General features: G+C 59.6%; 47 protein-coding genes (1 of these 47 running past the window's edge). 36 read left to right on the top strand and 11 right to left on the bottom strand.

Annotation, left to right across the window (positions count from 1 at the left end; translation table 11 throughout):
- Window positions 1-208: 208 nt before the first annotated feature.
- Together yfhb and tadA are read left to right on the top strand one after the other, a co-directional pair.
- Window positions 209-847, top strand: coding sequence for a phosphatidylglycerophosphatase C (yfhb, locus tag OXR61_RS14635; protein ID WP_021506532.1), 639 nt, complete (start codon window positions 209-211; stop codon window positions 845-847).
- A gap of 57 nt (window positions 848-904) precedes the next feature.
- Complete coding sequence (tadA, locus tag OXR61_RS14630) at window positions 905-1,399, top strand: tRNA adenosine(34) deaminase TadA (protein ID WP_071813580.1); 495 nt, start codon at window positions 905-907, stop codon at window positions 1,397-1,399.
- On the opposite strand, the gene mltF is transcribed toward tadA, so the two are convergent.
- The gene (mltF, locus tag OXR61_RS14625) at window positions 1,396-2,853 is read right to left on the bottom strand and encodes a membrane-bound lytic murein transglycosylase MltF (protein WP_021506534.1); all 1,458 of its coding nucleotides are present in this window, start codon (window positions 2,851-2,853) and stop codon (window positions 1,396-1,398) included. The genes tadA and mltF overlap by 4 nt on opposite strands.
- 270 nt (window positions 2,854-3,123) lie before the next feature.
- Between mltF and purL the strand changes: the two genes are divergently transcribed.
- The 5 genes from purL (at window position 3,124) to glnB (ending at window position 11,507) form a co-directional block, all read left to right on the top strand.
- Entirely contained in the window at window positions 3,124-7,014 is a 3,891-nt protein-coding gene (gene purL, locus OXR61_RS14620) for a phosphoribosylformylglycinamidine synthase (protein WP_021506535.1), read from the top strand.
- A 640-nt stretch (window positions 7,015-7,654) separates the two neighbouring features.
- Window positions 7,655-9,082, top strand: coding sequence for a HAMP domain-containing sensor histidine kinase (locus tag OXR61_RS14615; RefSeq protein WP_031279384.1), 1,428 nt, complete (start codon window positions 7,655-7,657; stop codon window positions 9,080-9,082).
- Between the two features lie 3 nt (window positions 9,083-9,085).
- Window positions 9,086-9,757 carry a two-component system QseEF-associated lipoprotein QseG gene (gene qseG, locus OXR61_RS14610; RefSeq protein WP_021506537.1) on the top strand — a complete coding sequence of 224 codons (672 nt, stop codon included), beginning with the start codon at window positions 9,086-9,088 and terminating at the stop codon, window positions 9,755-9,757.
- A 2-nt stretch (window positions 9,758-9,759) separates the two neighbouring features.
- The gene (gene glrR, locus OXR61_RS14605) at window positions 9,760-11,091 is read left to right on the top strand and encodes a two-component system response regulator GlrR (RefSeq protein ID WP_241798358.1); all 1,332 of its coding nucleotides are present in this window, start codon (window positions 9,760-9,762) and stop codon (window positions 11,089-11,091) included.
- Window positions 11,092-11,168: 77 nt separating this feature from the next.
- Window positions 11,169-11,507 (top strand): nitrogen regulatory protein P-II, encoded by a 339-nt coding sequence (glnB, locus tag OXR61_RS14600; RefSeq protein ID WP_007886217.1) that lies wholly within the window; start codon window positions 11,169-11,171, stop codon window positions 11,505-11,507.
- Between the two features lie 51 nt (window positions 11,508-11,558).
- Here the strand turns inward: glnB and hmpA are convergent, their stop codons facing one another.
- Window positions 11,559-12,743: an NO-inducible flavohemoprotein gene (gene hmpA / locus OXR61_RS14595; RefSeq protein WP_021506539.1), complete on the bottom strand. Its 1,185-nt coding sequence runs from the start codon at window positions 12,741-12,743 to the stop codon at window positions 11,559-11,561.
- Window positions 12,744-13,080: 337 nt separating this feature from the next.
- Here hmpA and glyA point away from each other — a divergent pair, with 337 nt between their 5' ends.
- On the top strand, window positions 13,081-14,334 hold the full coding sequence (gene glyA, locus OXR61_RS14590) for a serine hydroxymethyltransferase (protein ID WP_021506540.1): 1,254 nt from the start codon (window positions 13,081-13,083) through the stop codon (window positions 14,332-14,334).
- A 124-nt stretch (window positions 14,335-14,458) separates the two neighbouring features.
- Window positions 14,459-15,595: a 3-phenylpropionate MFS transporter gene (locus OXR61_RS14585; protein ID WP_021506541.1), complete on the top strand. Its 1,137-nt coding sequence runs from the start codon at window positions 14,459-14,461 to the stop codon at window positions 15,593-15,595.
- Here the strand turns inward: OXR61_RS14585 and csiE are convergent.
- The gene (gene csiE / locus OXR61_RS14580) at window positions 15,592-16,860 is read right to left on the bottom strand and encodes a stationary phase inducible protein CsiE (RefSeq protein ID WP_031279388.1); all 1,269 of its coding nucleotides are present in this window, start codon (window positions 16,858-16,860) and stop codon (window positions 15,592-15,594) included. The genes OXR61_RS14585 and csiE overlap by 4 nt on opposite strands.
- Before the next feature lie 158 nt (window positions 16,861-17,018).
- Between csiE and OXR61_RS14575 the strand changes: the two genes are divergently transcribed.
- From OXR61_RS14575 to OXR61_RS14565, 3 genes are all read left to right on the top strand, one after another.
- Window positions 17,019-17,645: a DUF1007 family protein gene (locus OXR61_RS14575; protein WP_021506543.1), complete on the top strand. Its 627-nt coding sequence runs from the start codon at window positions 17,019-17,021 to the stop codon at window positions 17,643-17,645.
- Window positions 17,636-18,613 (top strand): nickel/cobalt transporter, encoded by a 978-nt coding sequence (locus OXR61_RS14570; RefSeq protein WP_021506544.1) that lies wholly within the window; start codon window positions 17,636-17,638, stop codon window positions 18,611-18,613. Before OXR61_RS14575 ends, OXR61_RS14570 begins: the two co-directional genes overlap by 10 nt.
- A 201-nt stretch (window positions 18,614-18,814) precedes the next feature.
- Window positions 18,815-19,828, top strand: coding sequence for an MFS transporter (locus tag OXR61_RS14565; protein WP_021506545.1), 1,014 nt, complete (start codon window positions 18,815-18,817; stop codon window positions 19,826-19,828).
- A gap of 47 nt (window positions 19,829-19,875) precedes the next feature.
- On the opposite strand, the gene suhB is transcribed toward OXR61_RS14565, so the two are convergent.
- Window positions 19,876-20,679 (bottom strand): inositol-1-monophosphatase, encoded by an 804-nt coding sequence (gene suhB, locus OXR61_RS14560; RefSeq protein WP_021506546.1) that lies wholly within the window; start codon window positions 20,677-20,679, stop codon window positions 19,876-19,878.
- Between the two features lie 122 nt (window positions 20,680-20,801).
- Here suhB and trmJ point away from each other — a divergent pair, with 122 nt between their 5' ends.
- From trmJ to sseB, 5 genes are all read left to right on the top strand, one after another.
- Complete coding sequence (gene trmJ / locus OXR61_RS14555) at window positions 20,802-21,545, top strand: tRNA (cytosine(32)/uridine(32)-2'-O)-methyltransferase TrmJ (RefSeq protein ID WP_031279390.1); 744 nt, start codon at window positions 20,802-20,804, stop codon at window positions 21,543-21,545.
- Window positions 21,546-21,680: 135 nt separating this feature from the next.
- Window positions 21,681-22,178: a Fe-S cluster assembly transcriptional regulator IscR gene (gene iscR / locus OXR61_RS14550; protein ID WP_031279392.1), complete on the top strand. Its 498-nt coding sequence runs from the start codon at window positions 21,681-21,683 to the stop codon at window positions 22,176-22,178.
- Between the two features lie 89 nt (window positions 22,179-22,267).
- The gene (locus tag OXR61_RS14545; protein ID WP_021506549.1) at window positions 22,268-23,437 is read left to right on the top strand and encodes an IscS subfamily cysteine desulfurase; all 1,170 of its coding nucleotides are present in this window, start codon (window positions 22,268-22,270) and stop codon (window positions 23,435-23,437) included.
- Window positions 23,438-23,494: 57 nt separating this feature from the next.
- Window positions 23,495-24,781, top strand: coding sequence for an aminopeptidase PepB (gene pepB, locus OXR61_RS14540; protein ID WP_267412343.1), 1,287 nt, complete (start codon window positions 23,495-23,497; stop codon window positions 24,779-24,781).
- Window positions 24,782-24,833: 52 nt separating this feature from the next.
- A complete protein-coding gene (sseB, locus tag OXR61_RS14535) occupies window positions 24,834-25,601 on the top strand; it encodes an enhanced serine sensitivity protein SseB (protein ID WP_021506551.1) in 768 nt (255 codons plus the stop codon).
- Window positions 25,602-25,764: 163 nt separating this feature from the next.
- On the opposite strand, the gene sseA is transcribed toward sseB, so the two are convergent.
- The gene (sseA, locus tag OXR61_RS14530) at window positions 25,765-26,604 is read right to left on the bottom strand and encodes a 3-mercaptopyruvate sulfurtransferase (RefSeq protein WP_021506552.1); all 840 of its coding nucleotides are present in this window, start codon (window positions 26,602-26,604) and stop codon (window positions 25,765-25,767) included.
- A gap of 146 nt (window positions 26,605-26,750) precedes the next feature.
- Between sseA and OXR61_RS14525 the strand changes: the two genes are divergently transcribed.
- The 13 genes from OXR61_RS14525 (at window position 26,751) to OXR61_RS14465 (ending at window position 46,881) form a co-directional block, all read left to right on the top strand.
- Window positions 26,751-31,631 (top strand): alpha-2-macroglobulin, encoded by a 4,881-nt coding sequence (locus OXR61_RS14525; RefSeq protein ID WP_021506553.1) that lies wholly within the window; start codon window positions 26,751-26,753, stop codon window positions 31,629-31,631.
- Between the two features lie 6 nt (window positions 31,632-31,637).
- On the top strand, window positions 31,638-33,956 hold the full coding sequence (gene pbpC, locus OXR61_RS14520) for a peptidoglycan glycosyltransferase PbpC (protein ID WP_021506554.1): 2,319 nt from the start codon (window positions 31,638-31,640) through the stop codon (window positions 33,954-33,956).
- Between the two features lie 169 nt (window positions 33,957-34,125).
- On the top strand, window positions 34,126-34,557 hold the full coding sequence (ndk, locus tag OXR61_RS14515) for a nucleoside-diphosphate kinase (RefSeq protein WP_021506555.1): 432 nt from the start codon (window positions 34,126-34,128) through the stop codon (window positions 34,555-34,557).
- Window positions 34,558-34,744: 187 nt separating this feature from the next.
- A complete protein-coding gene (locus OXR61_RS14510; RefSeq protein WP_021506556.1) occupies window positions 34,745-35,914 on the top strand; it encodes a bifunctional tRNA (adenosine(37)-C2)-methyltransferase TrmG/ribosomal RNA large subunit methyltransferase RlmN in 1,170 nt (389 codons plus the stop codon).
- A gap of 75 nt (window positions 35,915-35,989) precedes the next feature.
- The gene (gene pilW / locus OXR61_RS14505; RefSeq protein WP_021506557.1) at window positions 35,990-36,724 is read left to right on the top strand and encodes a type IV pilus biogenesis/stability protein PilW; all 735 of its coding nucleotides are present in this window, start codon (window positions 35,990-35,992) and stop codon (window positions 36,722-36,724) included.
- Entirely contained in the window at window positions 36,714-37,736 is a 1,023-nt protein-coding gene (rodZ, locus tag OXR61_RS14500) for a cytoskeleton protein RodZ (protein ID WP_031279394.1), read from the top strand. The genes pilW and rodZ overlap by 11 nt, the downstream gene beginning before the upstream one ends.
- Before the next feature lie 38 nt (window positions 37,737-37,774).
- Window positions 37,775-38,896 (top strand): flavodoxin-dependent (E)-4-hydroxy-3-methylbut-2-enyl-diphosphate synthase, encoded by a 1,122-nt coding sequence (gene ispG / locus OXR61_RS14495; protein WP_021506559.1) that lies wholly within the window; start codon window positions 37,775-37,777, stop codon window positions 38,894-38,896.
- 105 nt (window positions 38,897-39,001) lie between these two features.
- Window positions 39,002-40,276, top strand: a complete 1,275-nt coding sequence (gene hisS / locus OXR61_RS14490) for a histidine--tRNA ligase (protein ID WP_031279395.1) — start codon at window positions 39,002-39,004, stop codon at window positions 40,274-40,276.
- A 39-nt stretch (window positions 40,277-40,315) separates the two neighbouring features.
- A complete protein-coding gene (locus OXR61_RS14485) occupies window positions 40,316-40,933 on the top strand; it encodes a YfgM family protein (protein ID WP_021506561.1) in 618 nt (205 codons plus the stop codon).
- 19 nt (window positions 40,934-40,952) lie between these two features.
- Complete coding sequence (gene bamB / locus OXR61_RS14480; RefSeq protein ID WP_021506562.1) at window positions 40,953-42,134, top strand: outer membrane protein assembly factor BamB; 1,182 nt, start codon at window positions 40,953-40,955, stop codon at window positions 42,132-42,134.
- A 176-nt stretch (window positions 42,135-42,310) separates the two neighbouring features.
- Window positions 42,311-43,801, top strand: a complete 1,491-nt coding sequence (gene der, locus OXR61_RS14475) for a ribosome biogenesis GTPase Der (RefSeq protein WP_021506563.1) — start codon at window positions 42,311-42,313, stop codon at window positions 43,799-43,801.
- 84 nt (window positions 43,802-43,885) lie between these two features.
- Window positions 43,886-44,113, top strand: a complete 228-nt coding sequence (locus OXR61_RS14470; RefSeq protein WP_021506564.1) for a zinc ribbon domain-containing protein — start codon at window positions 43,886-43,888, stop codon at window positions 44,111-44,113.
- A 329-nt stretch (window positions 44,114-44,442) separates the two neighbouring features.
- A complete protein-coding gene (locus OXR61_RS14465) occupies window positions 44,443-46,881 on the top strand; it encodes a glucose/quinate/shikimate family membrane-bound PQQ-dependent dehydrogenase (RefSeq protein ID WP_021506565.1) in 2,439 nt (812 codons plus the stop codon).
- An 86-nt stretch (window positions 46,882-46,967) separates the two neighbouring features.
- Here OXR61_RS14465 and OXR61_RS14460 read toward each other — a convergent pair whose 3' ends face one another.
- From OXR61_RS14460 to xseA, 4 genes are all read right to left on the bottom strand, one after another.
- On the bottom strand, window positions 46,968-47,150 hold the full coding sequence (locus tag OXR61_RS14460) for a general stress protein (RefSeq protein WP_071813581.1): 183 nt from the start codon (window positions 47,148-47,150) through the stop codon (window positions 46,968-46,970).
- A 102-nt stretch (window positions 47,151-47,252) separates the two neighbouring features.
- The gene (locus OXR61_RS14455; RefSeq protein WP_021314501.1) at window positions 47,253-47,582 is read right to left on the bottom strand and encodes a protealysin inhibitor emfourin; all 330 of its coding nucleotides are present in this window, start codon (window positions 47,580-47,582) and stop codon (window positions 47,253-47,255) included.
- The gene (locus tag OXR61_RS14450; RefSeq protein ID WP_021506566.1) at window positions 47,579-48,592 is read right to left on the bottom strand and encodes a M4 family metallopeptidase; all 1,014 of its coding nucleotides are present in this window, start codon (window positions 48,590-48,592) and stop codon (window positions 47,579-47,581) included. Before OXR61_RS14450 ends, OXR61_RS14455 begins: the two co-directional genes overlap by 4 nt.
- Window positions 48,593-48,717: 125 nt before the next feature.
- Entirely contained in the window at window positions 48,718-50,085 is a 1,368-nt protein-coding gene (gene xseA, locus OXR61_RS14445; protein ID WP_031279401.1) for an exodeoxyribonuclease VII large subunit, read from the bottom strand.
- Between the two features lie 168 nt (window positions 50,086-50,253).
- Here xseA and guaB point away from each other — a divergent pair, with 168 nt between their 5' ends.
- Together guaB and guaA are read left to right on the top strand one after the other, a co-directional pair.
- Window positions 50,254-51,720, top strand: a complete 1,467-nt coding sequence (guaB, locus tag OXR61_RS14440; protein ID WP_021506568.1) for an IMP dehydrogenase — start codon at window positions 50,254-50,256, stop codon at window positions 51,718-51,720.
- A 72-nt stretch (window positions 51,721-51,792) separates the two neighbouring features.
- Window positions 51,793-53,373 carry a glutamine-hydrolyzing GMP synthase gene (guaA, locus tag OXR61_RS14435; protein ID WP_021506569.1) on the top strand — a complete coding sequence of 527 codons (1,581 nt, stop codon included), beginning with the start codon at window positions 51,793-51,795 and terminating at the stop codon, window positions 53,371-53,373.
- 112 nt (window positions 53,374-53,485) lie between these two features.
- Here the strand turns inward: guaA and OXR61_RS14430 are convergent, their stop codons facing one another.
- The gene (locus OXR61_RS14430) at window positions 53,486-54,397 is read right to left on the bottom strand and encodes a LysR family transcriptional regulator (RefSeq protein WP_021506570.1); all 912 of its coding nucleotides are present in this window, start codon (window positions 54,395-54,397) and stop codon (window positions 53,486-53,488) included.
- Between the two features lie 95 nt (window positions 54,398-54,492).
- Between OXR61_RS14430 and OXR61_RS14425 the strand changes: the two genes are divergently transcribed.
- From OXR61_RS14425 to OXR61_RS14415, 3 genes are all read left to right on the top strand, one after another.
- Complete coding sequence (locus OXR61_RS14425) at window positions 54,493-54,942, top strand: ester cyclase (protein ID WP_021506571.1); 450 nt, start codon at window positions 54,493-54,495, stop codon at window positions 54,940-54,942.
- Window positions 54,943-54,962: 20 nt separating this feature from the next.
- Entirely contained in the window at window positions 54,963-55,883 is a 921-nt protein-coding gene (locus OXR61_RS14420; protein WP_021506572.1) for an NADP-dependent oxidoreductase, read from the top strand.
- 125 nt (window positions 55,884-56,008) lie between these two features.
- A complete protein-coding gene (locus OXR61_RS14415; protein ID WP_021506573.1) occupies window positions 56,009-56,377 on the top strand; it encodes a hypothetical protein in 369 nt (122 codons plus the stop codon).
- A 6-nt stretch (window positions 56,378-56,383) separates the two neighbouring features.
- On the opposite strand, the gene OXR61_RS14410 is transcribed toward OXR61_RS14415, so the two are convergent.
- The gene (locus OXR61_RS14410) at window positions 56,384-57,292 is read right to left on the bottom strand and encodes a LysR family transcriptional regulator (RefSeq protein ID WP_267412342.1); all 909 of its coding nucleotides are present in this window, start codon (window positions 57,290-57,292) and stop codon (window positions 56,384-56,386) included.
- Window positions 57,293-57,431: 139 nt separating this feature from the next.
- Here OXR61_RS14410 and OXR61_RS14405 point away from each other — a divergent pair, with 139 nt between their 5' ends.
- Window positions 57,432-57,671: the beginning of an amidohydrolase family protein gene (locus tag OXR61_RS14405; RefSeq protein ID WP_021506575.1), read on the top strand. The gene runs 1,077 nt beyond the window's last position; only the first 240 of its 1,317 coding nucleotides appear in the window; its start codon is at window positions 57,432-57,434; the stop codon falls past the right edge of the window.

Genomic DNA, 57,671 nt, shown 5'->3' with positions numbered 1-57,671 from the left:
CTTAATCCATAGTCCCGCACACAGCTTAGCCGCTCGCGGAAGGAAATGTCTGGCCAGGAATGTCAGATGACATCGCGCCGACGCAGAGAATAAACTATTCAAATGGCATTGTAGCCACTGGAATTAAAAATGACAGCTTTCGCCCCGGCGCGCGATGCTGGCTACACTGTAGAGCAGGTATCGCCGCGTTTAGAAAAAGGAGTCGGGTTTGACAAAGGGTTCGCATCGCCGCGTAGTATTTTTTGACCTGGACGGCACGCTGCATCAGCAGGACATGTTTGGCACATTTATGCGTTATCTGCTGCGCCGCCAGCCGCTCAATCTGGTGCTGGTGGTGCCGCTGCTGCCGGTCATCGGCATGGGTATGCTGATAAAGGGCCGCGCTGCGCGCTGGCCGATGAGCCTGCTGCTGTGGGCTATCACCTTTGGCCATCGTGAGGCCACGCTGCGCAAGCGTGAGGCCGAATTTGCCCGCTGGTTTCGCGAGCGCGTTACCGCGTTTCCGGTGGTGCAGCAGCGGCTGACTGACTACCTCAGCAGTGAAGACGCCGATGTCTGGCTGATTACCGGCTCGCCGCAGTCACTGGTGGAGCAGGTCTATTTTGATTCCGCGTTTCTGCCGCGCGTGAAGCTGATCGCCAGCCAGATGAAACCGGGCCGTGGCGGCCGGGTATTGGCCATGCGCTGTCTTGGCCATGAAAAAGTGGCGCAGCTCGAGGAAAAAATCGGTACGCCGCTGCAGCTATACAGCGGCTACAGCGACAGCAAGCAGGATAACCCGCTGCTGTTTTTCTGCCAGCACCGCTGGCGCGTGACGCCGCGCGGTGAACTGCAACAGCTGGAGTGAATCGCAGCTGGATTCCGTCTATAATGCGCCGCCTTGTTAATCCGCAGGAGTTGCCCGTTGAACCCACAAACTGATGAATACTGGATGCGCCACGCGCTTGAACTGGCGCGGCGTGCGTGGGAGCAGGGCGAAGTGCCGGTCGGTGCGGTACTGGTGCAGGGTGACAGAGTGATTGGCGAGGGCTGGAACCGGCCGATTAGCCAGTGCGATCCCACCGCGCATGCCGAGATTATGGCGCTGCGTCAGGGCGGAAAAGTGATTGATAACTACCGGCTGCTCGACACCACCTTATACGTAACGCTGGAGCCGTGCGTGATGTGCGCCGGTGCCATGGTGCACAGCCGGATTACCCGTCTGGTCTATGGCGCGAAGGATGAGAAAACCGGTGCCGCCGGTTCGCTGCTGGATGTGATCGGCCATCCGGGCATGAATCATCAGATCGAGATTGCGCATGGCGTGCTGGCCGAGGAGTGCGCCACGCTGCTGAGCGACTTCTTCCGTATGCGCCGCGAACAGAAGCGCGCGCAGCGGCAGGCGCTGCGCGCCGATTAGTTCATCGCAATCTTCGGTTCGACGGCCGGATAACCGGCACCGAGTTCCGCTTCCAGCGCCGACTGCTGCGCCAGCCGTTTCTCCTGCTCCTGCAGATAGCCTACCAGGCTGATCTGATACTTACGGATGTTCTCAACGTAGTTATAAGCTTCGTGGCCGCGCGCATAACCGTAAGTGGTCTGCGCGTAATAGCGCTTCTGGCTCAGCATCGGCAGGCGCAGCTTAACGTCGGCCCAGCTGTCCGGATTGCCGCCCTGTTTAAGCGTCAGCCGGCGTGCATCCAGCATATGTGCGTAGCCCATGTTATAGGCCGCCAGCGCAAACCAGATGCGTTCATCTTCCGGAATGGTCTCCGGTACTTTTTCCATCATGCGCCGCAGGTATTCGCTGCCGCCGCGAATGCTCTGTTCCGGATCGAGACGATCGTTCACGTCGAGGCTGTCAGCGGTATTGCGCGTCAGCATCATCATGCCGCGCACGCCGGTGGGCGAGGTCGCCTGCGGATTCCAGTGCGACTCCTGGTAGGAAATCGCCGCCAGCAGGCGCCAGTCGATACTGGACGCGTACTTCTCAAACAGCGGCTTGATATCCGGCAGCGTGTTATCAATCGCCCGCAGGAAGGTGCGGGTATCGACATAATCAAAGGTGCCGACGTGGCCGAGATACTTCTCTTCCAGCCGCGCCATGGTGCCTTCTTCCCCCATCTGACTGTAGAAGTCGAGCATGGCTGCGTTCAGGCTATCGTCATCGTTACGCGGCAGATACCAGGTTACCGGCTCTTCATCGGTAATATCAAACGCCACCGCCAGCTGTGGATGGATGCGCTGCAGCAGGCCGATGGTCACCGAATCCCCCACGGTATAGTCAAGCTTGCCGTCGGCAACCGCTTCCAGCAGCGCTTTCTGGCCCATATCGGTGGAAATGGCCCAGTCGAGATCGGGATAGCTGTCCGCTTTGGCGGAACGTAACGTTGACAGATAGGCTGAACCGGACTGCACAATCAGCCGGCCTTTCAGATCACCAAGGTTTTTGGGCCGCGGCTTGTCGATGCGATACACCAGCTGCTGCGACACCGAATAGTAGCTCGGGCCACTCTGATAACGGCTGAGGCGCTCGCTGTTGTAGATCAGCCCGGCGGCCAGCAGGTCGGCTTTGCCGTCGTCGAGATCGTCAAACAGGTCGCCGAGGTTGGGCCGCACCGTGACTTCCAGCTTCACGCCAAGATAATCGGCGAAGCGCTTCGCCAGCTCGTAGTCCATACCGGCTGGTGCATTATTGATGGTGTAGTAAGTCAGCGGTGAGTTGACGGTACTGATGCGCAACACTCCCCGCGATTTGATCTGTGATAACGCGTCTTTTCCGCCCCCGTACCAGGGGATGGACGGCCACAGCGCCAGCGCAAGCAGCACGGTGATCAGACCGATAAACAGATAATTTAATTTCAAGCGTTTCAAATAGTTGTCTCGTAATGGCTCACAGGCCTCTGTCTTTTAAAGGCAGTATTTATGTTGTTTTGCACTCCCAGAGCGAGGGGCATTTTGCGCAACAAAGCGCAACAGGGCAACTTATATAGCAAGATTTGCGCAAAATTCAGGCAAATCCTGAGGCTCAGTTTTTCTGCGCAAACGGTTTCGTAACCCGTGCCATTTCTCTATAATACCGCCCGTTTTCCCTGTTGCGCCCCATGAAGCGTCGCCCGGCGCTTCGAAGACGAGAGATCTTTAATGATGGAAATTCTGCGTGGTTCGCCCGCTCTGTCGGCATTTCGTGTAAACAAACTGCTGACCCGCTTTCAGGACGCTCATCTGCCGGTGAGTGATATTTACGCCGAGTACGTCCATTTCGCCGATGTCAGCGCACCGCTCAGCGCGGAACAGCAAGCCCGCCTGCAGCGTCTGCTGAAATACGGTCCTTCTCTCGCCGAACATGCGCCACAAGGGCGTCTGTTGCTGGTGACGCCGCGTCCCGGCACCATTTCTCCCTGGTCATCGAAAGCCACCGATATCGCCCACAACTGCGACCTGCCACAGGTATTGCGCCTGGAGCGCGGCCTGGCCTTCTATGTACAGGCACCGCAGCTGACTGACGCGCAGTGGCAGCAACTGGCCAGCCTGCTGCACGACCGCATGATGGAAACCGTGTTCACGGAGCTCAGCGCGGCAGAACAGCTGTTCGCGCATCATGAGCCGCAGCCGCTGAAAAGCGTAGACGTGCTGGGCGGAGGGCGCGAGGCGCTGGAGCAGGCTAACCGCACGCTCGGCCTGGCGCTGGCCGATGACGAAATTGATTACCTGCTCGATGCCTTCACCAGACTGGGCCGCAATCCGAACGACATCGAGCTCTATATGTTCGCCCAGGCGAACTCCGAGCACTGTCGTCACAAGATTTTTAACGCCGACTGGATTATCGACGGCGAAAAACAGCCAAAGTCGCTGTTTAAAATGATTAAAAACACCTTTGAGCAGCATCCGGAACACGTCCTGTCGGCGTATAAAGACAATGCCGCGGTGATGGAAGGCTCCGAGGTCGGGCGTTTCTACGCGGATGCGCAGCAGGGCGAATATGAGTTCCATCAGGAAGCCGCGCATATCCTGATGAAGGTGGAAACCCACAACCATCCGACGGCCATTTCGCCATGGCCGGGCGCCGCCACCGGTTCCGGCGGGGAAATTCGTGACGAAGGCGCCACCGGACGCGGCGCGAAGCCGAAAGCGGGTCTGGTCGGCTTCTCGGTTTCCAACCTGCGTATTCCCGGCTTTGAACAGCCGTGGGAAGAGGATTTCGGCAAGCCGGATCGCATTGTTACCGCGCTGGATATCATGACCGAAGGCCCGTTAGGCGGCGCCGCGTTCAACAACGAATTTGGTCGCCCGGCGCTGAACGGCTATTTCCGTACTTATGAAGAGCAGGTCAACAGCCACAACGGCGTTGAGCTGCGCGGCTATCACAAGCCGATCATGCTGGCCGGCGGCATTGGTAACATCCGCGCCGATCACGTGCAGAAGGGTGAAATCGTGGTTGGCGCGAAGCTGATTGTGCTGGGTGGTCCGGCGATGAATATCGGCCTTGGCGGCGGCGCGGCGTCCTCGATGGCGTCCGGCCAGTCGGATGCCGATCTTGACTTCGCCTCTGTGCAGCGTGACAACCCGGAGATGGAGCGTCGCTGTCAGGAAGTGATTGACCGCTGCTGGCAGCTGGGCGAAGCCAACCCGATTCTGTTTATTCACGACGTTGGTGCCGGTGGCCTGTCTAACGCCATGCCTGAGCTGGTGAGCGATGGCGGCCGCGGCGGCAACTTCAACCTGCGCGACATCCTCAGCGATGAACCAGGCATGAGCCCGCTGGAAGTGTGGTGTAACGAGTCGCAGGAGCGTTATGTGCTGGCGGTTGCGCCGGACAAACTGGCGCTGTTCGATGAGCTGTGCCAGCGCGAACGTGCGCCGTACGCGGTGATTGGTGAAGCGACCGAAGAGCAGCACCTGAACCTTGCCGACAGCCACTTCGATAACAAACCGATCGACATGCCGCTCGACGTGCTGCTGGGTAAAACGCCAAAAATGACGCGCGACGTGGCCAGCCAGCAGGCTAAAGGTGACGCGCTGGTGCGGGACGGCATTACCATTGCCGATGCGGTAAACCGTGTGCTGCACCTGCCAACCGTGGCGGAGAAAACCTTCCTGGTGACCATCGGTGACCGCAGCGTAACCGGCATGGTGGCGCGCGATCAGATGGTCGGGCCGTGGCAGATCCCGGTGGCGAACTGCGCCGTGACCACTGCCAGCCTTGACAGCTACCACGGTGAAGCGTTTGCCATGGGCGAACGTGCCCCGGTAGCGCTGCTTGATTTCGCCGCGTCCGGCCGCCTGGCGGTGGGCGAAGCGCTGACCAACCTGGCCGCGACCGCGATCGGTTCACTGAAGCGCGTGAAGCTGTCGGCAAACTGGATGGCTGCAGCCGGTCACCCGGGCGAAGACGCAGGCCTGTACGCCGCAGTGAAAGCGGTGGGCGAAGAGCTGTGCCCGGCGCTGGGGATCACCATTCCGGTGGGTAAAGACTCCATGTCGATGAAAACCCGCTGGCAGCAGGGCACTGAACAGCGCGAAATGACCTCGCCGCTGTCGCTGGTCATTACGGCTTTTGCACGCGTTGAAGATGTGCGTCGCACCGTGACACCACAGCTGCAGCCGGAAGGCGACAATCTGCTGCTGCTGGTGGATCTCGGCAACGGTGCTAACACCCTCGGCGCCACGGCGCTGTCACAGGTGTATCGCCAGCTGGGCGACAAGCCGGCCGACGTGCGCGATGCCGCGCAGCTGGCCGGCTTCTTCAATGCAATTCAGACGCTGGTCAGCGAGCAGAAACTGCTGGCTTACCACGACCGCTCGGATGGCGGTCTGCTGGTCACGCTGGCTGAAATGGCCTTCACCGGCCACTGCGGTGTTGAGGCGGATATCGCCGCGCTGGGCAGCGATGCGCTGGCAGCACTGTTTACGGAAGAGTTGGGCGCCGTACTGCAGATTAATGCTGCCGACCGCGCGGCCGTGGAAAAAGTATTTGCCGATCACGGTCTGAGCAGCAATGTTCACGTCATCGGTAAAGCGCTGCCGGGCGACCGTTTTGTTATCCGCTCCGGCGACAGCGCGGTGTACAGCGAAAGCCGTACCACCCTGCGTACCTGGTGGGCTGAAACCACCTGGCAGATGCAGCGCCTGCGCGATAACCCGGCCTGTGCCGATCAGGAACATGAAGCGAAGAAAGACGATAACGATCCTGGCCTGAACGTGCAGCTGACCTTCCGTCCGGAAGAGGATGTGGCGGCACCGATGATCGCCACTGGCGCGCGTCCGCGCGTTGCCGTGCTGCGCGAGCAGGGCGTGAACTCGCACGTTGAGATGGCCGCTGCCTTCCACCGCGCAGGCTTTACCGCAGTTGACGTGCACATGAGCGATCTGCTGGCGGGCCGTCGTGGTCTGGAGGAGTTCCACGCGCTGGTCGCCTGTGGCGGCTTCTCCTACGGCGACGTGCTGGGTGCGGGCGAAGGCTGGGCGAAATCGATTCTGTTCAACAGCCGCGTGCGTGACGAGTTTGAAAACTTCTTCCATCGTCCGCAGACGCTGGCGCTGGGCGTATGTAACGGCTGCCAGATGATGTCGAATCTGCGTGAACTGATTCCGGGCAGCGAGCTGTGGCCGCGCTTTGTGCGTAACCAGTCCGAGCGCTTTGAAGCACGCTTCAGCCTGGTGGAAGTGGCTGCCAGCCCGTCACTGCTGCTGGACGGTATGGTCGGTTCTCGCATGCCGATTGCCGTCTCGCACGGTGAAGGTTTTGTTGAAGTGCGTGACGGTGCGCATCTGGCTGAGCTGGAAGCGAAAGGGCTGGTGGCGCTGCGCTTCGTCGATAACTTCGGCAAGGTCACCGAGACCTATCCGGCGAACCCGAACGGCTCACCGAACGGCATCACCGCTGTGACCAACGAAAGCGGGCGCGTCACCATTATGATGCCGCATCCGGAGCGCGTGTTCCGCACCGTCAGCAATTCGTGGCACCCGGCGGAGTGGGGCGAAGACAGCCCGTGGATGCGGATTTTCCGCAACGCGCGCAAGCAGCTGGGTTAAACCTGAATCCTGTCTCTTACCGGTGCCCATTCACGGGCACCGTGCAAAGGCCGCTCAACGCGGCCTTTTTTATTTTTTGTCGCGTGGGCACTGCTCTCGATCTGCTGTGATTCGCTGACCTCTGTGGCATGTCGGAAAATGACGACAATCCCATAACTGAACTGTCGCTAAAAGGTGACATTTAAATCGTTGTTTTTTATGGGTGCGAAGTTAGCGCGTTAAAGCCGTTGCTAATCGGCGACACTTTTCCAGACCAGCCGGTCCGAAAGCGTCGTTAATTCCCTCTCTGAGCTGGCAGTATGCTGATTAACAAGGCTATTTATTTTCTGGCACGATAGTTGCTATAATCATTACGTTGCTCATTCTCCTGTCTATGATTGCCCCGCACTGCGGTTGAGCTCATAAAATACCGAATGACGCACCAAACGGAGCCTGCCGTCCACCCAACCGATAATCGCTTGCTTTGCAACGTTATCAAGCACCGGACGCAACGTTGAGTTAGGCTCCACCTATTTTGCAGGCGATGCTGCGGCGTCGCTCTCACGGCAGGCCAAAAGGCCTGCCGTTTTCGTTTTCAGCCTTTCTAACCTTGCCGGACTTCGCTAGCATGCCTGCAACTCACCTCAAAGGAAGCGCGGTTGTGAAGAGATGGCGTCTGTTTCCCCGATCCCTGCGGCAACTGGTTTTAATGGCCTTTCTGCTGGTGCTGCTGCCGCTGCTGGTGCTGGCATGGCAGGCGTGGGAAAGCCTGTCGGCGCTGAGCGATCAGGCGGCGGACACCAACCGCAACACCTTCACCGACGTGCGTCGCAGCGAGGCGATGGCGCGCACGGCGCTGGAGCTGGAGCGTAGCTATCGTCAGTATTGTGTGCTGGGCGATGCCAGTCTGGCACGCCTGTATCAAACGCAGTGGAGCCGCTACGGCCAGATGCTCAGCAGCCATGCCGCCAGCCTGCCCGATTTGCCAACGTTCAAAATATTGCAGAGCGCGCTGCCGCAGCTGGAAAAGCTGCAGTGTGATAACGGCAATCTGCTGGCACCGGCGGCGAGCGCGCTGGAGGCATTCTCCGCCGCCAACACTCGCATGGTGCAGGCCACGCGCGAAGTGGTGTTTTCACGCGGCCTGCAGCTGCAGCGCGAAATTGCCGATCGCGGCCAGTTTTTTGGCTGGCAGGCGCTGATACTGTTTTTGATCAGTCTGGTGCTGGTGCTGCTGTTCACCGGCATGATTATCGGCCCGGTTAAGCGCGTCGAACGCATGATCAACCGGCTGGGTGAGGGCAAAACGCTGGGCAATAGCGTCAGTTTTCGCGGGCCACGCGAAATTCGCTCGCTGGGACAGCGCATTGTCTGGCTCAGCGAACGTCTTAGCTGGCTGGAGGCACAGCGGCATGAGTTTCTGCGCCACCTGTCGCACGAACTCAAAACGCCGCTGGCCAGCCTGCGCGAAGGCACCGAACTGCTGGCCGACCAGGTTGCCGGCCCGCTCAATGCGGAGCAGCAGGAAGTTGTCGCCATTCTCGACACCAGCAGCCGTCATCTGCAGCGGCTGATTGAACAGCTGCTCGACTACAATCGCCGGCTGGCGGAGAGTCCAATGCGGCTGGAACCGGTGGCTATCGACGCTATCATTGATAGCGTCGTCAGGGTGCACTCACTGCCCGCCAGCGCGCGCCAGATGCATACGCATATCGATCTGCAGGCCCGCTATTGTCTGGCGGAACCGACGCTGTTGCAGCGGGTGATTGATAACCTCTACTCGAACGCCGTGAACTACGGTAGCGAATCCGGTAACATCTGGCTGCAGAGCCAGCAGAAGGGCAACCAGGTGTGGATTGAGGTGGCGAACACCGGCACGCCGATTCCGGCTGAAGAGCAGGCGATGATCTTTGAGCCCTTTTATCAGGGGAGCCAGCAGCGCAAAGGGCCGGTGAAAGGCAGCGGGCTGGGATTAAGCATCGCCAAAGATTGCCTGCGCAGGATGCAGGGTGATTTGCAGTTGGTCACGCGCACGGACGCGGACGTCTGTTTTCGTATCATTTTGACTACCAGCGCCGGGAATGCCTGATTAATGAAACTCACATCCAGCCGATTTCTCGTCGGCGCACTGATCGCCATCGGCCTGAGCGCCTGTCAGGCGCCACCCCAGAGCAGTACGCCGCGCGGTGCGGTGAACCTGCCGGAGCCGGACGTGCGCCTGGCGGATTATCTGGCCACCGATTGCCAGAATGTCTGGCAGATTGAAGCACCGGCGGCCATGAGCAATCCACTTTACTGGCAGCGCGCTATCGACTGCGGTGAGCGGCTGTCGGCGGCCGAAGCGCGGGCGGAAGCGCGGCGCTGGCCGGTACAGAACTGGGCGCGCGCCTTTAAGCAGGGCATCCTGCTGGCGAACGGCAACGTGACGCCGGTGGAGCGCCGTCAGTACGTTGATACGCTCGACAGCTACAGCGCGGATTATCCGGCGGCGGTGCGTCCGCTGCTGCAGCTGTGGCGCAGTAACCAGGCCGCGCAGCTGGAGCTGAGCGAGGCGCGCGGCCGCTACGCCGCGCTGCAGCAAAGCAATGACGCCGAACTGGATCGCCTGCGTCAGCAGCAAACGCAACTGCGGCAAACGCTGGACGATACCCAGCGTAAATTGCAGCGACTGACTGACATCGAGCGTCAGCTGTCATCGCGCAAAGCGCCGGACAGCGGCGACAGCACACACGGTGCCAGCGATGCCCAAAGCGAGGAGCAGTAATCATGAAACAGGCCGCACGCTTACTGCTGGTGGATGACGATCCGGGCTTACTCAAGCTGCTCGGTATGCGTCTCAGCAGTGAAGGCTATCAGGTAGCGACCGCGGCCAGCGGGCCGGAAGCCCTGCGTCATCTGCAGAAAGAGAAAGTCGATTTGGTGATCAGCGATCTGCGCATGGATGAAATGGATGGCCTGGCGCTGTTTGCTGAAATCCAGAAGCGCCATACCGGACTGCCGGTCATCATCCTGACCGCGCACGGCTCGATTCCGGACGCGGTAGCCGCCACGCAGCAGGGCGTGTTCAGCTTTCTGACCAAACCGGTCGATCGCGATGCGCTATACAAAGCGATTGACGAAGCGCTGGCGCAGCGCGCGCCGGTCAGCGACGACGGCTGGCGCGAAGCGATCGTCACGCGTAATCCGCTGATGCTGCGGCTGCTGGAGCAGGCGCACATGGTGGCGCAATCCGACGTCAGCATTTTGATTAACGGCCAGAGCGGCACCGGCAAAGAGGTGCTGGCGCAGGCGATTCATGCCGCCAGCCCGCGCGCCAGTAAACCTTTCATTGCGATTAACTGCGGTGCGCTGCCGGAGCAGCTGCTGGAGTCGGAGCTGTTTGGTCATGCCAAAGGCGCGTTTACCGGGGCGGTGAGCGCGCGCGAAGGGCTGTTTCAGGCGGCGGAAGGCGGCACGCTGTTTCTCGATGAGATTGGCGACATGCCGCAGGCGCTGCAGGTAAAACTTCTCCGCGTGCTGCAGGAGCGCAAAGTGCGCCCGCTGGGCAGCAACCGCGATCTCGACATCAACGTGCGCATCATCTCTGCCACGCACCGCGATCTGCCGAAGGCGATGGAGAAGAAAAGCTTCCGCGAAGATCTCTACTATCGTCTCAACGTGGTAAATCTCAGGATCCCGGCGCTGCATGAACGCGCCGAAGACATCCCGCTGCTGGCCAACCATCTGCTGCGCCAGTCGGCCGATCGCCACAAACCGTTTGTGCGCAGCTTCTCGGTCGATGCGATGAAACGGCTGGTGAGTGCCAGCTGGCCGGGAAATGTGCGCCAGCTGGTCAACGTGATTGAGCAGTGCGTGGCGCTTACTACGTCGCCGGTAATTAGTGACGCGCTGGTAGAGCAGGCGCTGGCTGGCGAGAACACGGCGCTACCGACCTTTGTCGAAGCACGCAACCAGTTTGAGCTTAACTATCTGCGCAAGCTGCTGCAGATGACCAAAGGTAATGTGACGCATGCGGCGCGTCTGGCTGGACGCAACCGTACCGAGTTTTATAAGCTGCTGTCGCGCCACGAACTGGACGCCAGCGAATTTAAAGAGTAGCTTGCTGCGGCAGCGTCAGGAACACTTATACTCATAGTTACCCGTCCATCATGGAGGGAGCGAAAAAAGGATCTGTGATGAAAAAGATCGATGCAATTATCAAACCATTCAAACTCGATGATGTGCGTGAAGCCTTAGCGGAAGTGGGCATCACCGGGATGACGGTCAGCGAAGTGAAAGGCTTCGGACGTCAGAAAGGCCACACCGAGCTGTACCGCGGTGCCGAATACATGGTCGATTTTCTGCCAAAAGTGAAAATCGAGATGGTGGTGGGCGATGATATCGTCGATACCTGCGTAGAAACCATCATGAAAACCGCGCAGACCGGTAAAATCGGCGACGGCAAAATTTTTGTCTTTGACGTGGCGCGCGTCGTGCGTATTCGTACCGGCGAGGAAGACGAAGAGGCCATCTGAGCCCTTCGCTCCTCACCAGACACAAAGCCTGCCGCGTGCAGGCTTTTTCATTTACAGCACCTTGTGCGGACCGAACACCTCGTAGTGAATGCGCTCGGCGCTGATGCCGGCATCGGTCAACTGGCGCGCAACAAACTGCATGAATGCCAGCGGGCCGCAAATCCAGAACTGACCCTCGGGCCGGGTCAGTGCGGTTGAGACGGTGGCTAAATCCATCAGGCCTTGCGCGTCGTAACGTCCCGCGTCGTTAGCTTGCGGCTGGCGATACCAGACGTGGCGGCTAAAGCGCGGCAGTTGCGCACCCAGCGCCGCGACCTCATCAGCAAACGCGTGCTGCGCGCCGTTTTCGGTGGCGTGCAGCCAGCATACCGCGGCCGAATGCTGCTGCTCCGCCAGGCTGGCCAGCATGGCTAACAGCGGCGTTTGCCCGACGCCGGCTGAGATCAGCGTCACCGGCGTCTGCGCTGCTGCCTGCAGGAAGAAATCCCCGGCCGGCGCGGCGCACTGCACGATATCGCCGACCTTCGCATGCTGATGCAGCCAGCCGGAGACGCTGCCCTGCGCTTCGTGTTTCACCGCAATGCGATAGGCTTTGCCATCCGGCAGATGCGTTAGCGAATACTGGCGGTGCTGAATGTAGTCGCTGTCCGCCGGGCGCAGACTGAGGGTCAGATACTGGCCGGGCAGGAAGTCCGCCACCGGCTCTCCATCATTCGGCACCAGCTCAATGCTTTTGATCACCGAGCTCTGCGCGGTAATCGCACGGATACGAAAATCGCGCGCGCCGCGCCAGCCGCCGACCTTTTCTTCCGACGCACGGTAAATTGCTGCTTCACGCTGGATAAACACCTCAGCCAGCACGCCATAGGCTTTGCCCCACGCCGCCAGTACTTCATCGCCTGGATTGAGCAGCTCTTTAATCGTCGCCAGCAGATTTTCCCCGACAATCGCGTACTGCGCCGGCTGAATATTCAGGCTGGCATGCTTCTGCGCAATTTTCTCCACTGCCGGCAGCAGCACCGCGAGGTTTTCCAGATTGCTGCCGTACGCGCAGATCGCGTTAAACAGCGCTTCACGCTGATTGCCGCTGCGCTGGTTGTTCATGTTAAACACGTTCTTCAGCTCGGGATGCTGCGTCAGCATCCGCTGATAAAAGTGACCGGTCAGCTGCGGGCCGAGTTGAGCAATCGCGGGCAGGGTAGATTTCACGGTGGCGATGGTTTGCGCGTCAAGCATGGGCTGATCCTCAGAGTAATTTTAAACATGTATTTTAAATGCATGTTATGCCTGTTGCCGCGCACTGTAAATCCCCCGTTTTGTCTGGGGTGACGAGTGACAATCTGCTGGCGGGCGCGCAAAGCTGAAAAATTTTCCCGCTGCTGATGAACAAATATCCGGTTTTCTTCCCCGGCTAAAAAGCGTAAAAATCCCGTGCCAGCGCCTTGCCAATCGTTTGCGTAAAAAGAGGGGATTGGCGCTACCGTCCCCTGGCAAAACCGTTTACACTGTTGGCCTTCGCCCCTTAGCCGGGGCTTAAACTGCCGTTAAAAAGTTGCTGAGTCAGGAGATGCGGATGTTAAAGCGTGATATGAACATTGCCGATTATGATGCCGAGTTGTGGCAGGCTATGGAGCAGGAGAAGGTGCGTCAGGAAGAGCACATTGAACTGATTGCTTCGGAAAACTACACCAGCCCACGCGTTATGCAGGCGCAAGGTTCACAGCTCACCAACAAATATGCCGAAGGCTATCCGGGCAAACGCTACTACGGCGGATGTGAATATGTGGATATCGTTGAGCAGCTGGCGATCGATCGCGCCAAAGCGCTGTTCGGCGCGGATTACGCTAACGTGCAGCCGCACTCCGGCTCCCAGGCTAACTTCGCGGTGTACACCGCGCTGCTGCAGCCGGGCGACACCATTCTGGGCATGAACCTGGCACACGGTGGTCACCTGACCCACGGTTCGCCGGTCAACCTGTCCGGTAAGCTGTACAACGTTATCCCTTACGGCATCGATGAAACCGGCAAAATCAATTACGAAGAGCTGGCCGAACTGGCGCAGACCCACAAGCCAAAAATGATCGTGGGCGGCTTCTCTGCTTACTCTGGCGTGTGCGACTGGGCAAAAATGCGTGAAATCGCCGACAGCATCGGCGCCTGGCTGTTTGTTGATATGGCCCACGTTGCCGGTCTGATCGCTGCTGATGTGTATCCGAACCCGGTACCGCACGCGCACATCGTGACCTCTACCACGCACAAAACGCTGGCCGGCCCGCGCGGTGGCCTGATCCTGGCGAAAAACGGCGACGAAGAGCTGTACAAGAAACTGAACTCCGCGGTGTTCCCGGGTGGTCAGGGCGGCCCGCTGATGCACGTTATCGCCGGTAAAGCCGTCGCGTTCAAAGAAGCCATGGAGCCGGAGTTCAAGGCTTATCAGCAGCAGGTCGCGAAGAACGCCAAAGCGATGGTGGAAGTGCTGCTGGAGCGCGGTTACAACATCGTCTCAGGCGGTACTTACAACCACCTGTTCCTGATCGATCTGGTGAGCAAAGGTCTGACCGGTAAAGAGGCGGATGCCGCTCTGGGCCGCGCTAACATCACCGTGAACAAAAACAGCGTACCTAACGATCCGAAGAGCCCATTTGTGACCTCCGGTGTGCGTATCGGTACGCCAGCAGTGACCCGTCGCGGCTTCAAAGAAGCGGAAGTGCGCGAACTGGCGGGCTGGATCGCTGACGTTCTCGACAACATCAACGACGAAGCCACTATCGAGCGCACCAAACAGAAAGTGCTGGATATCTGTGCCCGTCTGCCGGTTTATGCCTGATAAGCGCTAAATCCGCAGTGTGAAGAAGGATGGCGCAAGCCATCCTTTTTTTATTCCCTTTCGCAGGCGGCTTTGAGAAAGTAACGGCCATTCCGCGCACGGCGGAGCGTCAACAGGAGGAAACATGACCATCGGATCGGCCAGGTGGCTGGGACTGAGCTACTTCACCTACTTTTTCTGCTATGGCATCTATCTGCCGTTCTGGAGCGTGTGGCTGAAAGGCAACGGGCTGGATGCGGAAAAAATTGGCCTGCTGCTCGGCTGTGGCATGGTGGCGCGCTTTGCCGGCAGCCTGTTGATTGCTTCGCAGGTGAAAAATCCCGCGCAGCTGATTGTTGCGCTGCGCCTGCTGGCGCTGGCGACCTGTCTGTTCGCGCTCGGTTTCTGGCTCGGCGGTCAATGGCTATGGCTGCTGCTGGTGATGATTGGTTTTAACCTGTTCTTCTCGCCGCTGGTGCCGCTGAGTGATGCGCTGGCGGCCACCTGGACACAGCAAATCGGGCTGGCCTATGGTCCGGTACGGCTGTGGGGCTCGCTGGCGTTTGTTATCAGCTCGGCGCTCACCGGTATGCTGGTCAGCGCCTGGTCATCGCAGGTGATTCTGCTGCTGTTGAGCGCAGGCGCGCTGGCGATGCTTTCCGGCATGCTGCTGCCGCCACAAACCCGACCGCAGGGTGAGCTACGCCAGGGCGCGAGCGGGGGCTGGGCGGCGTGGCGCGACCTGCTGCGCGAGAACAGCGTCTGGCGTTTCATGCTGTGCGTAACGCTGATGCAGGGCGCGCACGCCGCGTATTACAGCTTCAGTGCCATCTGGTGGCAGGAAGCGGGGTATTCCGCGTCGGTCGTGGGCTACCTGTGGTCGCTGGGCGTGGTGGCCGAAATCGTGATTTTTGCCCTGAGTAACCGGCTGTTTCGCCGCTGGAGCGCGCGCGAACTGCTGCTGCTGTCCGGCGTGTGCGCGCTGGTGCGCTGGACGCTGCTGGGTGTCAGCACAGCGCTACCGCTGTTGATTGTGGCGCAGATTCTGCACTGCGGCAGCTTTACCGTCTGCCATCTGGCGGCGATGCGCTTTATTGCCGCGCGCAAAGGCGCAGAAGTGATTCGTCTGCAGTCGCTCTATTCGGCGCTGGCAATGGGCGGCGGCATCGCGGTGATGACGATGGTGTGCGGCGTGCTGTTTACTCACCTGCACGGCCAGCTGTTCTGGGTGATGGCGCTGGTGGCGCTGCCGGCGCTATTCCTGCGGCCACGCGCAGCTTAAGACTCCAGCAGCTGACGAATGCGCTGCTGCTGGTGATCGCTCAGCGGCAGCTCAGCGTGGATCAGCGGCGGCGAGTAGAGCGGCAGGGCGGTGGCGTAGGGCGTCACCACCAGCGCCACATCGCGCGGTGCGCCCTCACGCTGAAAGTGCAGCATATCCTGATAGGTAATATTGATTGGCAGCAGCATCATTTCCCGCAGCTGCTGCTCCAGCAGCTGTTCCAGCGCCGCGTCAGCGCCGGTCAGTAACAGCACCTGTTTCTCCTGTAGCGCGCTCTCCTGCATCAGCCAGCCACCAAACTGCACCGCCACCAGGCTCACTTCTTCCGCGCTAAACTGCGTGCCGAAATCGCTGCTGAAGTGCTGCAGCGCACGCGCCGTGGTGCGCAGCAGGCGCGGATAGAGACGCGCCACGTCCAGCGCCACGCTGTTATCAATGCCGATGGCAAAGTGGCTGCGATCCAGCGCCTGCGCCAGGTGAGTATAGAGCTGCAGCTTCAGCTGCTGCTGATTTTTGATGCGCGTCTGCGCCAGTTGCTCAAAGCGGGCAATCAGCGCTTCCACCGCGGCCATCAGCTTGTGTGCCTGACCATCTGCCAGCTGGCTGCCGTCTGGCGCGTGAATGAGGCTGAACAGCAGCGTCCAGAAATCGGTTTCGCTGACGTCCGGTGCCAGATGGCAACGTTTCTGCCAGTGATGGATCACGTCATCCGCTGCGCTACGTTCAATCTTCGCCGCCAGCCAGGCGCGCTGGCGCTCGCTGAACAGCGCCGTCTGACGCTGACACAGCGCATATTTCATGAAGATTTGCAGAAACAGCCGGTCGCGCGGCGTGAAATCGCGCGCCAGCCGCAGGCTGCAATGCTGGATCAGCGCCTGCAGATTGGTTTCATCCCACAGCGCTTTCTCAATTTTCAGCACCTTCAGCCGCTGGCGCAGTGCCGGCGCAAAATGCGTGCAGACGAAATCCTGCGACAGGCGCAGCGCGCGGCGCAGCCAGTGCAGCAGGCACAGACGCCGGTCCAGTTCCGTGCCATGAATGCGAAAGCTGCCATCCACCATCTGGTGTAATTCCAGCTGGTGAAAGCGCTGTATCTCATCTCCGACATCCGCGATATCCTGTCGGGCGACAACAGGGTCCACGCCATTCAACTGGCAGAGCTTTTCAAGCGTTAACGCGGGAGCAGGCAGAAACAGCAGCAACAGCAGATGGCAACGACGCTGGGCGCGGCTGAAGAGGGGAGCAGTAGAATGCGCTGAACTCATCAATCGTGTTATCCGCAGGTCATTTTTCAGCTAAGAATAGCCAACTCCACGCGCTGACCCTGGCCTTTGTCATGACTTTTGTTCAGAGCTTCAGGGCGGGTCACAGTTTTTTCTGGCCCGGTATCCTTCTGACTTTAAAATTTGTTACTTTATAACATATGAAAATTGCGTTCGTTAGCTTTACGCTGTTGTTCAGCGGCGCCGTGTGGGCGCATCCACACAGCTTTATTGATATGCAGACCGAACTGCTCGGTAAGGACGATCATCTCAGCGCGATGAAGATGGTATGGACCATGGACGAGATCACCTCCGCCGATCTGCTGTACGATGCCGGCAACGCCAAACCCGGCGAGGTGGTGTGGAAAAAGCTGGCGGCACAGGTAATGGCCAATGTGCTGGGCCAGCACTATTTTACCGAAGTGTGGCAGGATAAAAATCGGGTGAAATTTCTCAACCTGCCGCAGGAGTATCAGCTGTCGCGCAAGGGCAACAAAGCAGTGCTGGAGTTCATTGTGCCGTTCGGCGAACCGCAGTCGTTAAGCGCCAGGCAGTATCGCATCCAGACCTTCGATCCCAGTTACTTTGTTGATATGTATTATGACAATCCGCAAGCCATCACCATGGATGAGACCGTGAAAGCCCATTGCCAGTTTGACTTACACACGCCCAAACCGGATGACTCGCTAAAACAGTACGCGCTGTCGCTGGATAAAGCTGACGCACCACCCGAGGATATGGATCTCGGCCAGCAGTTTGCCCAGACGGTAACCCTGACATGTCGTTGATTTCACTGCCTGGCGCTTCCCGTCGCTGGTGGCCGCTGTGGCTGCTGGCTGCGCTGCTGATTTCTGCGGGCGGGATGGTGTGGCTGCACTGGCCGCAGATTCTGCTGCAAAGCGTACTGTGGCAGAAGGTTCTGCACCGTGAGATGACGCAGCTCCTGCAACAGGTGGCGCAGCAGCCGCAGCAGGCCGGTGTCACGCTGATGCTGTTTAGCCTTGCCTATGGCGTGCTGCATGCGCTGGGGCCGGGCCACGGCAAAGTGGTGATCAGCACCTTTCTCGCCACCCATCCGGCGCAGCTGAAAACCAGCATGAAGCTGACGCTGTTGGCGGCGCTGTTGCAGGGCGCGGTGGCAATTGCTCTGGTGACGCTGATGCTGGTGGTGCTGCAAACCTCGTCGCGCCAGCTGCATCTCACCAGTTACTGGCTGGAGAAAGGTAGCTATTTGCTGGTGATGGCGCTCGGCGTCTGGGTGGGCTGGCGCGCGCTACAGGGGTTACGCCGCGCGTTCCGTCCGGCAACCGGGCTCCAGATTCGCGCGGTACGGCCGCATCATCAGCACCATGCTGACTGCGGCTGCGGTCATGCCCACCTGCCGAGCGCGCAACAGCTGGCCGGTGCGGTGAGCGGCAAAACCCAGGCGCTGGTGGTGCTGTCGATGGGGCTGCGGCCCTGTTCCGGTGCCATTATGATGCTGTTGTTTGCCAAAGTGATTGGCGTATATGGCTGGGGCGTGGCCTCGGCGCTGACCATGGCGCTGGGCACCGCGCTCACCGTGTCGCTGCTGGGTTTGCTGGTGCAGCGCTCGCGCGTGCTGGCGGTGCGCCTCGGCAGGGTCAGCAACAGAGGGACTGCGCAGTGGTTGTTGCCGGCCGTGATGCTGGCTGGCAGCCTGCTGTTGCTGCTGGCCGGCTTTATTTTATGGCACAGTGCTACGCCCGGCTTCGGTGGCGGTCTGCGTCCTTTTTAATTAATACGCTTTAAAAAATAAGCGCAGCATGTTCCCTGAATATGCTGCGTTTTTTTTTGCCCGCGACGCAGAGTTTAATTTCTCTTGCCCGACGATCTGGTGAAAAGAGTTTTCTCTGTCTACGCTAGATAATATCAAAAAGGACAGGGTGTGCTCTTATATGCGTTACTCTTTATCGTCAATGTTTGTGAGGAAATAAATATGCCTGAAACCTGGACTAATAATGGCAACACGGAAACGGTGGTGGAAACGCACGGCGGTTTACCGTTGAAACGCATTTCCTGGAGTGCCGTATTTGCAGGGGTGATTGCGGCATTAATCATTCATATTTTACTGGGGCTGCTGGGAACCGCGATCGGCGCCACGACCATCGATCCCCAGCAGGAACAAAATCCGCTGGAACACCTGGGGACAGGGGCGCTGATTTGGACCGGGGCCAGCATGCTGATTGCGCTGGCGGTCGGTAGCTACGTTGCCGGACGGCTGGCTCAGCGCGAAGGTGCGCTGCACGGTCTGCTGATGTTTGGTGTCAGTACCCTGATTACGCTGTGGCTGGCGATTTCACTTGCCAGCGGTATTATCGGCGGCGCCTTTAATATTTTAGGCTCCGGTTTTAATGCCCTGGGGAACGGTATTTCTGCGGTAGCGCCATCGGTGACCAATATGGCGAAAGAGAAGCTGCAGGAAAATAATATCAACCTGGATGATTTGCAAAATGAATTGCAAACCACGCTGCGTCAAACCGGCAAACCGGAACTGCAGCCGGAAAATTTACAGCAGGATGTAAATAGCGAAGCGAATAATGCGCAAAACCAGGCGAAACAGACGGCACAGAATCCACAGAATGCCGACAATGATATTGCCAATTGGATCCGTGGTGTACTGAGTCGTCATGCCGATACGCTGCAGGCTGCAGACCGTGATGCGCTGAAAAACATTATTAAAGCGCGGACCGGAAAAAGCGATCAGGAAGCGGAGCAGATCGTTAATCAGACTGAGCAGAGCTATCAACAGGCGATGCAGAAATATCAGCAACTGAAGCAGGAAGCGGAGCAGAAAGCGCGTGAAGCCGCAGAGAAAGCCGCGGCGGCAACGGCGAAAGCCAGCTGGTTTGCCTTCTTCATGATGCTGATCGAGGCGGTGCTGGCAGCGGTCCTCGGCGGTGTCGGTCGGCGTACCCAGCCGCGCACCGTGTTAACCCACGAGCGTCGGTAACAAAGTCAGTAATAAAAAAGGCGGCTGATTTAGCCGCCTTTTTTTGCTTAGCGCTTCAGCGCTTCGCTCAGTTCTTCGCGCATGCTGGCCAGCATCGCCTTCACCACACGCGGGTTACCGGCCACCAGGTTGCCAGACAGCATATAGCCGTGGTTACCGGTGAAATCGGTCACCAGACCGCCCGCTTCACGCACCAGCAGTTCACCGGCAGCGAAATCCCATGGCTTCAGGCCAATCTCAAAGAAACCGTCAACGCGACCTGCGGCCACATAGGCCAAATCCAGCGCAGCAGAGCCGGTACGGCGGAAATCAGCGCACTGGGTAAACAGTTTTGCCACGATGTTGATGAACGGCGTGGCGTGCTGCTTCAGCTTGAACGGGAAGCCGGTAGCCAGAATGGTGCCGTCGAGGTCACGCGCCGTGCTGCCGCGCAGGCGATAGCCGTTAAGCTGCGCGCCCTGACCGCGTACAGCGGTGAACAGTTCGTTACGCATTGGATCGTAAACCACCGCCACTTCGGTGCGGCCTTTGATGCGCACGGCGATAGAAACAGCAAAGTGGGGCAGACGTTTGATGAAGTTGGTGGTGCCATCCAGTGGATCGATTACCCATTGAACATCCTGATCGTCGCCCACCAGCTCACCGCTTTCTTCGGTGATGATGGTGTGTTGCGGGTAGGATTTGCGAATCACTTCGACAATCAGACGTTCTGCGTCGCGGTCAACATTGGTAACGAAGTCGTTGCTGCCTTTCTGGCTGGCTTCGACGGCGTCCGGGGTTTCATAATTCTTGGCAATTAAATTTCCGGCCTTGCGCGCTGCGCGCACGGCGATGTTGAGCATCGGATGCATCGGTATCTCTCACTGGATGTTAAAGAACGGGGTGAAAACGGCGCGGAGTATATCAGGGTGTTCAGCAAATGTCCTGCTTTTATGTTAGGATGCGCGCCATCATTTCCTTATCGCTATCTATTATGCTGCAAAATATCCGAATCGTACTGGTAGAAACCTCGCACACCGGCAACATGGGTTCCGTTGCCCGCGCCATGAAAACCATGGGCTTAAGCAACCTGTATCTGGTCAATCCGCTGGTGAAACCGGACTCGCAGGCTATTTCACTGGCAGCCGGTGCCAGCGATGTGATCGGTGAGGCGAAGATCGTCGATACGCTGGATGAGGCGATTGCCGGCTGTAGCCTGGTGGTGGGCACCAGCGCACGCTCGCGCTCGCTGCCGTGGCCGATGCTTGACTCGCGTGAATGCGGCATCAAAAGCGTGGAAGAGGGCCAGCAGGCGCCGGTGGCGCTGGTGTTTGGCCGCGAGCGCGTGGGCCTGACCAACGAAGAGCTGCAGAAGTGCCACTATCATGTCGCCATTCAGGCCAACCCGGAGTACAGCTCGCTCAACCTGGCGATGGCGGTGCAGATTATTGCCTATGAAGTGCGCATGGCGTGGCTGGACGCGCAGGAGAAAGCCAGTCCGCAGCCGCAGTATGAAGCCTCACCGTATCCGCTGGTTGACGATCTGGAGCGCTTCTATCAGCACATCGAGCAGATGATGCTGAACAGCGGCTTTATCCGCCAGGGCACACCGAGCCAGGTGATGAGCAAACTGCGTCGCCTCTATACCCGTGCGCGTCCGGAGCGCGACGAACTCAACATTCTGCGCGGCATGCTGTCGTCGTTTGAAAAACCCAAAAACGACAAGGGTAATAGTTGAGTAAAACACCAGGTTAAATAGTTGAGCGAAATACTCGGTTAAATAGTTGACCAAAATACTCGGGAATGTCAGACTGGCCTCCATTCTTCAGATAACCCGCCGACTCGCTGGCGGACGCTTACGAGGTTGTATGCTATGAGACTGACATCCAAAGGACGTTATGCCGTAACCGCTATGCTGGACGTTGCCCTGCACTCGCACGAGGGCCCGGTACCGCTGGCCGATATTTCAGAGCGTCAGGGCATTTCGCTCTCCTATCTGGAGCAGTTATTCTCGCGTCTGCGTAAGCACGGTCTGGTGGCCAGCGTGCGGGGTCCGGGCGGCGGTTATCTGTTAGGCAAAGACGCCGGCGCGATTGCGGTCGGCGCGGTGATTACCGCGGTGGACGAATCCGTTGACGCCACCAAATGCCAGGGTAAAGAGGGTTGCCAGGGCGGCGAGCGCTGCCTGACCCACGTTCTGTGGCGCGACCTGAGCGAGCGCATCAGTGATTTCCTCAACAACATCACGCTGGCGGAACTGGTGAATAACCAGGAGATTCTCGACGTGGCCGATCGACAGAACAGCGTTGATAACCGTCGCTTCCAGCAGCATCGCGTGCAGGAAACCATCAACGTCAATCTGCGTGCCTGATCCTCTCTCGTTCAGCCTCTGCTGTTAACCCAGGAGAGGCTGAATCGTGCTATAAAGACGTATGATTTTTTATACGGAGTTTTAGCGCAATGAAATTACCGATCTACCTGGATTACGCAGCGACAACGCCTGCGGATCCGCGTGTCGCCAGCAAAATGATGCAGTTCCTCACTTTGGATGGCACCTTCGGTAACCCCGCTTCCCGTTCCCACCGTTTTGGCTGGCAGGCTGAAGAGGCCGTTGATGTGGCGCGCAACCAGGTTGCCGAACTGATCAACGCCGATCCACGCGAAATCGTGTTTACCTCCGGTGCCACCGAAGCCGATAACCTGGCGCTCAAAGGCGCGGCGCAGCAGCATCAGGCGCGCGGTAAACACATCATCACCAGCCAGACCGAACACAAAGCGGTGCTCGACAGCTGTGCTCAGCTGGCGCGCGAAGGCTTTGACGTCACCTTTCTGCAGCCCGGTGCGGACGGCATCGTCACGCCTGCGATGCTGGAAGCGGCACTGCGCGACGACACCGTGCTGGTGTCGCTGATGCACGTCAATAATGAAACCGGCGTGATTCAGGACATCGCCGCGCTGGGCGCGCTGTGTCACACGCGCGACATCCTGTTCCACGTGGACGCCACGCAAAGCGTGGGCAAACTGCCGCTCGACGTCAGCGCGCTGCCGGTGGATTTGATGTCGTTCTCAGCGCACAAACTGTACGGGCCGAAAGGCATCGGCGCGCTGTGGGTGCGGCGTAAACCAAAACTGCAGATCGACGCGCAGATGCACGGCGGCGGTCACGAGCGCGGCATGCGTTCGGGGACCTTACCGGTGCACCAGATTGTCGGCATGGGCGAGGCCTATCGCATCGCGCGCGAAGAGATGGCGGACGAGAGTGCGCGTCTGGCTACGCTGCGCCATCGTCTGTGGCAGGGCATCAGCACGCTAAGCGACGTACAGCTCAACGGTTCACTCGAACAGGGCGCGCCGAATATCCTCAATATCAGTTTTGCCCACGTCGATGGCGAATCGCTGATCATGGCGCTGAAAGATCTGGCGCTGTCGTCGGGATCCGCCTGTACTTCTGCCAGCCTTGAACCTTCCTACGTTCTGCGCGCCATGGGCGTGGATCAGCAGCTGGCTTACAGCTCGCTGCGCTTTTCGCTGGGTCGCTTTACCACGCAGGAAGAGATCGATTATGCCATCGGGGTGGTACATAAGGCGGTAACGCGCTTACGGGCGCTGACGCCGGCCACTTCCCGCTAAATTTTCGCCCTGCGCCGGTCAGTGCGCAGGGATAACAAACGCAAACGGAGCCACGCGATGACAACACAACCCATGACGATTACGCTCAGCTCCCAGGCCGCCGACGCGCGCTGGGGCGAGAAAGCCTTGCTGAGCAGCAATGAAAGTGGCATGACCGTTCACCTGACCGGTGCCGATGCGCTGATGAGCATTCAACGTGCCGGACGCAAGCTGGACGGTCAGGGCATCCGCCACGTCGCGCTGAGCGGCGAAGGCTGGGATCTGGAGAAATGCTGGGCGTTCTGGCAGGGTTTCCGCAGCCCGAAAGGCCAGCGTCAGGTCGAATGGCCGACGCTGAGTGAGGCCGATCAGGCCGAATTCGATCGTCGCCTGAAGATCGTTGACTGGGTGCGCGACAACATCAACCTGCCTGCGGAAGATCTGAGCCCGGAGCAGCTGGCGCACAGCGCCATCGATCTGATCAGCGAAGTAGGCGGTGACGCGGTGAGCTATCGCATCATCAAAGGTGAGGATCTGCGTGAGCAGGGCTATGCCGGAATTCATACCGTAGGCCGCGGCTCGACGCGTCCGCCAGTGCTGCTGACGCTGGACTTTAACCCTGGCGGCGACGACAGCACACCGGTGTACGCCTGCCTGGTGGGCAAAGGCATCACCTTTGATACCGGCGGCTACAGCCTGAAGCAGAGCGCATTTATGGATTCGATGAAATCCGATATGGGCGGCGCGGCAACGGTAACCGGTGCGCTGGCGCTGGCGATTGCGCGCGGCCTGGATAAACGCGTGAAGCTGTTCCTGTGCTGCGCCGATAACATGGTAAGCGGCAACGCGTTCCGCCTCGGCGACATCATCCGCTATCGCAACGGGAAATCGGTGGAAGTGATGAACACCGACGCCGAAGGGCGTCTGGTGCTAGCCGATGGACTGATCGACGCCAGCGAACAGCGTCCGCAGCTGCTGATTGATGCGGCCACGCTGACCGGTGCCGCGAAAACCGCGCTGGGCAACGATTACCATGCGCTGTTTACCTTTGACGACGTGCTGGCGGAGTCGCTGCTGGGCAGCGCCACCAGCGAGAACGAAGCCTTCTGGCGTCTGCCGCTGGCCGAGTTCCACCGCAACCATCTGCCGTCCAATTTTGCCGACCTGAATAACATCGCCAGCGCAGCCCACGCGGCGGGCGCCAGCAGCGCGGCGGCGTTCCTCTCATGGTTCGTCAGCAACTATCAGCAGGGCTGGCTGCACATTGACTGCTCCGCGACCTATCGCAAAAGCGCGGTCGATCAGTGGTCCGCCGGTGCGACAGGCCTTGGCGTGCGTACCATTGCCAATCTGTTACTGAAATAATCCCGACAACGGCAGGCTGCAACCTGCCGTCTTTTTTGGAAGCCTATCCCTTATGAGTAACCGTCTTGAAGAGGTGCTGAAGCTGGCGGCCACCGAGCCTGCGCACCGTCCGGAATTTTTTCAGCTGTTGCTGGAGGCCGATGTCTGGGTGCCGGGCGAAAGTCCCGCAGAGCAGTTTGATGCCACCTCGCCGGTAGAATTACAGCACTGGGAGAAAGAGGGCGGCGGCAGCGTGATCCCTTTCTTTACCTCAGAAGCAGCGATGAGCGAAGCCATTCAGGGTGAGCAGTCGTATCTGCGTTTACCGACGCGCACGCTGTTTGAAATGACGCTGGGCGAAACGCTGTTCCTCAATCCAAAACTGCCGGCCGGCAAAGAGTTTTCACCCGGCGAGATCGCGCATCTGCTGGGCGAAGAGGGCAGTGCGCTGAGCCAGCAAACGGTGCTGGAGGGCGGTCATGCATTGCTGCTGTCCGAAGTGGCCGAGCCGCCGGCGCAGATGATCGATTCGCTGACCCAGCTGTTTGCGAAATACAAACAGGTGCGTCGCGCCTACGTTGCCAGCATTCGTGAGCGTGCCGATGAACAGGCGAATCTGTTGATTGGGATTGAAGCCGACAGCGATATTGATGCGATTATTCAGGCGGCCGGCAGCGTGGCGACCGATACGCTGCCCGATGACGCGCCAATTGATATCTGTGAAGTGGTCAGTAATGAGCAGGGTGTCAGCCATTTCTTCACCGCGCACATTACGCCGTTTTATGAGCGCCGCTGGGGCAGTTTCCTGCGCGATTTCAAAGGCAGCCAGCGGATTATCTAGTGCCGGTGCGCATCAGTGCGCCGGTAAATCGCACCGATTTCAACCAGGTGCGCATAAATGCGTCATCAACATTGTACCGATTTCACCCAGGTGCGCATAAATGCGCACCCTACGTGTAGGGTCGCCGTTTACGGCGACCGGTTATACGCACCACATCCGACACTTATTTCTCAATCGGTAAATCGTCGCGGCTGCCCCATTCTCCCCACGAACCGTCGTACAGCGTCACATCACGCACGCCAAGCGCGGTCAGCGCCAGAATCACCACCACCGCCGTCACACCGGAGCCGCAGCTGGCGACAATCGGCTGATCCAGCTTAATGCCTGCCTTTGCAAACAGATCGCGCAGCTCGGCGGCCGGTTTCAGCTCACCGTTGGCCACCAGATCGTTCCACGGCATATTCAGACTGTGCGGGATATGGCCGCGCAGCAGGCCGGGGCGCGGCTCATCCACTTCGGCATTGAAACGGTTGGCCGCGCGCGCATCGACAATCTGAGCGCCGCCCTCGTGGCTGATCAGCAGGACATCGGTCAGGCGCTTTACCTGGCTGCTGTCGTACTGCGCGTCGAACTCGCCTTCAGGCAGATTTACCGGACCGGTAGCCAGGCTGAAGCCAGCGGCTTTCCAGCCCTGCAGGCCGCCCGCCAGAATCGACACCTGTTCACAGCCAAAGGCACGCAGCATCCACCAGGCGCGCGGCGCGGAGAACAGATTGCCTTCGTCGTACACCACCAGATGTTTATCCTGGCTGATGCCCAGCTCGCGCATCGCCACGGCAAAGGTCTCTGCGCGCGGCATCATATGCGGATACGGGCTGGTGTGATCGGACAGCGCTTCGATGTTGAAAAAAGGCGCATCCGGCAGATGCCCGGCCAGATACTCCGCCGTGATATCGCGCACCGCTTCCTGACCTGGCGGCAGCATGCGGGCATCCAGCACCTGCAAACGCTCTTCGTGGTAATGTTCATTCAACCAATCAGCGGACACAAACATGGCTGTCATAGCAACCTCTTCTCCATCAGCGGCAAAGGCCCAGTGTCCGGGAATGTGAAGGCTATCTCAAGGGTAACATTGCTAAAGTTGGCGGCTTGATGTGAAATTGCGCAGCACAACACGTTTAACCTTTTGGGGCTGGTGAGGGAATTACCATGGCAAGATGTGTAAAACGACTGCTGTTCAGCGTGCTGATCGGCGGCGCATTACTGGGCGGCGTGCAGCCGTCGCTGCAGGCGGCTGATACGCCTGCGCCGCAGGCCGCGACACGCGATCTCGCGGTGATCGACCTTTCCGAGCTGCAGCTGGACGGCGCGGCGGCGCTGGTACTGACCTTCAACCGCGCGCTCGACGGTCAGCAGGATTTCAACCATTGGATCAGCCTCACCGACGACAGCAGCGGCAAGGTCGACGGAGGCTGGGAGCTGGCGCAGAACGGCAAAGTGCTGCGCTTCCGCCATCCGCAGCCGGCGCGCAAGCTCACCGTCACCGTCAATGCCGGCCTGAAGGCCGCGGATGGCAGTGCCTTAGCCAGCCCATTCAGCCAGACACTCACCACGCGCGACATCCAGCCGATGGTCGGTTTCGCCAGTCGTGGCTCGCTGCTGCCGCTGCGCCTGGCGCAGGGACTGCCGGTGCTGGCGCTCAACGTTAACCAGATCGATGTTGATTTCTTCCGGGTGAAAAATGCCTCACTGGCAGATTTTCTCGCCCAGTGGAATTACGGCAACAATTTGTCGTACTGGGAATCGCGCGATCTGCTGAAAAACGCCGATCTGGTTTACAGCGGCCGCTTCGATCTCAACCCGGCACGCAATACGCGGGAAAAAATGCAGCTGCCGCTCGGCGACGTCGCGGCGCTGAAACAGCCGGGTGTCTATCTGGCGGTGATGAAACAGGCCGGCACCTACAACTACACGCAACCGGCGACACTGTTCACGTTAAGTGACATTGGTTTGTCGCTGCATCGCTTCCCGGGCCAGCTCGAACTCTTTAGCCAAAGTCTTGCCAGCGGTGCGCCGTTAGAAGATGTCACCATTCAGCTACTGGATGAGAAAGGCCAACAGCTGGCGACTGGCAGCAGCGACAGCGAGGGTCATTTGCGTTTAGCGGCTAACGCCAAAGGCAAGCTGCTGCTGGCGACCAGTAAAGGCCAGACTTCGCTCATCGACCTTAATCGCCCGGCGCTGGATCTGGCCGAATTCCCGATTGATGGCCCGCAAGGCTACGACAAACAGTTCTTCATTTTTGGCCCGCGCGATCTCTATCGCCCCGGCGAAACGGTCATCGTTAATGCGCTGCTGCGCGATGCCGATGGCAAACCACTGCCGCCGCAGCCGGTGAAAGCTGAAGTGGTGCAGCCGAATGGTGAAGTGGCACAAACCTTCGTCTGGCAAGCAGAGAACGGCGTTTATCAACAACGTTTTGCCTTACCGGCCTCGGCGATGACCGGTAAATGGACGCTGCGTATTAACAGCGGCGACAACCAGCCGCGCAGCTGGCCGTTCAATGTAGAAGATTTCCTGCCCGAACGGATGGCGCTGTCGCTTAAAAGCAACACTCAGCCACTGTCGCCAGATGCCGACGTCACCTTTGATATCGAAGGTCGCTATTTGTATGGTGCGCCAGCGGCAGGCAACGAACTACAGGGCCAGCTGTTCCTGCGTCCGGCGCGTGAAGCGGTCGCTGCGTTGCCAGGTTACCAATTTGGCGACATCACTGAGGAACTGAAACGTAGCCTTGATGATGTGGATGAAAAGCTGGACGACAGCGGCAGGCTGCAGCTTAAGGTCGAAAGCAGCTGGGCGGAAAGCCACTCTCCGCTCAACCTGATTTTGCAGGCCAGCCTGCTGGAGACTGGCGGTCGTCCGGTAACGCGGCGCACCACCCAGGCGATCTGGCCTGCGGCCGCGCTGCCGGGCATTCGTCCGTTGTTTAACAGCGAATCGGTGTACGACTATCGCACCGATCGTTATAACGACGAGCCAACCGTGCCGGAAAACAGCCTCGCCGAATTTGACGTGGTGTACGCCAATGCGCAGGGCGAAAAGCTGGCGGCGCAGGATCTTGATGTGCGTTTGATCCACGAACGTCGCGACTACTTCTGGAGCTTCTCCGACAGTGAAGGCTGGCAGTCACGTTACGATGAAAAAGATCTGCAGGAAGAGCAGCAGCGCATTAGCATTGCGGCGGGCGGCAGCCAGAAAGTCAGCTTCCCGGTAGAGTGGGGCACCTATCGTCTTGAAGTGCATGCCGGTGACAACATCGTCAGCAGCGTGCGTTTCCAGGCAGGTTACTGGTGGCAGGACAACACCAACGGCACCGGCGCGCTGCGTCCGGATCAGGTCAAACTGAAAATCGACAAAGCCGCCTATCAACCCGGTGACACCGCGCGTGTCACGGTGGAATCCCCGGCGGCCGGCAAAGGCTATTTGCTGGTGGAGTCGAGCAGCGGCACCTTGTGGTGGCAACCGCTGGATGTGCCGGCGGGCGGTGCAACCATTAATGTGCCAGTCAGTGCGGAGTGGAAACGCCACGATCTGTATCTTAGCGCGATTGTGGTGCGCGACGGCGACAAAGCGAACGGCACTACGCCAAAACGCGCGGTCGGCTTGTTGCATCTGCCAATGGCAACCGCCGCGCGCCGCCTGACGCTGGCGCTTGAGGCACCGGACAGGATTCGGCCGGAACAAACCGTGCAAGTCAAGGTTAAAGCCCGCCGCGAGGGCGGTGCGCTGCCGCAGCAGGTGCAGGTATTGTTGTCGGCGGTGGACAGCGGCGTGCTGAGCATTACCGACTATGCCACCCCCGATCCGTGGAACGGCTTCTTTGGCCGCAAGCGCTACAACGCCGATCAGTATGATGTGTTCGGGCAGTTGATTGAGGGCGGCGGCAAACTGGCGGCGCTGCGTTTTGGCGGTGACGGGGATGATGCCGATGCACTGTCGCGCGGCGGTAAAAAGCCGGTCACCGAGGCGCAGATTGTGGCGCAGCAGCTGCAGCCGGTGACGCTGGATGCCAGCGGCGAGGGCACGCTGGAACTGCCGATACCGGCCTTCAACGGCGAGCTGCGGCTGATGGCGCAGGTGTGGAGCGAAGACAGTTTCGGCGCGGCGGATCGTAAAATGGTGGTCGCCGCACCGCTGGTAAGCGAACTGGCGACGCCGCGCTTTCTTGCCAGCGGCGATCAATCAACACTGGCGCTGGATTTGACCAACCTCACCGATCAACCTCAAACGTTGAACGTCGCGGTCAACGCAAGTGGCTTGATTGCACTCAACGGCCAAATCCCGGCCAGGGTGCAGCTGGCGAAGGGGGCGCGAACCACGCTGGCGATTCCGGTTAAAGCGCAGGACGGTTTTGGTGAGGGCGACGTGCAGGTGACCGTTTCGGGGCTGAGCCTGCCGAACGAGACGCTGGCACCGAGCGTGCGCCGCTGGAAGATTGGCGTGCGTCCGGCTTATCCGGCGCAAACCCTGAGTTTCGATAACGTAATGAACAGCGGGCAGCGCTGGCAGGTGATGGCAAGCGCTTTCAACGGCCTGCAGGCTGGCACGCTGAGCGGCCAGCTGTCGCTGAGTTCTCAGCCGCCGCTGAATATCGCCAGCTACATCAGCCAGCTATACGCTTATCCCTATGGCTGTCTGGAGCAGACCGCCAGCGGTATCTGGCCTTCACTCTTCACTAATCACGCCCAGCTCAGCGCGATGGGCATCAAAACCAGCAGCGATGAGGCGCGCCGCGCGGCAATTGACACCGGCATTGCGCGCCTGGCCGGCATGCAGCGCGGTAACGGCAGCTTTGGCCTGTGGAGCAAAGAGAGCAGCGAGGAGTTCTGGCTCACCGCTTACGTCACTGACTTCCTGCTGCGCGCCAGCGAAGCAGGCTACAGCGTGCCGGAGGGCGTGATTAATCGCGCCGACCAGCGCCTGCTGCGTTATTTGCAGGATCCGGCGCAAATCGAAACCAGCTGGAGTAGCAATGCCGATGCGCTGCGTTTTAGCGTGCAGGCCTATGCGGGGCTGGTACTGGCGCGTCAGCAGCAGGCGCCGCTCGGCGCGCTGCGAGCGCTGTATGACCAACGCGCCCAGGCGAAGTCCGGACTGGCGCTGGTGCAGCTTGGCGTGGCATTGCAGCAGATGGGCGATACGCAGCGCGCGCAGCTGGCGCTGATGCAGGGCATCGCGCTGCAACGCCAGCCTGACATGTGGCTGGGCGATTACGGCAGCCCGCTGCGTGACCGCGCGCTGACGCTGGCGCTGCTGAGGGAAAATCAGCTGCTGCCGGCGCAGCAGGGGCCATTGCTGATTGAACTGGCGCAAACGCTGCACGGGCAGCGCTGGTTCTCCACTCAGGAGAACAATGCGCTGTTCCTCGCCGCGCGGACGCTGCAGCAGCATCCGGGTGAAGCCTGGCAGGCCACGCTGCAGGACCAGCCGCTGCGCAGCGATCGGCCGCTGAGTCTCGGGCTGAGCGCGCAGCAGTTGCAGCAGGGCCTGACGGTGACCAGCGACACACCGTCGCCGCTGTACGGCACGCTCAATGTGGTCGGCTATCCGCGCACCGCGCCGTCACCGGTCAGCAACGTGCTCAGCATCAGTCGCGAATATTTCACGCTGGACGGCAAACCGGCCGATCTCAATAACCTGAAGAGCGGCGAGCTGCTGGTGGTGCGGCTGAAGGTGGGCGCCAGCCAGCGCGTCAGCGATGCGCTGGTGGTGGATCTGCTGCCGGCCGGGCTGGAGCTGGAAAATCAAAACCTGAGCGACAGCAGCGCCAGCCTGGGCGACAGTGCCGATGCGCTGAAAGAGAGCATGATGGACATGCAGCAGGCCAACATCAAACATCTTGAGTTCCGCGACGACCGCTTTGTCGCCGCGCTGGCGCTGGATGGCTACACGCCCGGCACGCTGCTGTATCTGGCGCGCGCGGTGACGCCGGGCAGTTACCGTCTGCCGCCACCGCAGGTGGAGTCGATGTATGTGCCCGCGTGGCGCGCCATCGGCACCACGCCGGAAAAACTTCATGTGCGTTAAGCGCCCGTGACGCAGCGCCACCGACGCCTGTGCGGGCTGGCGCTGCTGCTACTGCTGCTGGTGGGCGCACTATGGCTGCTGGACCGGCTCGATCCGCTGCCGCTACGCCAGTTACAGCCGGCGCGGGTGGTGGTAGCGGAAGATGGCACGCCGCTGTGGCGCTTTGCCGATCGACAGGGCGTGTGGCGCTATCCGGTGACGCTGGACGAGGTGTCACCGGCCTATATCGAGGCGCTGCTGACCTACGAAGACCGCTGGTTCTGGCACCATCCCGGCATTAACCCGCTGGCGATAGTGCGCGCCGTCGGGCAAAACCTGCTGCAGCACGGCATTGTCTCCGGCGGCAGCACGCTGACCATGCAGGTGGCGCGGCTGATTGATCCGCAGCCGCGTACCCTGAGTGGCAAAGTGGTGCAGGCGTGGCGCGCGCTGCAGCTGGAGTGGCATCTGTCGAAGCGCGAGATCCTCACGCTGTATCTCAACCGCGCCCCGTTTGGCGGCACGGTTGAGGGCGTCGGTGCCGCCAGCTGGATGTGGCTGGGCAAACCGGCGTCGCAGCTTACCCGCGGCGAGGCGGCGCTGCTGGCGGTGCTGCCGCAGGCACCCAGCCGTTTGCGCCCGGACCGCTGGCCGCAGCGCGCTGAGGCTGCCCGCAATAAAGTGCTGGATCGCCTGGCGCAGTATCAGGTGTGGCCGGCGCAGACCGTCGCCGAAATCAAACAGGAGCCGGTATGGCTGCCGCCGCGTCAGCTGCCGCAGCTGGCACCGCTGCTGGCGCGCCGGCTGCTGTCGCTGTCGCCCGACAGCAAAATTACCTCCACGCTGGATGTGTCGCTGCAGCGCGAACTGGAGAACCTCGCTGCGTCGCTGCAAACCCGGCTGCCGCCGCGCACCTCGCTGGCACTGCTGGTTGTCGACCACAGCAGCATGAAGGTGCGCGGCTACGTCGGCTCGGTGTCTTTCAATGACGACAGCCGCTTTGGCCACGTGGATATGATTGCCAGCGTGCGTTCGCCGGGATCGCTGCTCAAGCCGTTTGTCTACGGCATGGCGCTGGATGATGGCCTGATTCATGGCGAATCGCTGCTGCAGGATGTGCCACGCCGCTTTGGCGACTATCGTCCCGGCAATTTCGACAGCGGCTTTCACGGCCCGGTCAGCGCCAGCGAAGCGCTGCAGCGTTCGCTCAACCTGCCGGCGGTACAGCTGCTGGAGGCGCTTGGACCGAAAAACGTCGCCGCGCGGCTGCGCAACGTCGGCCTGAATCTGCGTTTTCCGGCGGGCGGTGAACCGAATCTGTCGCTGGTGCTGGGCGGCACCGGCGCGCGGCTGGACGACATTGTCGCCGCCTACAGCGCCTTTGCCCGCCACGGTAATGCTGCGCAGCTGCGCTGGCTGCCGCAGCAGCCGCTGCTGCAGCGCCCGTTACTGTCGCCCGGCGCGGCGTGGATTGTGCGCCGCATTCTCGCCGGTGAGGCGCAGCCTGCCGCCAGCGGGGCGGTCGCCGATATCGTGCCGCTGGCGTGGAAAACCGGCACCAGCTACGGCTATCGCGATGCCTGGAGCGTCGGTATCACGCCGCGCTATCTGATTGGCGTCTGGGTGGGCAGGCCGGATGCCACACCGGTTGCCGGCCAGTTCGGTTACGCGTCGGCGGTGCCGGTGATGCAGCAGGTTAATCACCTGCTGGCGGGACACCTGCCGGCGCGCGGCGTGCCCGGCGATCCGCGCCCGGCAACGGTCAGCGCCGTCAGTATCTGCTGGCCCGGCGGCCAGCCGTTGCCCGCCGGCGACGAGAACTGCCGGCAGCGGCGTTACAGCTGGGTGCTGAATCAGACCGTGCCGCCAACGTTGCTGGCGCCGGGTCAGGAGGGCGTCAATGGCTTACGCCAGCGCTTCTGGCAAAACAGCAAAGGGCTGCGCGTGGCGGCGGATTGTCCGGATGCGCAAAGCCGGGAACGCGTGATGTGGCCGCTGCCGCTTGAGCCGTGGCTGCCGCCGGGCGAACGGCGGGCGCAGCGCCTGCCGCCAGTGGATGCGACCTGCCCGCCGCTCAATCAGGGGGACAGCGCGCCGCTGCTGGTGACCGGCGTGATCAATGGCCAGCGCGTGCAGCCGCTGCCCGGTAAGGCCGTCTTGCTGCTGCCGGTGGCGGTGCAGGGCGGGCAGGGTACGCAGCGCTGGTGGTTTTTAAACGGGCAGCCGGTGGAGCTGGCGGCGGGAAAAAACAGCGCCTCGCTGGTGCTGCGCGAGCCCGGTCGTTATCAGCTGGTGGTGATGGATGAGGCCGGGCAGCTGGCTTCGGTGTCCTTCACGCGTGGCTAAACGCAGCGCTATGGCATATTTTTTGCGTGTTTGCCCCGACAGAAATCAATTATTTTCAATAATTCCTCTCTTCACTCATAGGCAAGGCGCGCCGATCTCCCTATAATCGGCGCGTTTTCTTACCGGGAGCGGGTTCCCGGTTTCTTCAGGATGCTAATCAGAGGTAATCATGGCAATCGAACGCACTTTCTCCATCATCAAACCAAACGCCGTCGCTAAGAACGTGATTGGTGCTATCTACAACCGTTTCGAAAGCGCTGGCTTCAAAATCGTTGGTGCGAAAATGCTGCACCTGACCAAAGAGCAGGCTGAAGGCTTCTACGCGGAGCACAAAGGCCGTCCGTTCTTTGATGGTCTGGTTGAGTTCATGACTTCTGGCCCGGTTGTGGTATCTGTTCTGGAAGGCGAAAACGCTATCCAGCGTCACCGCGATCTGATGGGTGCAACTAACCCGGACAACGCGCTGGCCGGTACGCTGCGTGCTGACTACGCAGACAGCTTCACCGAAAACGCCACCCACGGTTCTGACTCTGCAGAATCTGCGGCACGCGAAATCGCTTACTTCTTCGCAGAAAACGAAGTCTGCCCACGTACCCGCTAAGTGCGCGGTAGCGGATGCGGACAAGCGTCTTTACACCTTGTAACCGGTGGCTAAGACGTTCCCCTGGCATCACGCAGCAGATGTAGTACAATTATGCGCCCTTGTTGAGCCTGGCTCAGCGAGGGCGCTGTTTTTTTCCTATTCTTAACCAGAGCCGTAACGTGTAACAACGAGGCCAGAGAACATTATGTCCGAACAGATTGTGACGCCGTCGTCCGCTTCCCCCGTGGTTGTTTCCCCGAAAAACGAAAAAATTAACCTGCTGGATCTTAACCGTCAGCAGATGCGCGAATTCTTTGTTGAGATGGGCGAAAAACCGTTCCGTGCCGATCAGGTCATGAAGTGGATGTACCACTACTGCTGCGATGATTTCGAGCAGATGACAGACATCAATAAAGTGCTGCGTGGCAAGCTGATGCAGCGCGCTGAAATTCGTGCGCCGGAAGTGGCGGAAGAGATGCGCTCCAGCGATGGCACCATCAAGTGGGCGATTCGCGTCGGCGATCAGCTGGTGGAAACCGTGTATATCCCGGAAGCCGACCGCGCCACGCTGTGCGTCTCCTCGCAGGTAGGTTGTGCGCTGGAGTGTAAATTCTGTTCGACCGCGCAGCAGGGCTTTAACCGTAACCTGCGCGTGTCTGAAATCATTGGTCAGGTATGGCGCGCGGCAAAAATTATCGGTGCCGCTAAAGTGACCGGCCAGCGTCCGATCACCAACGTGGTCATGATGGGCATGGGCGAGCCGCTGCTGAACCTTACCAACGTGGTGCCGGCGATGGAGATCATGCTGGATGACTTCGGTTTCGGCCTCTCCAAACGTCGCGTGACGCTGTCGACCTCGGGCGTAGTGCCGGCGCTGGACAAGCTCGGCGATATGATCGACGTGGCACTGGCGATTTCGCTGCATGCACCGAATGACACCATCCGCGATGACATCGTGCCAATCAACAAAAAGTACAACATCGAAGCCTTCCTGGCGGCGGTGAAGCGCTACATTGGCAAATCCAACGCCAATCAGGGCCGCGTGACGATTGAGTACGTGATGCTGGATCACGTCAACGACAGCACCGAACACGCGCATGAGCTGGCGGCGCTGCTGAAAGAGACGCCGTGCAAGATCAACCTGATTCCGTGGAACCCCTTCCCGGGCGCGCCGTATGGCCGCAGCTCAAACAGCCGCATCGACCGTTTCTCCAAAGTGCTGATGGAGTACGGTTTCACCACCATCGTGCGTAAAACGCGCGGCGACGACATTGATGCCGCCTGTGGTCAGCTGGCCGGCGATGTTATCGACCGCACCAAGCGTACGCTGCGTAAAAAAATGGCCGGTGAAGCCATCTCTGTGAAGGCGCTCTGAAAGATCGCGCCCGCTGCTACGCATCGGGCGTCAGGCATGGCAGTCTCTGCGCTGAACTGACAGGGAGAGACTGAGATGCATAAAGGAATATCCGCCGCGCTGCTGGCCGGCTTTGTTGTAACCGGGTGTGTCGAAGCACCGGCGCGGCACGGCGCGGCTGATATCCGGCTGCAGCTGGGATTGCACTATCTGGCGGTGAAGGATTATGCCGCGGCGCAGCGCAATTTGCTGCGCGCGCAGCAGGCCGCGCCGCGCGATTACCGGGTGCCGCTGGCGCTTGCGCGCGTCGCGCAGGCACAGCAGAATAACGCCCGGACGCGCCATTACTACCAGCGCGCGCAGCAGTTAGCGCCGCTGAATGGTTATGTGGCTAACAATTACGGTGCGTTTCTCTGCGGTTTGAGGCAGTATGACGAAGCGCATCAACAGTTTAAGCTGGCAACTGAAGCGCAGCACAGCGACGCCGCTCAGGATGCCCTGCTGTTTTCGGGCTATTGTTACCTGCAGGCGGGAGAGGATCGCGCCGCGCGCCAGCAGTTCGATCTCGCGCTGGATGCCGCACCGGAGCAGGGCAGTATGCTGCTGACGGAAGTGGAACGACGGCTTGAACAGCAGCAGTGGGCTTCAGTGCCGCTGCTTTTAGAAGTTTACCATCAGCATTTGCCGGCAACGGCAGAGAGTCTGGGGTTACAGATACGTTTCGCCGCGCAACAGGGAAACGCTGCTGACGTTACACGTTATGGCGACCGGTTGGCGCGAAGTTTTCCACAATCGATACAGTACCAGCGTTATTTAGCTAATGAATACTGAAGCCACTCAAGAGAATTCTGCAGTACATTCCACAGGTGAACGCCTGCGTCTGGCCCGTGAGCAGATGGGGCTGACCCAGCAAAACGTCGCTGAGCGCCTGTGCCTGAAACTTTCTACCGTGCGTGATATTGAAGAGGATAAATCCCCGGCGGATTTGGCCTCGACCTTCCTGCGCGGCTACATTCGCTCTTATGCGCGTCTGGTGCATGTACCTGAAGATGATCTGCTGCCGATGATGGCAAAGCAGGCTCCGGTGCGTGCGGCGAAAATTGAGCCGATGCAGAGCTTCTCACTGGGTAAGCGTCGTAAAAAGCGTGACGGCTGGTTGATGATCTTCACCTGGCTGGTGATTTTTGTGGTGGTCGGCCTGACCGGCGCCTGGTGGTGGCAGAACCATAAAGCCTCACAGGCGGATCTGGTGTCGATGGCTGACCAGAACGGCAGCAGCAGCGACAACAGCCAGTCGATTCCGCTGGGTGACAACAGCGCGGACAGCACCGCCGACAGCGACACTAACGCGGCCGGTACGCCGATTGACACCGGTGCCGGTGCGGTCAGCACGCCAGACAACGCTGGCAGCACTAATACTGCGCCAGCAGCGACCAGCAGCAACACGGCAACCAGCAGCGACAACGCGGTGGTGTCGCCGAGCCAGGCGCCGATTGATAACGCACCGCCAGCGGCCACCTCACCGGCGCCGGCCAACAGCGTGCCGGCAGGCTCAATGCCAACCGGTACCGCTGCCGTCAGCCAGCCCGCGGGCGATCCTAACGCCGTGGTGATGAACTTCAAAGCTGACTGCTGGCTGGAAGTCACCGATGCGACCGGTAAGAAGCTGTTCAGCGGATTGCAACGTAGCGGCGGTAAACTCAGCCTGTCCGGCACCGCTCCGTATCGTCTGAAAATTGGCGCTCCGGGTGCGGTTGACGTGCAATATCAGAATCAGCCCGTTGATTTAAGTCGTTTTATCCGTAATAACCAGGTTGCCCGTCTGACGCTGGGTGCGCAATAACGCGCAGCGCGCTTTCCGGGTAATTGTGGAGAGAGAATATGCATAACGAAGCACCCATTATCCGTCGCAAATCTACACGTATTTACGTCGGCAAGGTGCCGGTTGGCGATGGCGCGCCTATCGCCGTTCAGTCAATGACCAACACCCGTACCACGGACGTCGAAGCCACGGTGAATCAGATCCGTCAGCTGGAGCGCGTCGGCGTGGATATTGTGCGTGTGTCCGTGCCCACTATGGATGCGGCGGAAGCCTTCAAACTGATTAAGCAGCAGGTCAACGTGCCGCTGGTAGCGGACATTCACTTTGACTACCGCATCGCTCTGAAAGTGGCCGAGTACGGCGTCGATTGCCTGCGCATTAACCCGGGCAACATCGGTAACAACGAGCGTATTCGCCAGGTAGTGGATTGCGCCCGTGACCACAATATTCCGATCCGTATCGGCGTTAACGCCGGTTCGCTGGAAAAAGATCTGCAGGAAAAATACGGTGAGCCAACGCCGCAGGCGCTGCTCGAATCTGCGATGCGTCATGTTGATCACCTCGATCGCCTCAACTTTGACCAGTTCAAAGTGAGCGTCAAAGCCTCCGATGTGTTCCTGGCGGTGGAATCTTACCGTCTGCTGGCAAAAGCCATCGATCAGCCGTTGCACCTTGGCATCACCGAAGCTGGTGGCGCGCGTGCGGGAGCGGTGAAATCAGCGATCGGCCTTGGTCTGCTGCTGGCGGAAGGGATTGGCGATACGCTGCGTATTTCACTGGCCGCCGACCCGGTTGAAGAGGTCAAAGTCGGCTACGACATCCTGAAATCACTGCGCATCCGCTCACGCGGCATCAACTTCATCGCCTGCCCGACCTGTTCGCGCCAGGAATTTGACGTCATTGGCACGGTGAACGCGCTGGAAGAGCGGCTGGAAGACATCATCACGCCGATGGACGTCTCGATCATTGGCTGCGTGGTGAACGGTCCCGGCGAAGCCACGGTCTCGACGCTCGGCGTCACCGGCGGCAACAAGAAAAGCGGTTTCTACGAAGATGGCGTGCGCCAGCGCGATCGCCTCGACAACAATGACATGATCGATCAGCTGGAAGCGCGCATCCGTGCAAAAGCCACCATGCTGGACGAGAGCCGCCGCATCAACGTGCAGCAGCTGGAAAAATAAAGGACGGTGTGCGCCCGGCGCACGCCAGTTGTGATTGAACCTGTGCGGTTTCATCCTCATAAGGTATGATGCCGGACAGGTTTTTTTGTATTAAGAGATTCTAACGTGGCGAAGAATATTCAAGCGATTCGCGGGATGAACGATTACCTGCCGGCAGATACCGCCATCTGGCAGCGTATTGAGGGCACCCTGAAGCAGGTGCTGGCCAGCTACGGCTACAGTGAAATCCGTCTGCCAATCGTCGAGCAAACCCCCCTGTTCAGCCGCGCGATCGGTGAAGTCACCGACGTGGTTGAAAAAGAAATGTACACCTTTGAAGACCGCAACGGCGAAAGCCTGACGCTGCGTCCGGAAGGCACCGCAGGCTGCGTGCGCGCCGGTATCGAACATGGTCTGCTGTACAATCAGGAGCAGCGCCTGTGGTACATCGGTCCGATGTTCCGCTACGAGCGTCCGCAGAAGGGGCGCTATCGCCAGTTTCACCAGATGGGTGTGGAAGTGTTTGGCCTGCAGGGGCCGGACGTGGACGCCGAGCTGATCATGCTGACCCATCGCTGGTGGAAAGCGCTGGGTATTGCTGACCACGTTGAGCTGGAGCTGAACTCCATCGGTTCACTGGACGCGCGCGCCAACTACCGCAGCGCGCTGGTGGCCTTCCTCGAACAGCATAAAGAGGTGCTGGACGAAGATTGCAAACGCCGCATGTATACCAATCCGCTGCGCGTGCTGGACAGCAAAAATCCGGATATTCAGACGCTGCTTAACGACGCGCCGACGCTGGGTGAATTCCTCGACGAGGAGTCACGTGAACACTTCAGCGGCCTGTGCGCGCTTCTCGACGATGCCGGCATCAAATACCGCATCAATCAGCGCCTGGTGCGCGGCCTCGATTACTACAACCGCACCGTGTTCGAATGGGTGACCAGCAGCCTCGGCTCGCAGGGCACCGTGTGCGGCGGCGGTCGCTATGATGGTCTGGTGGAGCAACTGGGCGGCCGCGCGACGCCGGCGGTCGGTTTTGCCATGGGGCTCGAGCGTCTGGTGCTGCTGGTGCAGGCGGTGAATCCGGAATTTGAACCGACGCGCATTGTTGATGTCTATGTTATCGCTTCGGGGCAGGGCGTGCAGTCCGCCGCGATGCAACTGGCGGAAAAACTGCGTGATGCCGACCCGGCGCTGAAGCTGATGACCAACTTCGGCGGCGGTAACTTCAAAAAGCAGTTTGCCCGTGCAGACAAGTGGGGCGCACGCATTGCGCTGGTGCTGGGCGAAGACGAAGTGAAAGCGGGCCAGGTGGTGATTAAAGACCTGCGCACCGGCGATCAGCAGACGCTGGCGCAGAGCGACGCCGCCGCGACGCTGCACACGCTGCTGCAGTAAGCGCAGCACTGCAACAGGCATTTTAAGGAGAGGGATTGCGTGGAAGTTTACAGCAACGAAAACGAACAGGTTGATGCGCTGCGTCGCTTCTTTGCCAATAATGGCAAAGCGCTGGCGGTCGGGGTCATCGTCGGTATTGCTGCACTGGGTGGCTGGCGTTTCTGGAGCAGCCATCAGGAAGGAGCGGACAAAGCCGCGTCGGCGCAGTATCAGCAGCTGACCAGCGCCATGCAGGCAGACAAGCCGCAGACGCTGGAAGCGGTCGCCAGCTTCGCCAGCGAGAACAACAACACCTACGGTGCGCTGGCCGCGCTGGATCTGGCTAAACAGTACGTTGCCGCCAATCAGTTAGACAAAGCCATCACGCTGTTACAGAGCGGGCTGAAAGACACCAAAGATGCCAATCTGCAGGCGGTGATCAACCTGCGTCTGGCACGCATTCAACTGCAGCAAAATCAGGCCGATGCCGCCCTTACTACCCTGAACAATGTGAAGGGTGATGGCTGGACAGCCATTGTGGCGGACATTCGTGGCGAAGCACTGCTGAGCAAAGGCGATAAGCAGGGCGCCCGTGATGCCTGGAGCAAAGGTGCGGAATCGCAGGCTTCTCCTGCGCTGAAGCAGATGCTGCAGATGAAGATGAATAACTTAAGTTAAGCCAGTCAAGAGAGCGCACATGGAATTACGTAAATACCTGCTGCCAGGGCTGATGTCAGTCACTCTGCTCAGCGGTTGCTCGCTGTTCAGCGGCGAAGAAGATGTAGTGAAAATGGCCCCGCTGCCGAAGGTTGAAAACCAGTTCACGCCGGAAACCGCGTGGAGCACCTCGGTCGGTGACGGCGTGGGTGATTTCTACTCCAATCTGCATCCCGCCTGGCAGGACGGCACCGTGTATGCCGCCGACCGCTTCGGTATCGTGAAAGCGCTCGACGCCAGCAACGGCAAAGAGAAGTGGAAAGTGAACCTCTCTGAGAAGACCGGCTTCTTCTCGAAAAACATTTCGGCACTGCTGTCTGGCGGTATCACGGCCAATGGCGATCGCCTCTACATCGGTAGCGAGCGGGGACAGGTATTTGCCCTGAACAGCAGCGACGGCAACATTGCCTGGCAGACCAAAGTGGCTGGCGAAGCGCTGTCGCGTCCGGTGGTCAGCGATGGTCTGGTACTGATTCACACCAGCAACGGTATGCTGCAGGGGCTCGATCAGAGCAGCGGCGCGGTGAAATGGAGCGTGAATCTGGATATGCCAGCGCTGTCGCTGCGCGGTGAATCGGCGCCGGCAGTAGCGTTCGGCGGCGCGATTGTTGGCGGCGATAATGGTCGCGTTAGCGCGGTGATCATGAACCAGGGCCAGCTGATCTGGCAGCAGCGTATCTCCCAGCCAAGCGGTGCGACCGAGATCGATCGTCTTAACGATGTCGACACCACGCCGGTGATCGTCAATGGCGTGGTTTATGCGCTGGCCTACAACGGTAACCTGACGGCGCTGGATCTGCGTTCCGGTCAGATTCTGTGGAAGCGTGAAATCGGCGGCGTCAAAGATCTGATCGTCGATGCCGGTCGCATCTATCTGGTGGATCAGGATGACCGCGTGATTGCGCTCAACGCCGATGGCGGCGTGGCGATCTGGCGTCAGAGCGATCTGCTGCACCGTAACCTGACGTCGCCGGTGCTGTTCAACGGTTACCTGGTGGTCGCCGATAGCGAAGGCTATGTGCACTGGATCAACACCCTGGACGGCCGCTTCGTGGCGCAGCAGAAACTGGACAGCGATGGCTTCCAGACCGAGCCGGTCGTGGCCGGTGACAAGCTGCTGATCCAGGCGAAAGGCGGTGAGGTCTACGCCATCACCCGTTAAGGCGATGGCCCGACGGGCAGCGTTTCGCACGCATTGATACGGCTCCTGATTCGTCAGGGGCCGTTCTGTTTTTAGTCAGGCATGATATTCTTGGCGCCTGCGGCCTGAACCTGACGGCAAATGCCGTTATAATCACGCCATTCGGGCGATTTATTTTTAAAACTGAGGCAAGTGTTATGGTACCTGTGGTCGCGCTGGTTGGGCGTCCCAATGTGGGGAAATCCACGCTGTTTAACCGCTTAACGCGCACACGTGATGCGTTAGTGGCCGATTTCCCTGGACTGACTCGCGATCGCAAATATGGTCGCGCCGAAGTGGAAGGGCGCGAATTTATTGTTATCGATACCGGCGGTATTGATGGCACCGAGGAAGGCGTGGAAAACCGCATGGCGGAGCAGTCGCTGCTGGCGATTGAAGAGGCCGATGTGGTGCTGTTTTTAGTCGATGCGCGCGCTGGCGTCATGCCGGCGGATCAGCAGATCGCCAATCATCTGCGTTCGCGCGATAAAGCGACATTCCTCGTTGCCAACAAAACTGACGGTCTCGATCCGGATGCTGCGGTGCTGGACTTCTACGCGCTCGGCCTGGGTGAGATTCACCCGATTGCCGCGTCGCACGGTCGTGGCGTCACCAGCCTGCTGGAAACCGCGCTGCTGCCGTGGATGGATGACATCGCGCCGCGGGAAGTCAGCGAAGAGGACGAAAACGAAGCCTACTGGGCCGCGTTAGCCGCCGAAGAGAACGGTGAAGCGCTGGAGGAAGAAGAGGAAGAAGCCTTCGATCCGACCGGTCTGCCGATCAAACTGGCGATTGTCGGGCGTCCGAACGTAGGTAAGTCAACGCTCACCAACCGTATCCTCGGTGAAGACCGTGTGGTTGTGTACGACATGCCGGGCACCACGCGCGACAGCATCTACATTCCGATGGAGCGTGATGACCGCGAGTACATTCTGATTGATACCGCGGGCGTGCGTAAGCGCGGCAAAATCACTGATACGGTGGAAAAATTCTCCGTCATCAAAACGCTGCAGGCGATTGAAGATGCCAACGTGGTGATGCTGGTGATTGACGCGCGCGCGGGCATTTCCGATCAGGACCTGTCGCTGCTCGGCTTTATCCTGAATAGTGGGCGCTCACTGGTGATTGTGGTCAACAAGTGGGATGGCCTGTCGCAGGAGATTAAAGATGAAGTGAAAGAGACGCTGGACTTCCGTCTCGGCTTTATCGACTTCGCGCGCGTGCACTTTATCTCGGCACTGCACGGCAGCGGCGTGGGCAACCTGTTCGAATCCGTGACCGAAGCGTACGACTGCTCGACCAAACGCGTAAATACCTCCATGCTGACACGTATCATGAACATGGCTGCTGATGACCATCAGCCGCCGCTGGTGCGTGGCCGCCGCGTGAAACTCAAATATGCGCATGCCGGTGGTTATAACCCGCCGATTGTGGTGATTCACGGTAATCAGGTGAAGGATCTGCCGGATTCCTACAAGCGTTACCTGATGAACTACTTCCGCCGCTCGCTGAACGTGATGGGAACGCCGATTCGCATCCAGTTTAAAGAGGGTGATAACCCGTATGCGGGCAAACGCAACCTGCTGACGCCAACCCAGCAGCGTAAGCGTAAGCGTCTGATATCGCATCTGAAGAAAAACAAACGCTAAACATGATGAGGGCCCGGATGGGCCCTCTTTTTTTGGCGTAACATCCGGTTTATCACGATCCTCAGCCACGATTCCGGAGTCATCATGCTCACCCCATGCCCTCACTGTCAGCAACCGCTCACTTACAGCGAACAGCGCTTCGACTGCCCGCACTGCCAGCGTCATTTCACCGCGCTGGCCTGCTGTCCCGACTGCCAGCAGCCGCTGCAGGTGCTAAAAGCGTGCGGTGCCATAGATTATTTCTGTACCCACGGTCACGGCCTGATCTCCAGCAGGCGCGTGCATTATCGCCCGGAAGACGTCATCGAATGAGGGTTTGCGATAGCGCGAAGTGGCGCTGGCTGCTCGCTTCGCGCTGCGTTTGTAGCAAAAATGCTATTGCTCAGTAACTACCGCGTTATGGATGTTCACTTTTAATTGTACCGGATGGTACAATCCTGCCCGCCTTGTGGCGAATGCCAGCGGATGTTGATCCTGCGGCCTCGCTCACAAGCGCTGCATAACGGGCGTAGCTCCCGTACCAACAGATATAAAATAAAGCGTAACGGATAACTTCCTGTTCCTGCTCAGCCAGGAAGACATTGACCGGCTGCTCCCGCATTCCGGCCGCCACGCGTTATTTTTTCAGGAGAGTTTGTGTTATGGCAGAAAATTCCGCTCGTCCCGGTAAAGGGTTGAGTCTCTGGTCCGTGTTATTCGGGCTGGTCCTGCTGGCGATCGGCCTGTTCTTCGCGATCGGTGGCGGTAAACTGGTGGCCCTGGGCGGCAGCTGGTACTTCCTCATTGCCGGTATCGTCATGTTACTGTCGGCGATTCAGTTCTTTCGCCGTAAATCCTCGGCGGTTACGCTGTTTATTCTGGTCTTCGCCGGTACGCTGATTTGGGCGCTGTACGATGCTGGCTGGCAGTTCTGGCCGCTGGTGTCGCGCCTGATGGTGCCGGCCGGCCTGATGGTGCTGGCGTTTATTACCTGGCCGGCGCTGCGTAAGCGTGAAGGCAAGGCCTCGCTGGCGAAGCTTTCGTATGCGCTGTCAGCAGTGATTGCCGTTGGTATGGTGGTCACCTTTGTCCAGATGTTCCAGCCGCATCCGACTGTGGCTTTCACCGGCAAGCAGCTGCCGTTGATCCCGGTAGATAAAAGCAAACCGCAGCAGGACTGGAGCAGCTACGGCCGTACGCCGCAGGGTGACCGTTTTGCCGCTATCGACCAGATTACCCGCGACAACGTGAAAGACTTGCAGGTTGCCTGGACGTTTCATACCGGCGACACGCCGATCAGCCCGACCGGTAACGGTGCAGAAGATCAGGAAACGCCACTGCAGGTGGGCAACACCCTGTATCTGTGTACGCCGCACAACAACGTGATTGCGGTGGAAGCTGACAGCGGTAAGCAGATCTGGAAGCGCGAAATCAATGCGCAGGCGCAGGTGTGGAACCGCTGCCGTGGTCTGGCGTACTTTGATGCCACCAAACCGGTACAGCAGCCAACGCAGCCGGGCTCCACGCCGGTGCCAGCGGTAACGCTGGCGGCGGGCGATAGCTGCCAGCGTCGCATCCTGATGAACACCATCGATGCACGTCTGATTGCCATCAACGCCGATAACGGCGAGCTGTGTGAAAACTTCGGCAACCACGGCGTGGTCGATCTGAAGCAAGGTCTTGGCAGCGCGCCGGACCCGCAGTATCAGCTGACCTCGCCGCCGCAGGTGGCAGGCACCACGGTCGTGGTGGGCGGTCGCGTCGCGGATAACGTACAGACAGACATGCCTGGCGGCGTTCTGCGTGGCTTCGACGTCATCACCGGCCAGATGCGCTGGGCGTTTGACCCGGGCAATGAAGATCCGAATGCCGTGCTGATGCCGGGTCAGGATTACACCCGCAGCACGCCAAACTCATGGGCGCCAATCTCTTACGATCCGGCGATGAACACCGTGTTCCTGCCGATGGGCAGCTCGTCGGTGGACCTGTGGGGTGCCAACCGTACCGCGCTGGATCACAAATATGGCGCGTCGGTGCTGGCGCTGGATGCCACCACCGGTAAAGAGAAGTGGGTGTATCAGACGGTCCACAATGACCTGTGGGACTTCGACCTGCCAATGCAGCCGAGCCTGGTGGACTTCCCGATGAAGGACGGCACCACCAAACCTGCGGTGGTGATCGGCGGGAAAACCGGCATGATCTGGGTGCTGGATCGCCTGACCGGCAAGCCTTTAACCAAAGTTGAAGAGCTGCCGATGCCGCAGGGCCATATCCCGAACGAGCAGTACACCAAAACTCAGCCGCACTCGGTAGAAATGCCAAACATTGGCAATCAGAAACTGACCGAGTCAGACATGTGGGGTGCTACGCCGTTTGACCAGCTGGCTTGCCGTATTGCTTTTAAAGGCATGCGTTATGACGGCCTGTTCACCGTGCCGGACACCGATGTTTCGCTCAGCTTCCCGGGCTCGCTCGGTGGCATGAACTGGGGCAGCATCTCGTTCGATCCGAACAACCAGTACATGTTCGTCAACGATATGCGCCTTGGCCTGTGGGTGCAGATGATTCCGCAGGACACCACCAAATCGGCTGCCAGCAACGGCGGTGAAGCCATCAACACCGGCATGGGTGCGGTACCGCTGAAAGGCACGCCGTACGCAGTAAACAAAAACCGCTTCATGTCGCCGCTGGGCATTCCGTGTCAGGCACCGCCGTTCGGTACGCTGTCGGCCATCGACATGAAGACCCGTCAGATTGTGTGGCAGGTGCCGGTGGGTACGGTGCAGGATACCGGTCCGTTTGGTATCAAAATGCATGCGCAGATGCCGGTCGGTATGCCGACGCTGGGCGGTACGCTGGCAACGCAGGGCGGTCTGGTATTTATTGCCGGCACCCAGGATTACTACCTGCGCGCCTTTGATAGCTCAACCGGTAAAGAAGTGTGGAAAGCACGTCTGCCGGTGGGCAGCCAGGGCGGACCAATCAGCTATGTTTCGCCGAAAACCGGCAAACAGTACATCCTGATCTCCGCAGGCGGTGCGCGTCAGTCACCGGATCGCGGTGATTACGTGATTGCTTACGCGCTGCCCGACAGCAAGTAAGCCGCAGTAAAAGAAAGGCCGACATCATGATGTCGGCCTTTTTTATTAACCTTCCGTGGCGTACTCCTTCCTGTAAGGATCCTTACTTACTTCTGCTTAGAGGGGCGACGGCTTTTTTGACCTCCTTTTCTTCCAGCTTCCCTGGCTCTCTCAGGATCGTTCCTGAAATTGCCCCCACTGACTTTGCCGCCCGCGCTACCGGCTTCCCTGGCGCGCTCCGGGTCCTCTGCAAAGTTCCCGGCACCGCCTCGTTGCTTGGTTTGTGTCATAGCAGAGACCTCATCTAAGGGTGTTTTCTTTGATGTGGACTAGCTAGCCACGTTATCCAGTATAGTCAGTCAGTTACGGCGATGCTGTGGGAACTGTCTAAGTTATTCTTCGCCATCGCGCCACAGCGCCTGCAATTCAGGAGGCGCAACGTTTTCCGGAATCAGGATCACAATCGTTCCGGCTTCGCGGTGGGTCGCGTAACTAATCTGGATGCGGAAATAGCGCTGGTCGCCACGCCCGATGCTGGCGGCCTGTTCCTCCGGCTCACCGAGCGGCAGCGCCTGCTCCAGCACGTTGCACACGCGCTGCTTCTGCGGTTCCGGCAGCTGCGCCAGCGCAAATCGCCGCTCGCTGCGCAGGCCGGGGATAAATGCAATGCCGCCTTCACGCGCCAGCTCAATGATGGCGTCATCGGTCAGCTGAATATTCACCTTACACCTACCTCGTGCCACGCGGACTGGATCGCCTGTGCCACCGTATTATCAAAACGTTTTGCGGCATGCTGTACGGTAAAGCGCGCAAAGGTGCTGAAGTCGGCATCCTGCGGCAATTCCTTATCGCACAGCGTGTCGTACCATGCCTGACCGGCCCGTTCCCAGGCAAAGCCGCCTAGCGCGGTCGCTGCCAGATAGAAGGCGCGATTGGGTATGCCGGAGTTAAGATGCACGCCGCCGTTGTCTTCGCGCGTGTCGATATAGTGATCCATATCGGCAGGCTGCGGATCTTTGCCGAGCAGCGGATCGTCATAGGCGGTACCGGGCGCAGACATCGAGCGCAGGCCACTGCCCTTAATACCCGCCGCCAGCAGCCCTTCGCCGATGATCCAGTCGGCCTGGTCGGCGCTTTGCTTAAGGTGATACTGCTTCACCAGCGAGCCGAACACATCGGACATCGATTCGTTGAGCGCACCTGCCTGCTGGAAGTAAATCAGCCCGGCTTCGGTTTCGGTCACGCCGTGCGTCAGCTCGTGCGCGACCACATCGATGGCAATGGTAAAGCGATTGAAGATCTCACCGTCGCCGTCGCCAAATACCATCTGCTGGCCATTCCAGAAGGCGTTCTGGTACTCCTTGCCGTAATGCACGGTGCCATCCAGTTTCAGGCCTTTGTTGTCCAGCGAGTTGCGCTGATAGATCTGCCAGTAGAAATCATAGGTGATGCCGAGATAGTTCCACGCTTCGTCGGCGGCGACGTCACCGTTACCGGGCTGGCCTTCCTCACGGATCAGGGTGCCGGGCAGATTTTGCGTATTACCCGCATCGTAGATAGCACGCAAAACACTGCCGGGCTGCGCGGTGCTGGCTGCGCTGGCGGTGTGAGGATGTTCCGCCATCAGCTGTTGCACGTGGGTGAGAGTACGCCGCGCGTAATCCTGCTGTGCGCCGGAACAGTTATCGATGATGTTTCGCAGAATATACGGAGGAATAACGCTGTAAGGCATGTCGGACTCCCTGACGGATGGGTATGTCAGAAAGTATAGACCCGCTTATCAATCGCGCGCCGCTGCGTCTGCAGCCCGCGCGATTTACGGGGGGTTATCAACCATTTATGCGGCTGAAAAGATTATCACGCCTTACGGCTGCGCGCCTTCTGTGGTTGTAACGCCGTCACCTGACTCTCCACCCAGCCATCATCCAGCCGGGTACGCAGCAGATCGCCGGTATGCAGCTGACGGGTCTTTTTCACCACCTGGCCCTGAGCATCGGTGGTGACGCTAAAGCCACGCGCCAGCGTCGCCAGCGGACTTACGCCTTCCAGCTGTGCTGCCAGCGTACCAAAACGCTGCCGGCTGTGATTGAGCTGGTTTTCCATGCCCTGCTGCAGCCGGTAGTGCCACTGCTGTAACTGCTGCTGAGCGCGCAGAATACGTCCCTGCGGCTGCTGGGATTGCAGGCGCTGCAGCAGGCGATCCTGCTGGCGATGCGCCAGGCGCAGCCGCTGGTCGGCCGCTTCCTGCAGACGTCGCTGCAGCTGAATCAGCGTGGTTTGCTGGCGTGCCAGGCGCAGCTGCGGATGCTGCTGTTGCAGACGATGCTGCAGCCGGGTGAAGCGGCGCTGCTGCTGCGCCACGTAATAGTCCATCGCCATCTCCATGCGCTGCTGCTGAGACTGCAAACGGCGCAGCAGCTCGATCTGGTTGCGGCTCACCAGCTCGGCAGCGGCAGAAGGCGTCGGCGCGCGCAGATCGGCAACAAAGTCGGCGATGGTGACATCGGTTTCATGCCCAACGGCGCTGACGATCGGCAGGCGGCTGGCAAAGATGGCCCGCGCCACGCGCTCGTCGTTGAAGCTCCACAGATCTTCCAGTGAACCGCCGCCGCGCCCGACAATCAGCACGTCGCACTCGTCACGCTGGTTGGCCAGCTCGATGGCGCGCACGATGGCGGCGGGCGCATCAACGCCTTGCACTGCCGTCGGATAGATCACCACCGGCAGCGAGGGATCGCGGCGATGCAGCACGCGCAGCACATCGTGCAATGCCGCGCCGGTGGCGGAGGTGATCACACCCACCTGGCGCGCCGGCTCCGGCAGCGGCTGTTTAAACTGCTGGTCGAACAGCCCCTCCGCCGCCAGCCGGGCTTTCAGCTGCTCAAACTGTTGCTGCAGCAGCCCTTCACCGGCCGGATGCATGCTTTCGATAATCAACTGATAGTCGCCGCGCGGCTCATACAGCGTGATGCTGGCACGCACCAGCACCTGCTGACCGTGCTGCGGGCGAAAGCTGACGCGTCGATTGCTGTTGCGGAACATGGCACAGCGCACCTGCGCGCCATCGTCCTTCAGGGTGAAGTACCAGTGACCGGAAGCGGGCTGAGTGAAATTGGAAATTTCAGCGCTGAGCCACACCAGGCCCATCTCATTTTCCAGCAGTTGGCGCACCGTGGTGTTCAGGCGGCTGACAGTAAAAATATTGGCGGTTGGCGGTAGCGACATGTGATGAGGATCAAATTTCAAATCAGAGGGTTAATTAACCGATACTACATGCCTGCCCCGGAGGATCAAGACTTTTTCCGAAAAAACACTGGAGGCAACCGATTTCGGCCTGTATAATGCCGCGGCAATATTTTATCTGTTTTAAACGCCCCAGGTGGAGATATTGCAATGTTAAGAATCGCGAAAGAAGCCCTCACATTTGACGACGTCCTGCTCGTTCCCGCTCACTCCACTGTTTTACCCAACACGGCCGATCTCAGCACCCAGCTGACCAAAAACATCCGTCTCAACATTCCTATGCTGTCTGCAGCGATGGACACCGTGACCGAAGCCGGTCTGGCGATTGCGCTGGCGCAGGAAGGCGGTCTGGGCTTTATCCACAAAAACATGTCGATTGAGCGCCAGGCGGATGAAGTTCGCAAGGTGAAAAAACACGAAAGCGGCGTCGTAACGGAGCCACAGACCGTGCTGCCAACCACCACGCTGGCCGAGGTGAAAGAGCTGACCGAACGTAACGGCTTCGCCGGTTACCCGGTGGTTAACGCTGACAACGAGCTGGTGGGCATCATTACCGGTCGTGACGTGCGCTTCGTGACCGATATGACGCTGCCGGTGACCGCGGTCATGACGCCGAAAGAGCGCCTGGTGACGGTGAAAGAGGGTGAAGCGCGTGAAGTCGTGCTGCAGAAAATGCACGAAAAACGCGTCGAGAAAGCGCTGGTTGTTGACGACAGCTTCCACCTGCTGGGCATGATTACCGTTAAAGATTTCCAGAAAGCCGAGCGTAAACCTAACGCCTGTAAAGATGCGCAGGGTCGTCTGCGCGTCGGTGCCGCAGTGGGTGCCGGTGCCGGCAACGAAGAGCGCGTTGATGCGCTGGTCGCTGCGGGCGTTGACGTACTGCTGATCGACTCCTCGCACGGCCACTCCGAAGGCGTGCTGCAGCGTATCCGTGAAACCCGCGCAAAATATCCGGACCTCGAAATCATCGGCGGCAACGTGGCGACCGGTGCAGGCGCACTGGCGCTGGCTAACGCGGGCGTGAGCGCGGTGAAAGTGGGCATCGGCCCGGGCTCCATCTGTACTACCCGTATCGTTACCGGCGTTGGCGTACCGCAGATCACGGCGGTATCCGACGCGGTTGAAGCGCTGGAAGGTACCGGTATTCCGGTCATCGCTGACGGTGGTATCCGTTTCTCTGGCGACATCGCCAAAGCCATCGCTGCGGGTGCGTCGGCGGTAATGGTTGGCTCCATGCTGGCCGGTACCGAAGAATCGCCGGGCGAAATCGAGCTCTACCAGGGCCGTGCGTTCAAATCCTACCGCGGTATGGGTTCACTGGGCGCGATGTCCAAAGGCTCGTCTGACCGTTACTTCCAGAGCGATAACGCCGCCGACAAACTGGTGCCGGAAGGTATCGAAGGGCGCGTTGCCTATAAAGGCCGCCTGAAAGAGATCGTGCACCAGCAGATGGGCGGCCTGCGCTCCTGCATGGGCCTGACCGGTTGCCCGACCATCGACGATCTGCGCACCAAAGCCGAGTTCGTGCGCATCAGCGGCGCCGGCATCAACGAAAGCCACGTGCACGATGTGACCATTACCAAAGAGTCACCGAACTACCGCATGGGTTCATAATCCCGTAAGATTTCCCGCCCGGCTCCAGCCGGGCGCTTTTATTGTTAAGTCCATCCCAATGGAAACGCCTCAATGACGACTGAAAATATTCATAAACATCGTATTTTGATCCTCGATTTTGGTTCTCAGTATACGCAGCTGGTCGCGCGCCGCGTGCGTGAGCTGGGCGTCTACTGCGAACTCTGGGCGTGGGATGTCACCGAAGAGCAAATCCGCCAGTTCAACCCGAACGGCATCATCCTGTCCGGTGGCCCGGAAAGCACCACCGAGCACAACAGCCCGCGCGCGCCGGAATATGTGTTCAACGCCGGTGTGCCGGTGCTGGGCGTGTGCTATGGCATGCAGACCATGGCGATGCAGCTGGGCGGTAAGGTTGAAGGCTCGAACGAGCGTGAATTTGGTTATGCGCAGGTTGAAGTGACAACCCCGAGCGCGCTGGTGCGTGATATCGAAGATGCCATCAGCGCGGCGGGCAAACCGCTGCTCGACGTGTGGATGAGCCACGGTGACAAAGTCACGGCGATCCCGGCAGACTTCGTGACGGTTGCCAGCACCGAAAGCTGCCCGTTTGCCATCATGGCCAACGAAGAGAAGCGTTTCTACGGCGTGCAGTTCCACCCGGAAGTGACGCACACCCGTCAGGGCCTGCGCATGCTGGAGCGTTTTGTGCGCGACATCTGCGGCTGTGAAGCGCTGTGGACGCCAGCCAAAATCATCGAAGATGCGGTAGAGCGCATCCGTGAGCAGGTGGGTGAAGACCGTGTGATTCTCGGCCTGTCCGGCGGCGTGGACTCATCCGTGACCGCGATGCTGCTGCACCGCGCGATTGGCGAGCGCCTGACCTGTGTGTTCGTCGATAACGGACTGCTGCGTCTGAATGAAGCTGAGCAGGTGATGGACATGTTCGGCGACCACTTTGGTCTGAACATCGTGCACGTTGCGGCAGAAGGGCGCTTCCTCGACGCGCTGGCGGGCGAGAACGATCCGGAAGCCAAACGTAAGATCATCGGCCGCGTGTTCGTGGAAGTGTTCGACGAAGAAGCACTGAAGCTGACCGACGTGAAATGGCTGGCGCAGGGCACCATCTATCCGGACGTGATTGAGTCGGCGGCTTCAGCTACCGGTAAAGCGCACGTGATCAAATCTCACCACAACGTGGGCGGTTTGCCGAAAGAGATGAAGATGGGCCTGGTTGAGCCGCTGAAAGAGCTGTTCAAAGATGAAGTGCGTAAAATCGGTCTGGAACTCGGCCTGCCTTACGACATGCTGTACCGCCATCCCTTCCCGGGCCCGGGTCTGGGCGTGCGCGTACTGGGTGAAGTGAAGAAAGAGTACTGCGACCTGCTGCGCCGTGCCGATGCCATCTTTATCGAAGAGCTGCGTAAAGCGGATCTGTACAACAAAGTCAGCCAGGCCTTTACCGTGTTCCTGCCGGTGCGCTCCGTCGGCGTGATGGGCGATGGCCGTAAATACGACTGGGTGGTTTCCCTGCGTGCTGTCGAAACCATCGACTTCATGACGGCCCACTGGGCGCACCTGCCGTACGACTTCCTCGGCCGCGTCTCCAACCGCATCATCAACGAAGTGAACGGCATCTCACGCGTGGTTTATGATATTTCAGGTAAACCGCCTGCGACGATTGAGTGGGAGTAACGCCCGCACTGGCAACCGCCAGCACCTGAAGCCTCAAAGCCCGCGTAACTGCGGGCTTTTTTATCCTGCCATCTTTCGCATCGTCCTATCCGCGCAGAACCACACACAGCGCCTACAGCCGCGCCGCCTGTTGTTCAATAAATTCCCTGAACCACTGCTGGGCGGGATGCGCGTCGCTGCGCCGGTGCCAGATCAGGTTGAACACCATTTCGGGCAACGACAGCGGGGGAGGGAACAGTACCAGCTGGCGACTGGCCTGCGCATGCAGCGCCACGCGCTTCATCACGGTCGCCGTCATGTGGGTTTGCGCCACGATAGACGGCACCGTAAACATCTGCTGGACCGTCAGCCCCAGCCGGCGCTTTTTACCCTGCTGCGCCAGCCCCTGATCAACCAGGCCGTACAGTTCACCTTCCGGCGAGACCAGAATATGCGGCAGCGCCAGGTAGCTCTCCATATTCATGCCGCGTCTGGCCGCCGGATGGTTGCTGGCGACGATGGTGACGAATTCGTCGCGCAATACCGGCCGGGAGATGATGCGGCTATCGCTGTGGGTAGGCATGACGCCGATGGCGACATCAATCGCGCCGGCATCTAACAAATCGACCGCGTGATCGCGGTTGGTAAACGCCTGCACATTCAATGACACGCCGGGGGCGACGTCCTGTAGCGCCTGCATTAACGAAGGCAGCAACACGAAAGCCGGATACTCCGACACGCCCAGTTTGAAGTTTATTTGCGCTTTTTCCGCTGCAAATGCGGGCTTTGCCACCAGCGTCGCTTCGAGCTGGCGCAACGCCCCGGCGATGGGGCCGGACAGATCGCGCGCACGCGCTGTTGGCAGTAAACCCTCCGCGCTGCGCATGAACAGCGGGTCACCGAACAGGGTGCGTAACCGTGACAAAGCGGCACTCATCGCCGGCTGGCTGACGCCCACCTGGGTTGCCGCCCGCGTGACGTTGCGCTCGTTCATCAGCGCGTCAAAAGCCACTAACAGATTGAGATCGATGCCATGAAAATCCATACGGCAAATAATCACTCATATTGAATATTTGTTGGACGAATTTTAGGGCGCTGCGCAAAATTCCACAACCGACCCCCACCTGAAAGTGAATAACGATGAATCCAGCAGCAGAATCAGAATACGTAAAACGTCTGAAAATTGAACGACAGGCGGTAGAGACGCTCTATCAGGCCTTCAGCGACAACAACCCCGATCTGGTCGATAGCGTGCTGGCACCGTCATGGGAAGACATTCCGCTGGCGCCAGGACAAGTTGCCGGACCGGAAGGCATCAAGCCGATCATTCGCATGCTGGCGCAGGCCTTTCCGGACGTGCAGATCGTGGTGCATGACATGATTCAGGAGCCTGGCCGCATCGCGGCGCGGGCGGAAATCAGCGGCACCCATCTCGGCGAAATTTTCGGTATCGCGCCGACCGGTAAGAAAGTGAGCTTCCGTCTGCATGAGTTCCATGCGCTGGAGGACGGCCGTCTGATCACCACCTGGCACATGGAAGATTGGTTTGGCCTGTTCCTCCAGCTTGGCCAGTTTCCGCCACAAGCCTGAATCAGACCGGAGAGTTGATAATGAAAGCAGCATTGATTGATACGTTTGGCACCGCCGATGTACTGACGATTGGCGAACGTCAACTTCGCGCCGCCAGTCCGGATGAGGTGACGGTGCAGGTTGAAGCGGCGAGCGTTAATCCGCTGGATGTGAAAATCATCTCAGGGCACATGCAGCAGGTTTTCCCGGTGGATCTGCCTTACATACCGGGCATGGATTTCTGCGGCGTGATTACGGCAGCTGGCGAGCGCGTGAGCCATTTAAAACCGGGCGATCGCGTGTTCGGGCGCACGCCACCGGGTGCAGGCGGGGCTTTTGCACAAAGCCTGGTAATCGCCGCCGATGACGTATGCCTTGTCCCGGCAGCGATGAGCGCCGAACAGGCCGCGGCGCTGCCTACCGCGTTTGGCTCCGCGCAGCAGGCATTGTTCGATGTGGGCCAGTTGCAGCGCGGCGAGCGCGTGCTGATTCACGCCGCAGCGGGTGGCGTCGGCAGCATGGCCGTCCAGCTGGCGCATCAGGCGGGCGCTTATGTCATCGCCACGGCGTCGGCGAAAAACCACGCGCTGGTGACCAGTCTGGGTGCCGATGAGGTGATTGACTACCGCACGCAGGACTTTGCAGCAACGCGCGATATCGACCTGGTGATAGACAGCGTCGGCGGCGAAACGCTGAGCCGCTCCTGGTCCGTGCTGCGCGCCGGCGGGCGCATTGCCACGCTGGTGGAGTTCGGCATCACGCCTGCCAGCGGCCAGCACGGCGAGTTTGTCTTCTTCGCCAGCGCGACGCCGTATCTTGCCCGGGCGAGCAGCCTGTTCCAGGCCGGGCAGTTACAGGTCATCACCGACGCTATCTTTTCGCTGGATGATGCGCGCTCCGCGCTGGAAAAGGTGGCGACCGGCCATGCGCGCGGCAAAGTGATTATCCGCGCCAACCCTTAACGCCCGGCGTCATGTCGCAGTAAAAACGCGCCCGCTACCCCGCGGGCGTTTGTTTACCGGTCTGTCGCAGGGGATAAGGATGTGTTAATAATCTGGCGTTAACGGCAGAGGCTTCAGGAGGAAACGTGCTGTTTAATTTCAGAGCCGCGGGCAAGCGCGCACCACCTGGCAAACGCTCGCTGACATCCATCATCATTCTCTATCTTGCGATGCTGTGCGGTACGGCTTTTCTCGCGTTTCTGCCGCTGATCTGCGCGATGGGCGCGGGATATGTCGCCAGTCTGGCGGGCTGCCAGCTGGACGAAGGCAACGTGCATCCCTGTTACATCCTGGGAGAAGATCGCGGCCAGTTGCTGTATGAATTAGGCGTCATGGGCTGGTTCCTGCTCGGCACCATTCCCCTGGGTGGGATACTGTTTTTACTCGCGACGCTCACCTTCATCGTTCAGCTGGTGGGCTATTACCGGCAAACACGCGCTGAGGGTAATCGGTAATTTGCGTCAGCTCTGTTCCGCACAAATCTCCAGGCAGAACCCGAGAAATGCCTCCACCGCCGCCGGGGCCAGACGGCGCGAAGGCCGGTTGATAAACAGCGGATAGGTTTCGTCAGGCCAGTCGGGGAAAAGTTCGACCAGTTCACCGCTGGCGATCAGATGTTGCACGCTCAGTGCCAGCACCTGGGCTACGCCGGCACCGCCGACGCACGCCTGTACCATTAAATCCGGATCGGTGGTGGTCAGATGGCCGTGGGTGGCGACCGTCAGCCGCTGCGTGCCACGATGAAACTCCCAGCTAAAGGGCTTATTGCTGCGCGGATCGATGTATTGCAGACAATTGTGCTCAGTCAGCTGCTGCGGCTGCGTCGGGCGACCACAGCGTACCAGATAGTCCGGGGCGGCCACCGTCAGGACGCGCGTTTGTAACAGCAGGCGTGAGGTCATGGTGGACGGCGGCTGCGGCCCGAAACGCACCGCAACATCAATACCTTCTGCCACCAGATCGCCCACATCGGGCTGCTGCAAAATCGTCAGTTCCAGATGCGGATAACGGGCACGCAGCAGCGGCAGCTTTGCCGCCAGCACATAGCGGGAAAACAGCGGATTGAGGCTCACGCGCAGCGTACCGCGCACCGTCACGGCGGCGCCGGAGACGTAGTTTGCTGCTTCTTCAATCCCTTCCAGATGTGGCGCCGCCCGCTCATACAGGCTGGCACCTTCGCTGGTGAGATGCAGGGTGCGGGTGGTGCGATCCAGCAGACGCACGCCGAGACGCTGTTCCAGTCGCGAAATCGCCCGGCTGACGCCCGAGGCGGACAACCCCAGCACTTCGCCGGCGCGGCTGAAGCTGCCGGCTTCAACCACGGCTGCCAGCACGCTCATGCCGGATAATAGTCGGCCATCAAAACTCATCCTGTTCTCCATCTTTGATTTTTAGCAAAGATCATTTGCCTGAGCCTACCTTTATCAAAAATGCGCTGCAACTTATTGTGTGCTCCGAAACGCGACCGGCACTGACCGCCGGATTCTGATCCCTTTTGAGGAGAATGTTATGACTGTACGGCGCACCCTTTTTAAAGGCGGCACTATCCTGACGCTGGACGCCAGCGTGCCCGACCTCGTCTGTGGCGATGTGCTGATTGAGAACGATCGTATTGCCGCCGTGGGGGAAAACCTTTCCGCCGATGATGCGCAGGTGATTGATGCCCGCGGCCATATCGTGATGCCGGGCCTGGTGGATGCGCATCACCATATGTGGCTCGGTGCGATGCGCCGCCTGATGCCCAACGTT

The sequence above is a fragment of the Pantoea sp. GM_Pan_4 genome, assembly GCF_026541005.1.
GTDB lineage: Bacteria > Pseudomonadota > Gammaproteobacteria > Enterobacterales > Enterobacteriaceae > Pantoea > Pantoea dispersa.
The sequence above is the reverse complement of the archived record's forward strand: the minus strand, read 5'-3'. Positions and strand labels throughout refer to the sequence as shown.

Coding starts and splice junctions, on each gene's coding strand:
- purL (WP_021506535.1), top strand. CDS start 3,124: ATGATGGAAATTCTGCGTGGTTCGCCCGCTCTGTCGGCATTTCGTGTA.
- qseG (WP_021506537.1), top strand. CDS start 9,086: ATGAAACTCACATCCAGCCGATTTCTCGTCGGCGCACTGATCGCCATC.
- glrR (WP_241798358.1), top strand. CDS start 9,760: ATGAAACAGGCCGCACGCTTACTGCTGGTGGATGACGATCCGGGCTTA.
- glnB (WP_007886217.1), top strand. CDS start 11,169: ATGAAAAAGATCGATGCAATTATCAAACCATTCAAACTCGATGATGTG.
- hmpA (WP_021506539.1), bottom strand. CDS start 12,743: ATGCTTGACGCGCAAACCATCGCCACCGTGAAATCTACCCTGCCCGCG.
- glyA (WP_021506540.1), top strand. CDS start 13,081: ATGTTAAAGCGTGATATGAACATTGCCGATTATGATGCCGAGTTGTGG.
- OXR61_RS14585 (WP_021506541.1), top strand. CDS start 14,459: ATGACCATCGGATCGGCCAGGTGGCTGGGACTGAGCTACTTCACCTAC.
- csiE (WP_031279388.1), bottom strand. CDS start 16,860: ATGAGTTCAGCGCATTCTACTGCTCCCCTCTTCAGCCGCGCCCAGCGT.
- OXR61_RS14575 (WP_021506543.1), top strand. CDS start 17,019: ATGAAAATTGCGTTCGTTAGCTTTACGCTGTTGTTCAGCGGCGCCGTG.
- OXR61_RS14570 (WP_021506544.1), top strand. CDS start 17,636: ATGTCGTTGATTTCACTGCCTGGCGCTTCCCGTCGCTGGTGGCCGCTG.
- OXR61_RS14565 (WP_021506545.1), top strand. CDS start 18,815: ATGCCTGAAACCTGGACTAATAATGGCAACACGGAAACGGTGGTGGAA.
- suhB (WP_021506546.1), bottom strand. CDS start 20,679: ATGCATCCGATGCTCAACATCGCCGTGCGCGCAGCGCGCAAGGCCGGA.
- trmJ (WP_031279390.1), top strand. CDS start 20,802: ATGCTGCAAAATATCCGAATCGTACTGGTAGAAACCTCGCACACCGGC.
- iscR (WP_031279392.1), top strand. CDS start 21,681: ATGAGACTGACATCCAAAGGACGTTATGCCGTAACCGCTATGCTGGAC.
- OXR61_RS14545 (WP_021506549.1), top strand. CDS start 22,268: ATGAAATTACCGATCTACCTGGATTACGCAGCGACAACGCCTGCGGAT.
- pepB (WP_267412343.1), top strand. CDS start 23,495: ATGACAACACAACCCATGACGATTACGCTCAGCTCCCAGGCCGCCGAC.
- sseB (WP_021506551.1), top strand. CDS start 24,834: ATGAGTAACCGTCTTGAAGAGGTGCTGAAGCTGGCGGCCACCGAGCCT.
- sseA (WP_021506552.1), bottom strand. CDS start 26,604: ATGACAGCCATGTTTGTGTCCGCTGATTGGTTGAATGAACATTACCAC.
- OXR61_RS14525 (WP_021506553.1), top strand. CDS start 26,751: ATGGCAAGATGTGTAAAACGACTGCTGTTCAGCGTGCTGATCGGCGGC.
- ndk (WP_021506555.1), top strand. CDS start 34,126: ATGGCAATCGAACGCACTTTCTCCATCATCAAACCAAACGCCGTCGCT.
- OXR61_RS14510 (WP_021506556.1), top strand. CDS start 34,745: ATGTCCGAACAGATTGTGACGCCGTCGTCCGCTTCCCCCGTGGTTGTT.
- pilW (WP_021506557.1), top strand. CDS start 35,990: ATGCATAAAGGAATATCCGCCGCGCTGCTGGCCGGCTTTGTTGTAACC.
- rodZ (WP_031279394.1), top strand. CDS start 36,714: ATGAATACTGAAGCCACTCAAGAGAATTCTGCAGTACATTCCACAGGT.
- ispG (WP_021506559.1), top strand. CDS start 37,775: ATGCATAACGAAGCACCCATTATCCGTCGCAAATCTACACGTATTTAC.
- bamB (WP_021506562.1), top strand. CDS start 40,953: ATGGAATTACGTAAATACCTGCTGCCAGGGCTGATGTCAGTCACTCTG.
- der (WP_021506563.1), top strand. CDS start 42,311: ATGGTACCTGTGGTCGCGCTGGTTGGGCGTCCCAATGTGGGGAAATCC.
- OXR61_RS14470 (WP_021506564.1), top strand. CDS start 43,886: ATGCTCACCCCATGCCCTCACTGTCAGCAACCGCTCACTTACAGCGAA.
- OXR61_RS14465 (WP_021506565.1), top strand. CDS start 44,443: ATGGCAGAAAATTCCGCTCGTCCCGGTAAAGGGTTGAGTCTCTGGTCC.
- OXR61_RS14460 (WP_071813581.1), bottom strand. CDS start 47,150: ATGACACAAACCAAGCAACGAGGCGGTGCCGGGAACTTTGCAGAGGAC.
- OXR61_RS14450 (WP_021506566.1), bottom strand. CDS start 48,592: ATGCCTTACAGCGTTATTCCTCCGTATATTCTGCGAAACATCATCGAT.
- xseA (WP_031279401.1), bottom strand. CDS start 50,085: ATGTCGCTACCGCCAACCGCCAATATTTTTACTGTCAGCCGCCTGAAC.
- guaB (WP_021506568.1), top strand. CDS start 50,254: ATGTTAAGAATCGCGAAAGAAGCCCTCACATTTGACGACGTCCTGCTC.
- guaA (WP_021506569.1), top strand. CDS start 51,793: ATGACGACTGAAAATATTCATAAACATCGTATTTTGATCCTCGATTTT.
- OXR61_RS14430 (WP_021506570.1), bottom strand. CDS start 54,397: ATGGATTTTCATGGCATCGATCTCAATCTGTTAGTGGCTTTTGACGCG.
- OXR61_RS14425 (WP_021506571.1), top strand. CDS start 54,493: ATGAATCCAGCAGCAGAATCAGAATACGTAAAACGTCTGAAAATTGAA.
- OXR61_RS14420 (WP_021506572.1), top strand. CDS start 54,963: ATGAAAGCAGCATTGATTGATACGTTTGGCACCGCCGATGTACTGACG.
- OXR61_RS14410 (WP_267412342.1), bottom strand. CDS start 57,292: ATGAGTTTTGATGGCCGACTATTATCCGGCATGAGCGTGCTGGCAGCC.